Here is a 46,230-nt window from a genome sequence, read left to right on the forward strand (position 1 = left end):
AAAGAAAAGTAGGTGCCGCCCCGCACAGGGGCGACGCCTGAAGCACGCTAACAAAACGCGGATGCCAGCGCAAAACTCAGAACACCGAACGGCGACGACGCGTGAAGCAAGACAACGCATCGCGGATGCGAGCGCAAAGGCGCAAAACACCAAACCGCGACGCGTGAATCACGCTACCCAATCGCAGATGCCAGCAAAAAGCCCAAAACACCAACCTCACCGCGCAATGACCACAAAGAACCCGAGAGACAGTTAGGACGCTGCTGCGCGAAAACTAATCCTACCCTTGCCTCTGCGAAGTATCCGTCGCAAACCGGCACCCCAACCTATACCTCGATCCCGGATGCACGAACCGCGCGAACGTCACCGCGACACCGCTCGTCCACGTGCGACGCATCAACGTGAGGCAGGGCTCTTCAGGCGCGATCTGCAGCAACTCAGCTTCAGCGCGGCTCGGCAGCCCCGCATCCACCACATGCTCGACATCATGCGCGGGCACGACGCTGAACAGATATTCAGACGGACGCACCACCGCAAAATCCTGCTCGATGAAATCCGGCGCGATGGCGGGATTCACGTAACGGTCCTCGAGCTGCACCGGCAAGCCATTCTCGCGATGCACGCAGATCACATGAAACACCGACGCACCCAACGGCAACCCCAGCGCGTTCGACACATTGACAGGCGCCACCTCGCGCCGCATGAGCACGGTCTGATAGCTATATTCATGGCCCCGCGAGCGAATCTCATCGCCGATATGCGCGATCATCAGCAACGTCGACTGCGGCTTGGATTCGGCAACGAAAGTGCCCACACCCGAGACCCGCGTCAGCAAGCCTTCATTCGTGAGCTCGCGCAACGCGCGGTTGACCGTCATCCGCGACACGCCGAGCGATTCGACGAGATCCAGTTCCGATGGAATGCGATCGCCCGCGCGCCGCTCGCCGGACTCGATCGTGTTGCGGATGTATTGCTTCACCTGCTCGTAGCGCGCAGCAGGGGCGCCGTTCGGTGCATCGGGCGTCATCGCGTGAGCATTCGGCCCGCGAGCCTTGCGTGCTTTCACAAGGGCTCGCGTGCGCAGCTTGTCGCGGATGGCGGGCATCGGCTTTATCGGCTGAGCCGCGCGCTCATACCGGGGCCGCGCTGTCCGCGCCGCGCGACCAGAATGCGTTCCGGTCGAAGTAGTTTTGCAGGAACTGGCGCAGGCGCGGCTGGTTCGCGTCGTGAAAGACATCGTGCGGCTTGCCTTGCACGGCGATGCGCCCCTGGTCGATGAACACGACCTTGTCGGCAACCTGCGCGGCGAAGCCCATTTCATGCGTGACGACAGCCATCGTCATGCCGTCGCGCGCAAGCTGCTTCATCACCTGCAGCACTTCGCCGACCAGTTCCGGGTCGAGCGCGGAAGTCGGCTCGTCGAACAGCATGATGTGCGGCTCCATCGCGAGCGCGCGCGCAATCGCGACGCGCTGCTGCTGACCGCCCGACAGCTTCGCCGGATACGCGTCGCCCTTGTGCGCGAGGCCCACCGTTTCGAGCATCGCATTGGCGCGCTTTTTCGCATCGTCGCGCGACAGGTTGCGCACGCGCAATAGCGCCTCCATCACGTTGCCGAGCGCCGTCATGTGCGGCCACAAGTTGAACTGCTGGAACACCATGCCGACGTTGCGGCGCACGCGGTTGATCTCGCCCTGCGACGCGCGCACGCGCTTGCCGTTGCGTTCCGTATAGCCGAGCAGTTCGCCTTCGATACGCACGTCGCCGTGATCATAAGTCTCCAGCGCGGCGAGGCAGCGCAGCAGCGTGCTCTTGCCCGAGCCCGACGGCCCGATGATGCACACCACTTCCGAGCGCTTGATGTCGAGATCGACGCCGCGCAGCACTTCGACGTCACCGAAGCGCTTGCGCAGATCGCGCACTTCGATCAGCGGCGCCGGGCTGGATTGCGTCATATCGAGCGTAGAAGAAGCGGGCATGTCGACGAGTGCATTCATGATGAACCTTGATTATCGATTACGCCATGAAGCGGGCAACGCGCGCTTCCGCCCACATGCCGGCGCGCGACGTGAGTTCGACGAGCGCGAGATAGCACACGCACAGCACGAGCAAGGTTTCGACGAACGCGAACGTCGCGGAGCCGATGCCCGTCAGCACGAACGTCAGTTCGGGCACGGTGACGATCGACAGCACGGCCGTTTCCTTGCTGAGCACGATGGTCAGGTTGGTCAGCGCGGGCACGATCAGCACCAGCATTTGCGGCACCTGGATGCGCAGCACCGCTTGCCAGCGCGTGAGGCCGAGACATGACGCGGCTTCGAGATGCCCACGCGGTATCGATTGGAAGCCGGAACGGAACGCTTCCGCGAAATACGCGCTGCCGTACAGGCCGAGACCGAGCACGCCCGCCGTCAGCGGTTCGAGCGTCAAGCCGAACGACGGGCCGCCGTAGTAGAGCAAAAAGAGTTGCACGAGAAACGGCGTGCCGCGAAACAGCTCGATATACGCGCGCAGCACGCCGCGCACCCAGCGCCCGCAAAACAGTTGCAGCACGGCGATCAGGAAGCCGATCAGGAGCCCGAGCACAACGCCGACGATCCATGTGCCGAGCGTCGTCGCGAGGCCGGCGGCGATGGGTTGCAGATTGTGCGTGATGACGGTGGGATCGAATTGCTGCATCGTCCGGTCCTCAGGTGTGTTGCAGCCGATGCTCGGCGGCGTGTGCGACGAGAGCAAGCGCACCGCAGATCACGAAGTAGATCAGTCCCGCCGCGACATAGGCTTCGAGCGGCCGATATGTGCTCGCCGCGATGTTCTGCGCGGTGCGCGTGATTTCGGCCACGCCCACCACGGAGATCAGCGACGACGCCTTGATCAGCAGCACCATTTCATTGACGAGCGAAGGCAGCGTCATGCGAAAGGCTTGCGGCACCTGTATGCGCCGCAGCATATCGATAGGGGAAAGGCCGAGCATGCGCGCCGCCTCGATCTGGCCAGGCGGAATGTTCAGAAAGCCGCCGCGCAGTATCTCCGCGATATACGACGCCGAGCACAGCGACACCGCGCTGATCGCGGCGACGATGGGCGACACGTTGATGCCGACGAAGGGCAGCAGGTAATAGACGAGCAGCAGTTGCACCAGCATCGGCACGCCGCGAAAGAAGAACACATAGGCGCCGCCGAAGCGTTGCGCAATGGCATTCGACGACAGCCGCGCCGAGCATACGCCGATGCCGACGAAGAAGCCGATCACGAGTCCCGTCAGCGAAATGCCGATGGTTGCGAGCGCGGCTTGCAGAAGCAGCGGAAAACCTTGAGCGAAAACGTGGGCGCTGAACATGGCCTGTTGCCTGCAAGAAAGGACATGTGAGCGGCGCGCCCGAAAGCGGGTGCGCCGCGCGATTCAGGGCATCAGTAGTTGGGCGTGGGCATCGTGGTCGGTGCGTCCATTGCCACGCCGAACCATTTCTTCTGCAACGATGCGAGACGGCCGTCGTTGTGCATCTTGACCAGCGCGGCGTTGAACGCGTCGGCGAGCGGCTTGCTGTCGGCATCCTTGCGCAGGCAGTAGGCGAAGTACACTTTCGCGCCGAACGGCGGCGTCACGACGGCGAACGCTTCGGGACGCTGTTTCGCGACGTAGGCGATGTTCGTCATCGAGTTCGCGACGGCAGCGATGCGGCCCGCTGCGAGATCCGCATACGCCTGATTGTTGTCGACGTATTCGCGCACTTCGGGTTGCTTCGGCAGTGTCGCGATGTAAGCCTTCAGCTGATCGAGCTGCGCGGAGCCCTTGCCCGCGCCCACCGTCTTGCCGACGATGTCCGACGACTGCTTGATGGAGGTGTCGTTGGCGCGCTTGAGAAGCGCGTCGGTCGCGTCGGCGACGGGCAGTGTGTACGTGTAGCGCTCCATGCGCGCTTTCGTCACCGTGAGCGGGCCGCCCACCATATCGAACTTGCCCGCTTCGAGACCGGGCAGCACGCTCGGCCAGGGCAGATCGATGAAGCGCACCTTCACGCCGAGTTCCTTGCCGACTTCGGCGAACAGGTCCTTGTTGAAGCCTGCCTGCTGGCCGTTCTCGAGAAAGTCGAACGGCGCGAACTGCATCTCCGTGCCGACCACGAGTTCGCCCGCCTTCTTGACCTTCGCGAGTTGGTCTTCCGCCTGCGCGCCGGCGCTGGCTACGGACGCAGCGGCGCAGAACGCCACCATCGCCAGACGACACTTCCAGCCTGCAAAGATACCCATTGATATTCTCCCGTTGGCAATGTGTGTCGCGCTCGACGTGGCAGGGCGCGAATCATGCGAGGCAGTATATACCGCTGGTTTTGCGCGAAAAAAATAATCGCATGCTGTCAAACCCTAATGCCGCTGGCGTATCTTCTGCAGATCGATGCAGCCAGGTGCAACGCAACTTGCGATTGCGCTTTTGGCGGTATATACAACGTGAAACCCTCGCCCATCCGCACGCGGTGCGCGCAGCGACGCATGGAATCATCAGTTCAATCTTCGTGATGAAGGAGTTCCGCAATGCAGCCAGCCACTCGCATTCCGATCGTCGATCTGGCCGGCGTGCGCGCCGGCAACCGCGACGCGCTCGCGCGCGCGGGCCGCGAGATACGCGATGCCTGCACGACGATCGGCTTCTTCTACATCGTCAATCACGGCGTGCCGCAAGCGGTGATCGATCGTGCGGAACAGGCGGCGCGCGAGTTCTTTGCGTTTCCCGTCGAAACGAAACGGCGCGCGGCCGTGAATCATCGGCATCGCGGCTTCAATGCGCTGGGCGACGCGACGATGTATCAGGCAAAGCGCCCCGATTACAAGGAGTTCTATAGCATCGGTCTGGAGTTGCCCGAGAGCGACCCCGACGTGCTGGCGGGCCAGGCGCTGCGCGGGCCGAACAACTGGCCGGACTTCATGCCGGCGTTGCAGCCCGCGTTGTACGGCTATTACGAGGAGGTCGGCGCGTGCGGCGCGGACTTGCTGCGCGCCGTGGCGACGGGCCTGGGCGTTCCCGAAGATTTCTTTGCGCCGCGCTACACGAAGCGGATGCAGCGCACGCAGATGGTCTACTATCCGCCGCAGCCGCCGCAATCCGGTGACGAGCAGTTCGGCGTCGCGCCGCATACCGATTACGGTTGCATCACGCTGTTGTGGCAGGATCGCGTCGGCGGGCTGCAGGTGCGTGAGATTGCTAACGAAACATGGATCGAGGCGCCGCCCATCGAAGGCAGTTTCGTCGTGAACGTCGGCGACCTGCTGGCACGCTGGACGAATGACCGCTTCCGCTCGACGCTGCATCGTGTCATCAACGCATCGGGCCGCGAGCGCTATTCGATCGCGACGTTCTATGATCCGACCTACACGTCGAACGTCGACCCGCGCGATCTCGGCACGCCCGACACCGACAGCAAATATGAACCCGTCGCTGCGGGCGACTATATTCTGGGCCGCATCAACAGTTCGATGGGGTATCGGAAGAAGCTCGCCGCAGAGCAAGGAACGACATAAGGAACCGCATGACAGTGAACGAACGGGCCGCGCTCCCATCGACTTTGGCCGCGTTGCGCGAGGCGTTGGGCGACGACGCGGTACGCGTGGGCGATGAAATCGGCGAGCGCTCGATGACCGACTGGACGCGTCACGAGCCCACGCGTCCCGCGGCCTTGCTGTTGCCGCGCACGACGGACCAGGTCGCACGCGCGCTGATGATCTGCAATGACGCACGCCAGAGCATCGTGCCGCAAGGCGGCATGACGGGCCTTGCGGGCGGCTCGATTCCGCGTGCGACAGATATTGCGTTGTCGCTGGACCGCCTTGCCGGCGTCGAGGAAATCGACAGCGCGGCGGCGACCCTCACGGTGCGCGCCGGCACGACCTTGCAGGCCGCACAGGAAGCGGCGGCGCAAGCGGGCTTCGAACTCGCGCTCGATCTCGGCGCGCGCGGCTCGTGTCAGATCGGCGGCAACCTCGCCACGAACGCGGGCGGCAATCGCGTGATTCAATCGGGGACTGCGCGCGATCAGGTGCTGGGTCTCGAAGTCGTGCTGGCGAACGGCGCGGTGCTGAGTTCGCTGAACAAGATGGTGAAGAACAACACCGGCTATGACCTGAAGCACTGGTTCATCGGCTCGGAAGGAACGCTTGGCGTGATCACGCGCGCGGTGCTGAAGCTGCAGCCGCAGCGCGCGTCGCGGCATACGGCGCTGGTTGCGCTGAGCGACTATGAGCAGGCCGTCAGTCTGCTGCGCCGGCTGTCGATGCGCTTTGGCAACGACATCGGCGCATTCGAGATCATGTGGCCGGACTTCTTCGACTTCGGCGTGAAGCTGACGGGCGCGCGCTCGCCATTTTCTGAGGCACATCCGTTATACGCACTGATCGAACATGCGAGCTTCGACGCGCATGACGACGGTTCGCGTTTTTCCGCCGTGCTGATGGAAGCGCTCGACGAAGCCGCGATCCGCGATGCCGTGATCGCGCAGTCGGTTGCCGATACTCGCGCGTTGTGGGCGATCCGCGAATGCACGGCGGAATTTCCCGTCAAGCTCGATCCGATCAACTTCGACGTGAGTTTGCCGATTGGTGAGATTGGCGCATTCGTCGATCGTTGCCGCGCGGCGATCGACCACGCCTGGCCGGGCAACGCGTCGTATTTCTTCGGCCATATCGGCGATTCGAATCTGCATGTGACCGTCGACGGGCATTCCGTGCCGGGCGTCGATCATCACGACGTGTATGCGCTCGTTTATGACATGCTTGCGCCGCTGCGCGGCTCGGTGTCGGCGGAGCACGGCATTGGCTCGCTCAAGCGTGAGTTCCTGCCCGTGTCGCGTTCGGACGAAGAGCTCGCCGTGATGAAAGCGATCAAGCATGCGCTCGATCCAAACGGGATCTTGAATCCGGGCAAGCTGTTCTAGCGTTGTTACGCGCGACGGTTCGTCCTGAATGCCACAGCATCCATGACGAACCGTCATCTGCGCTCAATGCGCGTCCAGATACCTGACGATAGTCGGGAAAACATCGAGCGCCGCGCGCTTGCCGAACACGCAATCGATGTGTCCATATCCGTCGATCACATGTCGTTCGTAGTTCTCGGGCCCGAACCGTTCCACCAGAAGATCGTAGGTCGTCTCCGTGCTGGTGGGGAGATAGCAGAGATTCTTTGCGCCATGAATGAAAGCGATGGGAAGTTTCATGCCTTCGATGTTCGGCATATACACATCGTCCCCATTCGCATCGACCACGTGTCCGGCGCGCACCATCGCCGCGAGCTGATTGAATAGCTCGACATCGTGAATGCCGAATAGCTCCTGCAGGTTCGCGTGCAGTTGCTCGTCGAGTTGCTCGTGCTCGTAGAGCAGACCATACAGGAATGTCGCGCGATGGCACACGGCACTGTTGCACGTTTCGTCGTGCTCGACGGGGAAGAACTTCAGCGCATCGTCGAGCAGGTTGTGCGGCCATTTCTCGTGCCGGGTATACGCGGTCATATCCTTGATGCCCAGATGCTGAAGAATCTGCGGCGTGTGCAGTCCCGCCTTGACCCGCTGCAACAGTCCCGGCACGGGATGCGCCGACACCTGCGACATCACCGCGGAGCGCACGCCTTTCAGCCCCGACATCAGCGACATGCTCAGGGCCAGCCCGCCCAGGCAATGCCCGATGACCTGAATCCCAGCGGCGCCCGTCAGTTCGCGCACCTTCGCGACAGCGGCGGGGATGTCGAAGCGAGCGATTTCATCGGCGGTGGTGCGTTCGGTCGCGCTCGGCAGTTCGATGCTCACGCGCAGGTCGACGAGCCAGACGTCGTAATGCGCGGCGCACAGGAACTCGACGAGGTTCGTGCCGATCAGGTCCGTCGAGAAGATGCGGCTGGATACGCCGGAGCCATGAATCAGTAGCAGCGGGCCCTTGTCGCCGCCGTGATAACGGGCAAGCCGCAATGTCTTGCCGTCATCGGTCTTGAAGTAGGTAATCTGCGGCGCGGGCGCGCGCAACGCACGGCGCACGCGCGGCGGCGCGTCGGGATCGAAATACTGCAAGGGCGCCGCGACGCCGCCGTATTCCGTGTACAGCACGCCCGCGAAAAAGCGGCCGAATTTCAGCGTATACGCAAGGCGCGTTTCGAGGTCGGGCGTATTCGTCACTTCGATCGTGCGCTGTTGCTTGAGGAAGTTCTCCGGCGTGATGATGAGCGTCGCGTGACCGATGACGGGCGCGTCGTCGGCATCGGACTCACGGATCGTCGCATAGAGCGTGTTCGTCTGCGTCCACAGTTCCGTCAGCGACGTATGCGTGATGATCTTCTGACCGGTCAGATAAAAATGCTTGCCCTCGACGGTGTCGAGCGTCATCCGGTAGTTCATGTTGCGCCGCTCGACGTTGGTTTCGTCGACGACGAACAGGTTGAAGATGCCGTCGTTGACGGTCATCGGTTGCGGCGACAGGGCGGTGCAGGTTAGCGTGCCGATCATGTGCGCCTGGTGCTTCGGGTTCGCGAGCATGTCGTCGAGATCGTCGGAGACGACGGTCACGGTGAAGCTGATGGGCGTGCCTTCCGCCGGATCGTCCCGTTGGCCGGCCGGCTTCGCGTCGCCAACAAAGTATGTGCCGATCATCGTCTCCGTGAAGCGCAGGCCGATTTTCAGCGCGGGCGGCGGGGCGGTGTGGCCCGCCACGTCATAGTCGATCTTCCAGCCGCGCGACTGCGCAAGCTGCGCGCAATTGCGCTCGGCCAGCGCCGAGATCGTCAGCAACGGGTTCACGCCGAGCGACAGCGGCATCACCGCGCCGTCCATCACGTAGAGCCCTTCGTGCACCGCGTTGCCGTCCGTGCCGGAAAACACGCGGCCCGCCTGATCGACGACGCCGTGCGCGGCATCTTCCGCCATCCCGCAGCCACCCAATGGATGCACGGTGACGGTGCGGTTCTGGAACAGATCGGCGGATATCGGGTTGCGCACATACGAGCCGCCCAGCGCGCCCGTTGCTTCGATCAGCGTCTTTTCGACGGTTTCGTAGATCGGCTGCTTGCCCGCGTTCGGCCAGCTCACGCGCGGGCGGCCGCTTTCGACCGTGATCTGGCCGCTTTCGTCGTCGTGCGCCATCACGAGGAATGTCTGCGTGTTACGCATCGCGCCGTGATACGGGCCGCGCAAGATGCTTTCGGCGATGCGCGCTTCGTCCGCGAACGGCGCATCGCCTGCCGGGTCCGGCATGTCGACGCCTTCGGCAGGCGCCGCGAGGCCGAGCACGCCCATCAGGCCGAGGCCGATCGGTGCGGCAACCGATCCTTCCTCGATCACGAAGCCGTCCTTCACATCGGGCGTGTTGCGATGGTCGATGATGCCCGTGATGCACGGGCCGACAGGCGGAATGTCGCCCGCCGGATGCGTGCCCCAGCCGACGCCGTTGATCACCTTGTCGGTGTTGAACGCGAACGCGAGTACGTCGCCGTTGCCCGTGAAGTGCTTGCCGAGTTGTTTCGACACGGGCAAGCCCGCTTCCTGCGAGCGCAGCAGGATCGCCGTCGAGCCGAGCGTGCCCGCTGACAGGATCACGATGTCGGCCGTGACGAACAGTTCGGGCGCGTCATACAGCTCGCGCTTCAGATCGGCGGGCTGATAGCGCACGCACCATACGCCGCGCGCTTCGTCGCGCACCACCGAATGCACGGCCGCGCCCGTGAAAATCTGCGCGCCATGCGCGGCGGCGTCGGGCAGATAGTTCATGTGCGTCGAGTTCTTCGCGCCGTGATTGCAGCCCGAATTGCAGTCGCCGCAGCCGACACAGCGGTTCTGGTCGACGCCCGCCGCGTTCTTGCCGTCCTTGAACGTCACCGTGATGGGCGGACGGTAGAAGCGGTCGCTCATGCCGAGCCGTTTCGCCGACAGTTCAAGCGCATCGAGTTTGGGCAGATTGGGGTAGTCGTCGGGGACGGGCGTCGCGCCGAGCATCGTTCTGGCGCGCTCGTAGCAAACGTCGAGATTCGCCTGGTCCGCGCGCAAGGCGGCGGGCCAGCGCGGATCGTCCCACAGGCGCGCGTCGGGCTTGAGCGCGACGTTCGCGTTGATCAGCGACGTGCCGCCGAGTCCGCAGCCGACCACCACGTTCACATCGGGATTCACGTGCACTTCGAGCAGTGCGAGCGGCGAGCCGATCTGCGCGAGGCCCGTGTTGTACTGCATTTGCGCGACACCTTCGAGCGGTGTGGCGGGAAAGTCGCCCGCCATGAACTCGCGGCCGCGTTCGAGCAGGCACACGCTGCGTTTCGCGCGGGCCATGCGGCTCGCGGCGATCGCGCCGCCATAGCCGGAACCCACTACCACGACCTCGTAATGGTCCTTCATCGCCGAAAGGGCGCTGGACAAGCGGTTCATTCGACCACCTCTTTATATTGGATGTGCGCCGGGGTGGGGGGAACCCGGCGATATGGACGGCTGGCTGGCGCTCGCAGCCCCTTAATCCTGGACGTCGCGCGGCGAAATGCAAAGGGAAAACGCGCGTTTAGCCGCGTGATTCAAAAAATGCTGTGATTGCAGGCGTGGAGTGCTTTCGTGCGGACGGGTGCCATCAGGCAGCGGTCGCGCGAACTGCACGCAAGATGAAACGTAGAGCCGGGCTCGTGCCGATTTACGACGCGTATTGAGCGAGCCGGATTGTCAAAAGCGAATCGATGGCGGCGATTGTTAAATGTTAAGTGCGTGAAGTGCGTCGGGTTTGAACCAGCATGCCGGGGCCGCTCACGCCGCCGCTTCGATCAACTCGTCGTCGGGTGCGGTGGCGGCTTGCGTCGCTTCGGCTGCGAGCAGGTTGAACACGACGAGGATCGCTTCGCGGTTTTCAGCGTGAATTTCAATGCCGAGCTCGTCGCGCAGCCACTGACCGATCTTCGTGTTGGAAAACTGCGCGGCGTCGTCCGTCTTCTTCATCGTGACGCCGAGCTTGACGGCACGATAGTGATAGGAGGGCACCCGATGCTGCGCGGCCACCGCCGACAGACCGCCTTTCGCTTCCGAGCACCAGCCGAGGCTGCCTGCCAGCACGATGCGCTCGGGCGAATCGAGCGATGCAATGAACTCGCGCGCGGCCTGGCGCACGCCGCGTTCGCTCAGGCCGTATTGCAGCAGCACGCTTTCGACGGGATCTTCGAGCGCCTGCGCGCGCAGATCGATCTCCTGCATCATGCCTTCGTGTTCCATCGAGACATTGCGCTGATGGCTCGCGCTCCTCAGGCAGTCGATCAGATAGCGGCGGAAGTAAGCGCAGATCGCGTAGCTGTTGGACGGCGCGCTTTCCGGCGTCGCCTTCGATTCGACATGGCCGGGCGCAAGACGCAGCACCTTCGTATAGATGAACTGATGCACGAGCTCTTCCTTGTCTTCGCCGAGCGCGTGCAATTCGAGCGGGTGGTAGGTGCGCAACGCGCGCTTCACGAGGTCGTACATCGACATCATTTCGTCGTCCGTGAGCTGCGTGCGGCGGCGCCACAGGTCGGGAAGAACGGCTTCGTCGAGAGTGCGTGCGAAAACCTGGCTCGGAACTGCGCCCATGAAGGCCTCCATCGGTAAGGGGCAAGGAGCGCGGTGGCGGCGGGGGATGCCGCCAGTAGAGCCTCGACAAACAGGCATGAAACAGGTCGTGGAGCTGAACCTTCAGAGGCTGTTGGCCGCGCTTGAATGTTGAATCGTTGAAACCAGTATGCTTTTTGCACGCGGCGCCGCCTATATGGATTAAGTGATAGCTGAAGGGTAAACCGCCGGTAAGACGGGTAAACTATCTTTAGACTGTACCGGGTGCTCTTTATAGGACGCGTGACGCCCGCGTTTTATTCCCAATCTGGCGCAGTCGGCGGCGGTTTGACAGAAAACGAAACGACCAGCAAATCTCGACCGAACGGGAGCGATCGCCACAAGCACGCGTTCCCGCCGACCGCACAATCAATTGCATGGACAAGAGCGACGCGCCCAGGCGCCAGCTCCTGCCGACAAGGAGACCGCACGATGCGGGCCGATCCCATCCAGCGCGCGATCGACGAAGACCTCGTGCGCGTGCTGTACGCGCAGGACCCGATTGCTTTCTTCACGCACTGGTTCTCGATTGCGGTGCTGGTGGCGATCTACTGGAATAACATCCCGCATCCGCATCTTTTCGCGGCCTGCTTCATCTTCTATGGCTTCGCCAATTGCGCGAGCCTCGCGCTGTGGATGTGCAACCGGCGCTGGCCGGAGTCGGTGACGCCGCGCACGTGGATCAACCTGCACGCGGCGCGCGGCGCGCTGCTCTACAGCGCGCCTGGGCTCGCAATCTGGTTCGCGTTCCAGAGCCCGCACACGGATCTCCCCATTCTGCACACCGTGATGCTGGTGACGCTCGCGGCGGGCGTGTTCATGTCGAACGGTTTCGACGTCGCCAACTTCGCGACGGCGATCCCGTTCCTGCTGCTGCCCGCGATCGTGCTGCACTTCGGCACCCATACGTTCGACCGCACGATCCTCGCGATCGTCCTCGCGTTCTTCTTCTGCGCGATCAACGTCTACGCGCTCAGCTATCGCAAGCTGTTCCAGCGCGTCGTGCAGGCGCGCGTCGATCAGCAGGCGCTCGCCGAATCGCTCGCCGCGCAAAAACTCGTCGCCGAGGAAGCGAGCCTTGCGAAGACGCGCTTCTTCGCCGCCGCGAGTCACGATCTGCGCCAGCCGCTGCATGCGATCGGGCTGCTCGCGGCGTCGCTGAACGACACGTCGGCGACGCCCGTGCAGCACGCGAAGACGGCCAATAACATCGCCAACAATGTCGAGGCGCTGAACCAGCTGTTCAACCAGGTGCTCGATTTGGCGCGGCTCGAAAGCGGCGTCACGCAGGTGATCAGGCTGCATTTCCGGCTGTCCGAACTGTTCGATCGCGTGGGCAGCCAGTATTGGCCGCAGGCGGCCGCAAAAGGGCTCGCGCTGCGCATCGCGCCGACGGACGCCGTGATCCACGACGACCCCGTGCTGCTGGAGCGGATCTTGAGCAACCTGCTGTCGAACGCGGTGCGCTATACGGAAAGCGGCGCGATCTGGATGGGCTTCAGACGCGCGGGGCGCAACGAGGGCGGCTATATCGAGGTGCGCGACTCGGGCATCGGTATTCCGCCAGCCGAGCAAGAGCGCATCTTCGAAGAGTTCTATCAGGTCGCCAATCCGCAGCGCGACGCACGGCAAGGGCATGGACTCGGGCTGCCGACCGTCAAGCGGCTCGTCGAAATGCTCGGCGGGCAACTGCAATTGCGCTCGGCGCCGGGGCGCGGCTCGGTGTTCCGGTTCCCGGTGCAGCCGGGCGATCCGGCGCGGATCGTCGCCGGGTTGAACGATTCCGTCGCGAGCGGCGCGGCGGCGCTCGGGCGGCACGTGCTGTGCATCGACGACGAGCCGGCCATCCTCGAAGGCATACAGAGTCTGCTCGGCCGCTGGGGCTGCGTCGTGCGCGGCGTGCCTGACGAGCGCCACGCGCTGCTGGCCATCGACGAAGGCTTCATGCCCGATGCCGTGCTTTGCGACTATCAGCTGGCGAACCATCGCACGGGCGCGCAGGCGCTCGGCGCCGTGCGCGACGCGCTCCGCAGGCGCGGCCGGGAGCGCGTGGTGACGCTGCTGATCACGGGCGATATGGCGTCGGTGGAACTGGAGGCGCTGGCGTTGCAGGGCATCCCCGTGTTGCACAAGCCCGTCACGCCCGCGCGGCTGCGCCGTACGCTGGAAATGCTGTGGCAGCAGCCGGGCGCGGTAGCGGACAGGCCGGCTGATCGCGCGGAATCTGTCGCTTCCGAACAGCCGTTGACGACCCGCGGCTGACTCTCGCCGGCGGCGACACGCCGGGTTTTTCCGTCCGGCTTCCCATTGACGTCGAAGGCTCGCGCCATGACGCGGGCCTCTGACGTCGACCATCGACCATCCCTTCATGCTGCCAACGTCGCAATGTCGCGCCGTTGCGCCTCCGTTTTGCCGTCGGCGCTCGATCGCGTCTTCCCGCTCATAAGCTTTTTTGAGAAGTATCTGATCGACCGGAGGTATGCCTGGCTGCTGAAATAGGCCGTTTCGCGATAACAGCGGCTCATTGCTCGTTGGCCGCCGCGAACGTTTCCGGCAACCTTCGCGTCCGGCCCATCGGCCAGGCGCGGCTTTCGAATCAATGAGGTGTAGAAGTGAACGGACATCCATCCGACAAGCTCGTCGCAGGCGTGCTGGTAGGCGCGCTGCTGACGACCGTTTTCGTGGTCGGCATGTTGTATTTCGGCATTCCCGCCGAGCACCACGCGAACATGGCCATGCGCCTGGGCGCGCCCGTCGCGCTGTCGTGCGCGTTGCTGTTTCCCATGCCGCTTCTGTATCGCACGGTGTTGCGCGAGCGCCGCAGCGAGTTCCTGCTCGACGAGGACCTCAACGCGATGCTGTTGGGTCGCGCGATCGGCGTGATCGGCGGCGTGGCGCTGGGCGTCACGCTGGCGACGGAAATGCTCTGACGGGCATGTATCGGACGCGGCGGCAAAGGCCGCTGCAAATGCAGTTTCCTGCCGAAGGCGACATTCTGTCGCCTTCTTTTCTATTCGCGATCAGAGCGTCTTTCCGGCTTCGAGCCAGCCGTTGATCACGGCAATGGCGGTTGCGCGGTTGTGCACGCCGAGTGCGCGGAAGATTACCGAAAGATGGACCTTGATCGTGCCTTCGGCAACGCCGAGATCGCGCGCGATCATCTTGTTGGTCCAGCCGCGATGCACGAGCCGCATGATTTCCTGCTGACGCGGCGACAGGTTCTCCAGCAGATGTTGCTGATGCGGCTGCAGCGCCTCAATGCGAACGGGCGCCGCTTCGGGCGGCGCGGCCGTCGTCTGTCCGGCGACGGCTGTCGCGTTCGCCGACGTCGCGGCTTCCGCCGTGGCAGTCGCGGCCGCCGTCTCGGCGCTGCGTGAGCCGAGCAGGCTCAGCGCTTCCATCGGCACATAGGCACCGCCCGACAGCACCAGCTCGATTGCCTTGAGCATCACGCTGGCGGGCTGGCGCTTCGGCACGAAACCGAGCGCGCCCGCTGCGAGCACGGCGCGCATTTCGTCCGGCGACTCTTCCGCCGACAGCACGACCACGGGCAGTGCCGGATTGGCTTTCAGCAGGGCATGCAACGAAGAGGCGCCCGTCATGCCGGGCATGTGAAGGTCGACGATGGCGAGGTCGTGGTTGGCGTCGGGCCTTGCGGCGGCGGCCAGCGTCTCCCAGGTATCGGCTTCGTCGAATACGGCGTCGGGATCGAGTCCGCGTAGCAGACCTTTGACGCCCTGGCGGATCAGTTCATGATCGTCGGCTACAAGAAACTTCATGATGTCTCCGCTATGGATCGGAGTTGGCAATTCAGCGCCTGACTCCGACCCCTTGCAGGCGCTCGGCCCTGCCGGTGTTGTGCCCAGTTGTCGGTCGGGACGAGGGCGGAGCGCACGCTCCCCGTGGCGCGTGCTCCGTCCATAAGGCCGCGCCGCACCCGGACGTGACCGCCCGCTGCGCCTCGCAACCCGCTGCACTCCCTGCGGCCCGACCAGCGGTGGGCCGTCCATGCAGCAACAGCTTGTTTTGCTTCCCAAGCCGCGATCATATGCCGGATCGCCGGATGGGTCATGCTTGTCGCCCGGCTGCGCCTGCCTTGCGGCCAGCGCCTGCCGCGCTCCATTGTTTGCGCCGGCCGTCTGGAATGCAACGGCGTCGGCGCGGTTCGATCAGTTGCTTTGGTCTCGCTCGCGCAGCCGCTGCGGCCTCGCCGGAAAGTCCGGCGCACTCGTCGCGGTTGGGGCGCGTGTGGTTTTCCCTGGTTTGTACGGCACTGCATCGGAGGCCAGGAGGATGGTGCTCTCGCGGCCTGCTACGTAGACGAGCTTCGCGGAAGGATTTTGAAGGCAAGCGGGCAGCCTCGACGGGCCGCCGGGCAGGTTATGCGCGGCGGATGCGCAGCAAGGTATGTGGCCCGTTGTCAGCCGTTCAGGCAATGGCGAACAGCGTCGCGTTCATCAGCGCCTTGAACGCATAGCCGACGATCATCGCGCCGGCCACACCGCCGCACCACAGCGCGACGAACCACAGCCAGCCTGGCAGCCGCACCTGGCGCGAGCGGGAGGGGGCGGGCTTAGTGGTAATGGGCGTCGCCATGGCGCACCTTGCCGCGGAAAACCCAGTAGCCCATCGTCGTATAGCCGATGATGATGGGGATGATGATGGCCGCGCCGACCAGCGTGAACATCTGGCTCGAACGCGGAGCGGCCGCTTCCCAGAGCGTGAGGCTCGACGGAATCGCGTACGGCCACAGGCTCACGAGCAATCCGACATAGCCGAGCAGCACCAGGCCGAGCGCCATCATGAACGGCGTGTTGTGATGCCGGTCGCGCACTGCGCGGCGCATGAAGAACGCGCAGATGGCGACGAGGAACGGCACGGGCAGCAGGCGCCAGAAGATGCCGGCGTCGAACCAGCGCTGTGCGATCTCGGGTTCCTGCAGCGGCGTCCACAGGCTGACGACGACGATGAAGCCGAGCAGCACGATCGTCAGCGGCCACACGACGCGATGCAGCCGCCGTTGCAGATCGCCTTCCGTTTTCGCGACGAGCCAGCAGCAGCCGAGCAGCGCATACGTGACGACGAGGCCGAGACCCGTGAGCAGCGAGAACGGCGTGAGCCAGCCGAAGGCATCGCCCGCGAAGCTGCCGTCGACAACCGGGATGCCCTGCAGGAACGCGCCGAGCGCAATGCCCTGAAAGAACGCCGCGCCCGTCGAGCCGCCGATGAACGCCAGATCCCAAAGATGCTTCGTGCGATTCGCCTTGGCGCGGATTTCGAACGACACGCCGCGGAAGATCAGGCACACGAGCATGAAGACGAGGGGCAGATAGAGCGCGGACAGCACCGTCGAATAGACGATGGGGAACGCCGCGAACAGGCCTGCGCCGCCGAGCACGAGCCATGTCTCGTTGCCGTCCCAGACGGGCGCGACGGTGTTCATCATCAGGTCGCGTTCTTTTTCGTCGGGGAAGAACGGAAACACTATGCCGATGCCCAGATCGAAACCGTCCAGCACGACGTAGATGAATAGGCCCAGTGCGATGATCGCGGCCCAGACTATGGTCACATCCATTTTTCTCTCGCGGTTTTTCGAATGAAGGATCAGGCGTCGATCATCTGGTCGACGGCGGACAGCGGGCGGCGCGCAGTGCGACCGGGCGCATCGGGGATGCCGTCCGGTGTGTGGCCGGGCAACGCGGGGCCGGAGCGCATCAGCTTGAACATGTAGTAGATGCCCGTGCCGAACACGAGGAAGTAGATGACGACGAACGCCATCAACGAAATGCCGACCTGTTGCGCGGAAAGCGGCGACACGGCTTCGACGGTGCGCTTGACGCCATACACGACCCAAGGCTGGCGGCCGACTTCCGTCGTCACCCAGCCGGCGAGCAGCGACACAAAGCCCGTCGGTCCCATCGCGATCGCGATGCGATGGAACCACTTCGCGTCGTACAGCTTGCCGCGGCGGCGCAGCGCCCAGGCGGCGAGTGCGAAGGCGATCATCGCGACGCCGAGGCCCGCCATCACGCGGAAGCTCCAGAACACGACGGTCGAATTCGGGCGGTCTTCTTTCGGGAAGCTCTTCAGCCCGCGGATTTCGCCGTCCCAGCTATGCGTGAGGATCAGGCTGCCGAGATGCGGAATCGACACGGCGTACTTCGTGGTTTCCGCCTGCATGTCGGGGATGCCGAACAGGTTCAGCGCGGTGCCGCCTTTCTCGGTGTCCCACAGGCCTTCGATCGCCGCGATCTTCGCGGGCTGGTGTTCGCGCGTGTTGAGTCCGTGCGCGTCGCCGACGATGGCCTGGACGGGCGCGAGGACGAGCAGCATCCACAGCGCCATCGAGAACATCTTCTTCACGGCGTTGTCACGCCGTCCTTTGAGCAGATGCCATGCGCCCACTGCCGCGACGACGAGCGCCGTGACGATGAACGCGGCGATCGCCATGTGCGCGAGGCGGTAGGGGAAAGAGGGGTTGAAGATGATCTTGAACCAGTCGACGGGGACGACATGGTTATCGACGATATCGAAGCCTTGCGGCGTCTGCATCCAGCTGTTGGAGGCGAGAATCCAGAACGTCGAGATCAGCGTGCCGATGGCGACCATCAGCGTTGCGCCGAAGTGGGCACGCGGGCTGACGCGTTGCCAGCCGAACAGCATGATGCCGAGAAAGCCTGCTTCGAGGAAGAACGCGGTCATCACCTCGTACATCAGCAGCGGGCCAGTGACGGGGCCGGCGAATGACGAGAAGCCCGACCAGTTCGTGCCGAACTCGTAGCTCATGACGACGCCGGAGACGACGCCCATGCCGAAGGCCACGGCGAAGATCTTCGACCAGAACAGACAAAGATCTTTGTAGTAGGCCTTACCGGTTTTGAGCCAACGCCATTCGAGGACGGCGATGAAGCTGGCGAGCCCGATGCTGAGTGCAGGAAAGATGATGTGAAACGAGACCGTGAACGCGAACTGCATGCGTGCGAGGTCGAAGGCGGAGATTGCGGTGGTCATGTGTCCGAATCCGGGTTCGTGCAGATGACCGCAAGCGTAGGGGAATGTTTGTTGTTTTGCTGCGGCGCTTTGTGTGGCGATTTGGCGCAGATTGGCGCTTCTGCGGGCGCGCTTTTTTTCTGTAAGCAGTTGATCTGCATCAGGATTTGGTTTTGCTGGTCTGCGCGGCGGTCGCGTGCGTTTGCGGGGGAAGTGCGGCAATCGACCGCGTCGCAGCACGCTGTTTGTCGATGTCGCGCGACGCGGGCGTGTGGTGGGATGTCGCAGGGGCTTTGTTTTTTTGTCTGCGACGCGTTAAGGGTGGTTTGCTTGTGTTTGTGCTGGCATCCGCGTTACGCAACGCGGATGCCGGCGCAAACACAAGCAAACCACCCTTAACGCGTCGCAGACAACGAAAAAACCCTTACCCAACATCAGACCAGAGCTTCCCGCCCGTAGCCCAATTCTCCCGCTTGACATCAATAAGCACAATATCAACAGAGCCCGGCTCGACATTCAGCGACTCGCACGTCGCCTTCGTGATGGCCTCCACGAACTGACGCTTCTGCTCAACAGTACGACCTTCAAAAAGCTCGATATGAAAAGTAGGCATGTCCAGTATTCCTTATAAAAAAATCTCAACCCTTATAAGAAGCATCGATGCGATCAAGCTTCCGCAACAACGCGGGCCATTCAATGGCACCTTCAACCGCGCCTCCATCGTAAAGCTGCTCAGCCGTGCGCTCAGCCACGGCCTCCGACGGCAACACCAACGCGCCGCCGCCCGCCTGCGCCTGCAATTGAATCTCGCAAGCCTTGATGAGCGTCGCCATCAGCACATACGCTTCCGCAACCGTGCGGCCCGTCGTCAGCGTACCGTGATTACGCAATAGCATCGCTGGCTTGTCGGCGAGGTCGACGACGAGGCGCTCGCCTTCCGCCGGCGTGAACGCAAGGCCCTCGTAATCGTGATACGCAAGATACCCATGAAAGCGCAGCGCATGCTGCGAGCCCGGCAAGAGCCCATCCTTTTGCAGCGACACGGCAATACCCGCCGTATTGTGCAGATGCATCACGCAAAACGCGTCGGCGCGCGCCGCATGAACCGCCGCGTGCAACGCGAAGCCGGGCGCGTTCACCGGATGCTCGCTCGCCCCGACGATGTTGCCCGCGATATCGGTCTTCACCAGATTCGACGCGCACACTTCATCGAACGAGAGGCCGAACGGATTGATCAGAAAATGACCGGGCTCGTCGGGCACGCTCGCCGAAATATGCGTGTAGACGAGATCGTCCCAGCCGTTGAGCGCCGCAAGCCGGTACGCAGCGGCGAGATCGACCCGCGTGCGCTGCTCCGCTTCCGACATCGGCTTAGACTGCGCGATGCGGCCCGCAGGCGTATGAGCAAACGACGACATGACTTCTCCTGTTGCTGGCCGCTTCAGCCCCCAGGCGAAACGGCACGGGTTGCTTTCCGTCGACGCCCTGCGCCCGCAGATCTGTCGATCGCGGAATCAGGCACGCGGCTCAGGTTGCTGGTGTTCGAGCGGCGAGTATCGCGCATCAGCAAGCGAATCGTCCACGTCGCGACGACGAACGGCGCAGTCATCGCCGGCAGGTCCCACGCAATGGCGGCGTGCTGCATCGCGACGGATACACCCACGCCAGCGAGCGCCGCCAGCACGCCGCAATCGGCTAGAGCGAGCGCCGCGAGCGCGCCATTGAATCCTAACAGGCCCGCCGCGAGCGATGCGCTATCCGCGCCGATCAGCCAATGCGCCAAGGTCGCGAGCGCCGCACCCGCGAGCGCAAATAGCGCGGAGCGCACCGACGACAGTGCAATGCCGCCAAGTATCAACACGCCCGCAAGCGCGCTGCACGCAAACGATGTCTGCGCCACACCCGTCAGCAAGCCGCGCATTGAATCGAACCCTGAAATCGCATCGCTCGCTGCTACGTGCGCCGTCGGCAAATAGACAAGCGGCAGCCACGCCCACGTCACAAGCAGGCAAGGGCTCGAATAGAAGCCAAGACCGCGCGAGCGCAATAGCCGCTCCCACGGGCCGAGCAGCCATGCAGCCGCCGTCGCCGCGAGTATCGCAACGGCCATCGCGGTGGCGTCGTCGGCGATAAAGGTGGCTGCGGCAAGTCCCGCGAGCGCGCCGTTGAAGCCGTGCAGTCCGTCGTGTGTATCGGCGGGATCGTAGCCGCGCAATACGGCGCCCACGTTCGCCGCGATCGCGCCCGTCAGCGCGGCGCATGCGAGGCGCACATCGCTGACTAGCCACCCCGCCAGCACGCACGCGCCCGTCGCTGCGTTCCGTTGCAGGACGATCTGCCCGAAGTTGCGCAGCAACGTGCGCAATGGATCGAAGGGTGCTTCATGGTGCGCGGCGGACATGGGTAATACCGTTTCAACTGACGTGACGAAGACATGACGACGCCGCGCGAGGCGGAACTCACGCGGCGCTTTCGATTCGAAGCAGACGAACCGCGAGCATAGGGCAGGCGAGACGCGAACGGCATGCGCGCGCGTTGATAGCGGCTATTTGAGCGAGGCGGTCGCGCGACTCATCGGTCCGCGTGGCGCGTTACGATCACATCCATGGTCGCATCATTCCCGGCGATCCCACAGGAGACATATTCATGCGTGAAGTGCGATGGACCCCGGAAGAGGGCGAAGGCGTCGAGCATCTCGCGTTCGACGCGCGCGCCGACGGCTTTTACGCCGAAAGCGTGCTGGTCGGCGAGCGCGATGGTCGCGCATACGGCATGACGTATCGCGTGAAATGCGATCCGCAATGGCGCACGCTGCATGCGTGGCTGAAGGTGACGGGCGGCCCCGAACTCGAATTGCACGGCGACGGCGAAGGCAACTGGCGCGATGGGCATGGGCTCGTATTGCCGTCGCTGGCGGGCTGCATCGATATCGACATCGCCGCCACGCCGTTCACGAACACGCTGCCGATCCGCCGCTTGAAACTGGCCAAGGGCGCGCGCGAGCCGATTGGCGTCGTGTTCATTTCGACGCCCGATTTACAGGTCTCGCGCGTCGAGCAGGCCTACACCTGCATCGAGCCGGACAGCGAGTATCGCTACGAAGGCATCGACACCGGCTTCGCGGCGGAGCTGAAAGTGGACGGGGACGGACTGGTCATCGACTATCCGACGATGTTCACGCGCACCTTGCCGCCAGTCTGACGCGGCGCTTCACGCCCGCCGTCGAACGCGTCGATGCATTCCGGCCTGGTGCGCGCTTTAGTCGCTGGCCGCTTCTGCGTCGGCGGGCAGTGCGTCGCTGCCCTGTCCGAGCGCGCGCTGCATCACCGTCGAGTCGAGCCAGCGGCCATGCTTGAAGCCGACGGCCTTCAACGTGCCGACCAGTTCGAATCCTGCATTACGGTGCAGCGACATCGAGCCGCCGCGTCCGCCGTCGGCGATGACGGCGATCATCTGGCGCCACGGGCCCTGCTCACATCGATCGATGAGTTCCGCGAGCAGCGCGCGTCCGACGCCGCGGCCACGGCACGCATCGTCGATATAGATCGAGTCTTCGATCGTAAAGCGATACGCGATTCGCGGACGATAGAGCGTTGCATACGCGTAGCCCGCGATCTTGCCGTCGACGATCGCCACGATATACGGCAAGCCATGCGAAAGCACGGCGGCGCGGCGCTGCCGCAAATCGTCGACGGACGGCGGCGTCTCTTCGAACGAAGCGACGCCTGTCAGCACGTGGTGCGCGTAGATGGCCTGGATGGCGTGGAAGTCGGCGTCGGTGGCGTCGCGGATGACGGGCGCGGCGGCCGGAGAGGTCTCGCTCATTGTGTCGGGTTGCGGTGTCGAGGCTGGAAACGCTCACTATGCCTGCGGCGCGCAAGGAAATGAAGCGGGTCAAAAATGGCGGCGGCCTGTGCGACGGGCGCCGATGAGGGTGAGCCAATCCAGGAGGGTGAGCCAGTCAAGGATGGTGAGCCAATCCAGGATGGTGAGCCAATCCAGGAGCCATGGCTGCCGCTCGTCTGCGCCGATCGAGGCGCCGGTACAATTCGAACCAGCCACGCCGATGCCAGTCATAGAGTGCCTTCCCGCCTGCAGGAGCAGCCATGTCGACCGCTTCGTACGCCCACAAGCCGCTGACGCCGTTTCGCCGCGCGCTCGCGCGCTTCTCGCTTTCGGAAAACGCCAAGTACGTCAAGCTCGCGCTCGGGCTATGGATCGGCTTCTGGGTTCCGTATAGCCTCGGTTATCCCGAGGCGGCCGTCGCGCTCGCCAGTTCGACGATGCTCACGCTCGCGCTCGGCAGTTCGATCTCCGCCGCACGCGGCTACTTCTATCGACGCGTGATGTCGAACGTCGTCGCGATGCCGATCGCCACGCTCGTGATCTGGCTCACGGCGCCGCATCTGTTGCTTGGCACGCTGCTGTTGCCGCTTGTGATCTTCGCGATCGTGCGCCTGAGGCCGTCGCTGTTCCAGATGACGAGCATCACGATTCCGATGACGCTCGTGCTCTACACAGGCGAACATATTCCGCTGCTCGAACAGCGCCTGATCGGCGTCGTGCTGGGCATGCTGCTCGGCTTCATCATCCAGCAGGTAGCCTTTCCGCCCGATCACGGCTTCTGGGCGAACCGCCTCGTCAACGACGGCAACGAACAGGCGTTGCAAGCGCTCGGTCAGATCGCGTCGGGCCGGCACGATCCGGCGCAACTGAAAACGCTCATCGGCCAGTTGCGCAAGACGAGCACCGACCTGAAGGAATCGCACGATCTGCTCAAGCTCGATCTGCAGCAGGCGTGGATGTCGCCGCATCTGCAGCGCAATCGCGACCGGCTGCCGCTGTTCTGGTGTTACCACGAACTGTTCGACTCGCTCGTCAACTTCCTGGAGACGGTCGATACGTTTCACGAGCAGTTCGCCGCGCTCGATCCCCGCTGGCGCGAAGCGTTCCTCGCCGGTCTCGCCAGGCTGCTCGAAGCGCACGGGAAGCTCGCGCTGGTGGCGGATCTGCGAGTCGAGCGCGCGGCGCTCGAAAAGAAGCCCTTGCAGATGGACGCATTGCGCGACATCGTCGATACCTTGCCCGCGCCCGGCGTGTTCACGAGCGTCTATCTGGGCCATCTGGCGGGTTACGGGATTCTGCTGTGCCGGCTGAGCGACATGCATACGCAGCATCTGGCGGCCGCGCAGCCGTCAAAGGCGATGTGAGGCATGCCGCAAAAAGGCGGCGCGGCCAGCGGCATGTGAAGAAGCCCTCTATACCACGGGCCGCCCGCCTGCCGGACTGTCGATTAACATGCGTGCTCTTGCAACGTTCGCCTCGCCGATGCGAGCTTTCTCATGAACCTGCTGTTACGCCTGTTCCTCACTTTCCTGTTGAGTCCGCGCCGCGGGCATCTGCATGTGCTCGATACCTGCGTCACGCCGTTTCGCGTGTGGCCGAACGATCTCGACGTGCTGCGCCATATGACGAACGGCCGCTACTTCACGATCCTCGATCTGGCGCGCGTCGACCTGATGATCCGCTCGCGCGTCTGGCCGCAGATCAAACGGCAGGGCTGGTATCCCGTCGTCACGCTGGAGACGATGCGCTTTCATCGCTCACTGGAGTTGTGGGACCGCTATGACGTCGCGACGCGTGTGATCGGCTGGGACGAACGGCACGTGTTTCTCGAGCAGGCGTTCATCCGCGATGGCGTGCAGGTTGCGCTGGGCGTCGTGCGCACGCGCTTTCTGAAGCGCAGCGGCGGCACCGTGCCGACGGGCGAACTGCTCGGGCTGGCGGGTGTCACCCAGACGTCGCCCGCGTTGCCCGAGTGGGTCGTGCAGTGGAGCGCGGCGGAAGGCGGGATGACGCCGCCCGCCGCACCGCGCGAGATGTCCGCACGCAGTTGAACGGCACGCGACGCGCTTGCCAGGTGCGCGCCGCGCGGCGCCGGGCCAGGGTCAGGCGCGCGCCGTTGCATGCGGCACGACGGCCGCGCCGTGCGGTCCATCGCCTCCCGGTCCTCCGCCAGGACCGCCGCCGCCGGGCCCACCGCCGTGGCCCGGTCCGCCGCCGTCCCAGCCAGGCCCCGGTCCCCACCAGCATCCGGACAACGTGGCGGTCAATGCGGCCATGACGGCCAGAATCGCGAGCTTGCGCATCGATTGCTCCTTCAATGAGTTGTGCATGTCGCCGCGCCGCTGCGAACATGTGCGGCGCAGTGCGAAGCCGCACCTTACCCATCCTGGGACAATCGCGTTTAACAGCCTCGTTACAGAATCAACAGAAGTTTGCGAGCCGCGGCGTGCCCAACGTGCCGTGGAAGGGCGCCCGAAGGCCCGCCGCGCATGGCGTTGCGCGTCTGCGCTACGCGGCGGCGTCCGTCACGCTCTGTCTGACTTTGTAAGGGACGTTAAGGCATTCGCAGGCGGACTGCGTCGCCTTACTTCTTCTTGCGGCGCTTGCTGTTCGCGTCGCGCCATTCGATCATCGCGCGCAGCAGCACGACGCTCTGTTCGTCGATGATCGCGCAGAGCTGCTTGAGCCGCGCACCGTCGATCGACTTCCACTGCAACGCCGCCAGTGCCGTGCAGCGCGTGAGATGAAAGGACACGAGCTGTCCGTTGATCGCCAGCAGGCGGATCACCGTTTCGGGATCATCAGCCGGCTTTCCCAGCAGGCGCCCGATGATTTCCGAGCTCACGCTCAAAAGCGGCTTGCGCATGCGCTCGTTCAGGCGTTCGGCGGCGAACGCCGGGCCGAGTCCCGCCTGCTCGCGCGCCATGAATAACCGCCAGGTGGCAGGCGTCTCCGTCGTGAACAGATAACTGGCGACGCGCGCCTGAATCGCGCGAAACGCGTCGATCAGCTCGTCGTCGGAAGGGTTGGCGTCGAGCACGGTTTGCGCGGCCGCGACGGCATCCGCGAAGTAGTCCGCCACGTTCGCCATGATGTATTCGACGCAGGCCTGATAGACGCCTTCCTTGTTGTCGAAGTAATACACGAGCGCGGGCGCGTTGACGCCCGCATGCTCGGCGATGTCGCGCGTGGATGCACCTTCGAAGCCGCGTTCGCCGAACAGGCTCAGCGCCGCCTCGATGATCTTCGCGCGGGTCTCTTCGCCGCGCTGGTAGCCGCCTTCCGCTGCGGGGCGGTGTCTCGGTGTGCGTGTCGTCACTTCGTCTGAGGGTGGATAGGAGACAAGCGGAAAGGTAAATGGTAAGGATCGTAAAAACAATATTGTTGACTAAATTGTACCAACTGGAATAATTATAACGAACGGTATAAATTTATCTGGGGTCAACATGTCAGCCACTTTGCCCGTCGAAGACTCCGAGCGCGCCGCGAGCGCGCAACGGTCCAGAAAGAAGGGCGTATTTCTCATCATCGGCGGCGTCGCCGTGCTTGGCGCGATTGCGTGGGGCGCGCACTGGTGGACGGTGGGGCGCTACATCGAAAGCACTGACGACGCTTATCTTCAGGCCGACGGCATGACCGTTGCGCCGAAGGTGTCGGGCTACGTGGCCGACGTGCTGGTCGGCGACAACCAGTCCGTCAAACGCGGCGAGCCGCTTGTGCGGCTCGACAGCCGCCAGTACGACGCGGTGCTCGAACAGGCGAACGCGACCATTGCCGCGCGCCGCGCCGACATCCTGCGGGGTGAAGCGGAACTCGCGCAGCAGCAGGCGGCCATCGCGCAAGCCCGCGCGCAACTCGACGGCGCGAGCGCGAACGAGGCCCACGCGGCCGATCAGGTCAGGCGCTACGAGCCGCTCGCCGCGACGGGCGCCGAGACGGGCGAGCGCGTCGCCGAGCTGCGCAACTCGCAGCGTCAGGCGAGCGCCACGCGCGCCGCCGATGCCGCCGCGCTGCAAAGCGCCGAACGCCAGATCGCGACCACCCACGCCGCGATCGAACAGGCGCGCGCGCAGCTGGCCGCCGCCGAAGCAAGTGCGCGTCAGGCGCAACTCGATACGCAGGACACGGTGCTCAAGAGTCCCATCGACGGACGGGTCGGCGACCGCAGCGTGCGCGTCGGTCAATACGCGCAGCCGGGCTCGCGCTTCATGACGATCGTGCCCGTGCAGGACGTGTATCTCGTCGCCAACTTCAAGGAAACGCAGATCGGCATGATGCGCGTCGGGCAGCCTGTGACGCTGCGTGTCGACGCGTTGCCGGGCGCGAAGCTGCACGGCAGGATCGACAGTTTCTCGCCGGGCACGGGCTCGCAGTTTGCGTTGCTGCCCGCGCAGAACGCGACGGGCAACTTCACGAAGATCGTGCAGCGCGTGCCTGTGCGCATCCGGCTCGACGTCGGGCAGGAAACCCGCAAGGTGCTGCTGCCGGGGCTGTCGGTGAATGTCGACGTGGACACGCGCGGCGCGCGCGACAACGAAGCGCGTATCGAACGCGAGAACGGCCGTGGCTGAGCACGCTGCCGCGAAACCCGCCAACGCCACTGCCGCCGACTGGACGGCCGTGGCCGCGGGCGCGCTCGGCGCGCTGATGGCGACGCTCGATATCTCGATCACGAACTCCGCCTTGCCGCAGATTCAAGGGCAGATCGGCGCGACGGGCACGGAAGGCACATGGATATCGACGGGCTATCTGATGTCCGAGATCGTGATGATTCCGCTCGCCGCATGGCTGACGCGCGTATTCGGGCTGCGCAATTTCCTGCTCGGCAACGCGACGCTCTTCACGCTGTTTTCGATTCTCTGCGGGATGTCGCACAGCCTGCCGCAGATGATCGTCGGGCGGATCGGCCAGGGCTTCGCGGGCGGCGCGATGATTCCGACTGCGCAGACCATCGTTGCGACGCGGCTGCCGCGTCATCAGATGCCGATCGGCATGACGATGTTCGGTCTGATCGTGCTGCTCGGGCCGTTGCTTGGGCCGGTGGTCGGCGGGTGGCTCGCGGAGAACATCGACTGGAGCTGGTGTTTCTTTCTCAATCTGCCCGTGGGCGTGGCGCTCGTCGTGCTGCTCGTTGCAGGACTGGACAACGCGCGCACCAACTGGCAGCAATTCGTGCGCGCGGACTGGCTCGGTATCGTCGGGATGGCGGCGGGTCTGAGTTCGCTGACGGTGGTGCTCGAAGAAGGACAGCGCGAGCGCTGGTTCGAATCGCCGATGATCGTGTGGCTGAGCGTGGTCGCCGCCGTCGGCATTGTGCTGCTGCTTGCCGCGCAGTTCGTGTCGAAGCAGCCAATCGTGCGTCTGAAGCTGCTCACCAACGCGCGCTATGCGAGCGTGATCTTCATCGTCTTCACGGTCGGCGCCGGGCTGTACTGCGTGTCGTATCTCTTGCCGCAGTTTCTCTCCGGCGTGGCGGGCTACAACGCCCAGCAGTCGGGCGCGGTGATGCTGATGTCGGGTCTGCCCGCGTTTCTGATGATGCCCGTGCTGCCGCGTCTGATGGGGCGCGTCGATACGCGGCTGCTCGTGATGGCGGGCCTGGCGTGTTTCGCGGGCAGTTGCATGCTCGATATTTCGCTGACTGCGCAAAGCGCGGGCGACGACTTCACGTGGTCGCAACTGCTGCGCGGCGTCGGCCAGGTGCTCGCAATGATGCCGCTCAACCAGGCATCGATGGCGGCCGTGCCGCGCGAGCAGGCGGGCGACGCAGCAGGTCTCTACAACATGGCGCGCAATCTGGGCGGCTCGGTGGGGCTCGCGCTGCTCGGCACGTTCATCGACCGGCGCAATACGTTTCATGACGACATGATCCGCGAGTCGGTGACGGCGAACTCGCTGATCGGTCAGGAGCACGTCGCGCAGAGCGCAGCGGGATTCTTCGCGGAGCATGGCGACATGGCCTACGCGAAGATGCAGGCGCTCGGCCAGCTCGCGGCCCAAATGCAGTTGCAGGCGAGCGTGATCACGTTTTCGGAAACCTTCTACGTGCTCGCCGTCGCGCTGCTGCTGTGCATTCCTCTCGCTTTACTTCTCAAGAAGCCGGCACCCGGCACGCCGTCGGCCGGACATTGACACCTGTGATGAAGCCAATTGATTTTGCCGCTCAGCGCGGCGCTGCTGCCGCGCGGTCCGATTCCCGTTTCGTGTCGCGTCGCGTCGTGCGTCGCGTTCCACATCTCGCGTCGATGCTTTCGCCTGTCGCGGCTGCGCTGACGCTGCTGATCGCGGGCTGCACGGTCGGCCCCGACTACAAGGGCGCGCCCACCACGGCCAGCGCCAGCAGCTTCAAACGTGCGCCCGCAGGCGTCCTGGCGACTGCGCCGGGTGTCGCCGCGTGGTGGGTCGCGCTCAACGATCCGCAATTGACCGCGCTGATCGAAGCGGGGATCGACAACAGCCCGGACCTTCGCGCGGCACAGGCGCGCGTGCGCGAGGCGCGCGCCGGGCTGACGCAGCAGCAACGCAACGCCTTGCCGAAAGTCGGCGCGAGCGCAGCGTATCTGCGCATGCGCGAGCCCGATCTGTCGTCGCTGGGCAGCGACGGTTCCGGCTCGTCGGGCGGGCGCGGTCCTGTCGCGCTGTATCTGGCGGGCTTCGATGCGAGCTGGGAACTCGATCTGTTCGGCGGCACGCGTCGTGCCGTCGAAGCGGCGTCGGCGGAAGCGGACGCGTCCGAAGCCGATCTCGCCGATACGCACGTGCAGCTCGCCGCGGAAATCGGCAGTACGTATGTCGGCTTGCGCGATCAGCAGCAGCGCATCGCGATCGTGCGCAAATCGGCGGAACTCGAAGAGCGTGTGCTGTCGCTGACCGAGCAGCGGCGCGAGCGCGGCGTGTCATCGCAAGTCGACGTCGAACGCGTGCGCACGCAGGTCGAGAACACACGCAACGCGCTCATTCCCCTCGATGCGCAAATCGCCGAATCGCTCGATCAGCTCGCCTTGCTGACGGGCCGCGAGCCGGGCGCGCTCGACGACATGCTCAAGCAGCCCGCGCCGCTGCCCGCGTTACCGCAGACGGTTGCCGTCGGCGATCCGGCGCAATTGCTTCGGCGGCGTCCCGATGTGCGCGCGGCCGAGCGGCGGCTCGCGTCGCAGAGTGCGCAGATCGGCGAGCGCGAAGCGGACTGGTTTCCGAAAGTCACGCTGTTCGGCAGCCTGAGCTTCAGCGCCGCGGACCCCGGCCATCTGGTGCGCAAGGACAACCTCACGTGGCTCGGCGTGCCGTATCTGCAATGGAACGCCTTCGACTTTGGCCGCACGAAAGCGAAAGTGGATCAGGCGCGCGCGTCGTTCGACGAAGCGCAGGCGAAGTACGAGAGCACGGTGCTCGGCGCACTGCGCGATGCCGATGTCGCGCTGTCGCGTTACGGGCACGAGCGCGAGAACGTGGTCAGCCTGCGCACGGTCGAAGGATCCGCGACACGCGCAGCGACCTTGACCGAGCAGCGCTATCGCGCGGGCACGGCGACGGCGCTCGACTGGATCGACGCGGAACGCACGCGCTATACGGCCGAGCAGAATCGCGTGCAGAGCGACGCGCAGCTGATCAAGGACTACGTCGCGTTGCAAAAGAGCCTGGGGCTTGGCTGGGAAGGCAACGCGTCTGCGCAGTAGTCACGGAACAGCTCGAAAAAAAACGCCACGGCGCGAAGTGTGCCGTGGCGATTTTTCTGATGGTCGCGTCAATGCGATTTCACTTGCCGCACAACAGCAGCAGACGCTCCTGATCGGAGCACGGACGTTTGTTCACTTTTGGCGCAGCGGGTTGCTGCTGCGCCGCCGTCGCACCGCCCGCCGGCATCGACGCCCGGCGCGCGATGCACGAGCGCAAGTGCCGCTCGATAGGCGGATAGTATTGCCAGCCCTTCGTCAGCGGCGGCAGTTCGAGCTTCACCTGTTTCCACTTCGGATGGCCTTTTTCCTGCAACACGTCGAAGTTCTCGCACAGTGAATCGGCGAAGCGGTTCAGGTTGCTCACCGTGTCGCGCAGGCCGTAGTCATAGGTGACGAGAAACGCTTTGACAGTCAGCGTTGGCACGTCTTCCTTCAGCCAGTTCGGATAGCTGCTCTGGCGGATCGTCGCTGGAAAATACGTTTCTTTTGCGCGCGTGGTTTCGGCCGCGTTGGGGTCGGCGCGCAAGATGCGGATCTGCGAGAGCAGATCGGGGTTCATGTCGGTGAAGAGCTTGGCCGGCTGTCCCGCGACGATCACGGCCACGTCGATCTTCTTCACGACGAGCGCGGCAATCGCGTCTTCGTTGGAAAGACTCTGGACGTTCTGCTCGGGAATCGGCTGATTGAACATCAAATGGTAGAGCGTGGTCGCCGATTGCGCCGTGCCGCTGCCGATCGGCCCGATGCTGATGACCTTGTCCTTGATCTCGTTGATCGTCTTCATCGACGAGTCGTCGCGCACGACGAAATAGATCTCCTCGTTGTAGAGCGGCATGATGAGCCGCAGCGGGCGGATCGTCGTGCCCGCGTCGGCATTGCCGGAATTGGCCATGTCGATATACGCCTGATACACATCCGATTGCACGAGCGCGAGCTTCACGCCCGGCTCGAAACGCATGCGCTGCACGTTCTCCGCGGAGCCTTTCGACGGCATCACTTCGAGGTCGATGCCCGCAGGCTGCGCGACATACTTCGAGAGATCGGCGCCGATCTGGATGTACGTGCCGCGCTCCTGGCCCGTCACGATCTTGTAGTGCGCGCTGACCCCGGCCGCGACGGCCAGCGACGCGATCATCAAGCACAACAGTCCCGTCAATCCCGTCAGCATTTTTTTGAGCATGGTCTACCTACCTCATGGTGTGTTGAACAGCATGCGCCAACGGCTGACGCGCATGTTCCGTTACATCAGGCATTGCAATGCGTTGAGTAGCTTCGTTTTCTCGATTGCGTGACGTGCTCTACTGTTTGTTCGCTGACGGCGCCTTCTTCCAGCCCGATTCACGGATCGCGCGCATTTGCGCTTCGACGCCGCTGGCGGCCGTGTTCGTTGCAGCAGGCGCTGCCGTGTTGTGGGTGGGCAGCGTGGGCGGCGGTGCCGCGCTGGTCGTGGCTTGCGGCGTCCCGGCGCGCGGCGCGGACGCGGCTGCGCCCGCCAGCGGTTTCCAGCCCGTGGTCAGAATCACGCGTTCGAGCAGCGCCTGAGCGTCGGCGCTGCTGACGTCGATGGCAAGCGCTTGCGCTGCGCGCTCGCGCACGCAGCCCCACAACTTGTCTTTCGCACAGGTAGTCGCAGCGCCGAGCGCAATGTCACGCTTGTTCTCGCGATCCTTCAGGTCGCTTTGCATCTGCATCGCATCCGCATTGCTCGCGTCGACGGACAGTGCGTCCGCTAGCGCGGACTGCGCTTCGGCAAGGTTGTTGTGCGCGAGCGCGGCGCGTGCCGCGCGCAATGCATCGGGCACGTCCCTGTAGTGCTGCGTCACGCGCGGGCGCGGCGGCGCGATGGGCGCGGGCGGCGTCTTCACAGCGGGTACGTTGGTCACGTTGGCGGTCGGTGTGTTGCGCGCGTTTTGCGGCGCCGTGTACGGCGAAATCGATCCGCCCGAGGTGCTTGCGCTGTTCGTCGCTTCGTCCGTGGGCGCGTCTTGCCTGTGGTTGTCGCCGAGCAGCAGATAGCCCGCGTAGCCGAGCGCGACGATGAACAGCAGCAGCACCACGCCCTTCGTGGCGATCCAGCGGCCGGCAGATTGCCGTAGCGGCTGCGGCCCTTCGGGCGGCGGAACGGGAAGGTCGGGCGATGCGAGCGACGGGAGGCCGGCTGCTTCAGCGGGATGGGCTTCGGCAGGCGCGGGCGGCGGGGTCTCGACGGCTCTCAGTTGCGTACCGGCGCGCTTGCGCTGGGGTCGTTCGAGAGGATGATCGGCGCCGCAGTAGGGGCAGAATTCGACATGCTGGTACAGCACGCCCCCGCACCGCGTGCACGGCGTGGGGAAACCCTGGGCAGGTGACGTTTCAGCAGACATGCTTAACCCCAACCAGTTGTAGGCGATGCCATTTCGGCATGCTCAGGATCGAAGTTGAAGCAAACTCGCAGTTGGCGGAACTCGCGATCCACATGCGCTGGGTAGCGGCCGGCCCAGTCCTTTCGTTACGGGGCCGCTGTGTGCCAATATGGTTTCTTTCGCTCGTCGCGTCAATCGACGTTGTTACCTACCGAACACAGATGTGTCGTGATTTCAGGGGGGAAACGATCGTGCATCAGGGTTTTTGCATAGACGCGAATACAACGCGCCGCGTCACGGATTAATCATAGGAAACACATCGTTCATATAAAAGGCCGGCGTGCAAGGCAGCCGGCCTTTGTATGTAAAAACCGCAGAGCACGTCGGATGAATGCCGCACGTATTCCATGCGTGACGCCGTGCGTGACACCGGGCGCGCGTGGGCTTTTGTTTGCTAGCGTTTGTCCGTTTTTACCGGGCTCTACTGCTTGCGCAGCGGATGATCTCTCAACAGCCAGGCAAGCGCGAACGCCAGCACCACCACGCATGCCGCGACGATATACACCGTGTGCAAGGCGCTCGCGAACGCTTGCAGATAATCGTCGCGCAACGCGGCAGGCAGGTGATGGATCGCAGCGGGGCCGAGCGCGTGCGGCAGTTCGGTGTCGGGGGGAATCAGCGCTTGCAGGCGCGAAGCGAGTCCGTTTGAAAAGATCGCGCCGAACGCGGCGACGCCGACCGAGCCGCCAATCGAACGGAACAGCGTCGCGCCAGAAGTCGCCGTGCCCAGATGCTTGAACGGCACGGCGTTCTGCACGGCGAGAATCAGCACTTGCATCACCATGCCGAGACCGCAGCCGAGCACGGCCATGTACGCATACATCACATGAACAGGTGTCGAGAGCTTGAGCGTGGTCAGCAGAACCATCGCGACGCCGACGAGAAACGTGCCCATGATCGGGAACATCCGGTACTTGCCGATCCGGCTGATGATGCGGCCCGTGATGATCGACATCAGCAGCACGCCGCCCATCATCGGCAGCATCTGCATGCCCGCTTCCGACGGCGTCGAATTCTTCACCACCTGCAGATACATCGGCAAAAACGTCACCGAGCCGAACAGCGACACGCCGACGATGAACCCGATCGCGCTCGACAGCAGGAACGTGCGATCGCGAAACAGTTCGAGCGGCATGATCGGCTCGACGGCGTGCCGCTCTTCATAGATGAACCCGCCGATGCAGATGAACGCGAGCAGCAGCGTGCCCCACAGTTGCGGGGACGTCCATGGCAGCACCGTGCCGCCCTGGCTCGTGAACAGGATCAGACAGGTGAGCGCGCCCGCGAGAAAGGCCGCGCCCATGTAGTCGATGGTGTGCTTCACGTGCGCGACGCGCGGCTTGAACACCGCGCCGATCACCAGCAGCGCGACGATGCCGAGCGGCACATTGATATAGAAAATCCAGCGCCACGACAGATGGTCGACGAGAAAGCCGCCCATCATCGGGCCGATCACGGTTGCAAGCCCGAACACGCCGCCAAACACGCCCTGATAGCGGCCGCGCTCGGCAGGCGGAATCACGTCGCCGATCGCCGCCATCGTGATCACCAGCAGTCCGCCGCCGCCCAGCCCTTGCAAGGCGCGCAGCAGGATCAGCTGCGTCATGTTCTGCGCGACGCCGCATAGCGCCGAGCCGATCAGAAACAGCACGATCGCTGTCTGTAACACGACCTTGCGGCCGAACAGGTCGCCGAACTTGCCGTACAGCGGCACGACGATGGTCGACGTCAGCAGGTACGCGGTGACGACCCACGACAGGCTGTCCAGTCCGCCAAGCTCGCCGACGATAGTAGGCAGCGCCGTCGACACGATGGTCTGGTCGAGCGCGGCGAGCAGCATCACCAGCAGCAGCGCCGGAAACAGCACGCGCAGCGACGGGCGCTCGATGGCTGCGGGCGCGGCTTCGGCAGGAAGAGTGGGCTGTCCATCTGGGCTTCCATGGCGTTCACGATGCCTTGAAATTAATTAACATGCAGATTAATATATGACATATTCCAGCGTTCGTCAAATTCATGGTCATGGCAACAAAATCGGCAGCGGTAGCGGGTTCGGATCAGCCTGAGCAGGCGTCCCGGATACAGGACGGCGACAACGCAGGCGCACTGGGCACAGCGGGCGCACCTGCTGCGCGCCGGCCCGGCCGTCCTTCCGGCAGCGGGCGCGGGCCGGAGCAGCGCGCCCGTCTGCTGGACGCGGCGCTTGCGTTGTTCGCGCGGCAGGGCATCGTCGATACGACGCTCGGCCAGGTCGCGCGCGAGGCAGGGTTCACGCCCGCGATGATGCATTACTACTTCAAGACCCGCGATCAGCTGCTCGACGTGTTGATCGACGAGCGCTTCCTGCCGTTGCGCGCGAAGCTCAGCGGCTCTTTTCAGGCGAATCCCGACGACCCGATTGCCGGCATCACGCTGCTCGCGCAGCGGCTCGTCGAAGTGGCGGGCGATTACCCGTGGTTTCCGTCGCTGTGGATCCGCGAAGTCATCAGTGAAGGCGGCCTGCTCAAGCAACGCATGCACGAGCGCTTCGGAAACGCGAACCAGAAGAGCGGCATCGAGTTCATCGAGAAATGGCAGAAGGAAGGCAAGCTCAATCGGGAGCTGGAGCCGTCGCTGGTTTTTCTGTCGGTGATCGGGCTCACGATTCTGCCGCTCGCGACCTCGTCGATGTGGCGCAACGACCCGGCGCGCCGCAAGCTGACAGCCGACGATATCGCGCGTCATGCCGTCGCGCTGCTCACTCACGGCGCCACCCCGCCCGCTGCAACCTGAGCCGCGGTGGATCAAAATAGCAGCCGTCGCGCGCAGGGTCCGGCGCGGCACGCAACGTGCTTCATGCTATCCGTTTCGCATGTCGGCTTGCGGGCGGTCAAGAGAAGCGCCTTGCTCAATCGTCACCATGGCGCGGCGTGTCTTGCCGTCAAGCTATATGCCGAAGTGGACAAGCGCACAGTCGCGTGCAACTCGTTCCGTACAATTGAGTCCGAATGAACGATATAGGCGCCGCGCCACGGCGCGCGCGGGCACGAATTTGCGAAACAGGGGAGTTTGTCGGACGAACAGCGCGTCCGTCACTCGTTGGTAAGAACGTGCATACGAGAGTAGAAACGTTGAACCGTTTTCCGCTGCCGGCGCTGGCGCGGTACACATTGCGTTAGATACATCATGGCCACGTCAGAGTGCATAACCAGCTTTTCAAGCCATAACATCAAGATGAACGGAGTATTGAGGCTCGATCAGGCCACGATCGTGCTCGTTGAAGACGATCCGCAGAACAGGGAATCGTTGAAGATTTTGCTCGAATCGGAAGGCGCCCACGTCATTGCCGTGGCGGATGCGGAAGAGGGTGTCGAGGCAGCCGTGCGGGCGCTGCCCGATGCCGTCGTCTGCGATCTCGATCTGCCCGCCATGGATGGCTTCTATCTGATTCAGCGCCTACGGGATCACGAGATTCGCGGCGATCATTCACCTTCGGTCGCAGTGGCCCTGACGGGCCATACCGATGAAGCCTACCGGCTGCGCAGCATCGGCGAAGGATTCCAGCATTTCATGACGAAGCCGGCGCCGCCCGAGGCGCTGGTGACGCTGTTGCATGACGCGATAGGCGCGCGCGCCGCCGGTTTGACCTGACGCTCAAACCGCGGTGTCTTGATGGGTGATCAGTTGCCGGCGGCTTGCGCCGCCTGGCACGCTGAGCACAGCCCTTTCAGCTCGATTCCGTCACCGGCGAGCCGGTATCCTGCGTTTTCGATTTGCGCGACCAGGGCTTCGCGCAGCGCCGGCTGATGCAGCTCCGTAACGTTGCCGCATTGCTGGCACACCACCAGAATGCCGTGCTGGCATTGTGTGAGATCGTGGCAGACGGCGAATGCGTTGATCGACTCGATCTTGTGCACGAGGCCGGCTGACAACAGAAAATCCAGCGCGCGATACACAGTGGGCGGCGCCGAGCCAGGGTGAATCTGACGCATGTCGTCGAGCAGCGAATACGCCTTGGTGGCGCGGCCCGACGTCAGCAGCAACTCCAGCACCTTGCGGCGGATCGGCGTGAGCTTTTCGCCGCGCTCGCGACAGTATTCTTCGGCTAGCGCGAGCGCCGCCTCGGCCGAGGCGGGCGTGCCGTGCGCGTGATCGTGATGCGAGTTGTCCGCGTGCGCATGCGCGTGTTCTGCCGCATGCGCGTGATGAGGAAGACCCGCCGGAACACCCGGCGAATGCCCCGGTGTGGATGCAGCGTCGGCAGCGGTTGGCTTGGCGTTTTTCATCCGCTGATTATACGGTGCGTCAATCGAGCTTCACGTCGAATCCGCGCTGCACGCCCGGACGTGCGAACAGCGTGTCGTACCAGCGCTTCACGTTCGGATACTCGGCGAGATCGACCTTGTGGCGCTCGTGCCGCCACGCCCAGCCGAGAATCGCGAAGTCGGCGACCGACAGGTCGCCCGCCACGTATTCGCTTTTGGCGAGCCGCGCGTCGAGCACCTTGTAGAGCCGCCGCGTTTCGGTGGAAAAGCGCTTGAGGCCGTAGCGTTTGTCGTCTTCCGAAGCGAGCGCCGCGAAGTGATGCACCTGGCCCGGCATCGGGCCGAAGCCGCCCATTTGCCACATCAGCCATTCGAGCACGGGCACCCGGTCGCGCAGGCTCTGCGGCAGGAACTTGCCCGTCTTTTCGCCGAGATACAGCAGGATCGCGCCCGATTCGAACACGCTGATCGGCTTGCCGTCCGGTCCGTCGGGGTCGACGATCGCGGGAATCTTGTTGTTCGGGCTGATCGCGAGAAAGTCCGGGTCGAACTGCTCGTCTTTCGTGATGTTGATCGGCCTGACGGTGTACGGCAGGGCCATTTCTTCGAGCGCGACGCTGATCTTGCGGCCGTTCGGCGTGCCCCACGCGTAAAGCGAGATAGTCATGTTCAGGTCAGATCGAAGTCGACGTATTGTTTGAAGCCGGAGCGGGTGGACAGCCGCTGATACCAGCGTTCGAGATTCGGCAGCGACGGACGTTCGACGCCCGGCAGCCCGAACCAGCGCTTTGCATACGCACCCAGAACGATGTCCGCGAGCGTGAACTTCTCGCCTTCGATGAAGAAGCGCCCTTGCAGTTGCGCGTCGAGCATCTTCCACAGTTTGCCGACGTTGTCGATGTCCGCGGCGAGCTTCGCGTTGTCGCGCCCGGCCTCGGGCGTGCGCACGATGGTCCAGAACACGGGGCGCTCGGCGGGCTGTAGCGTGGACAGCGACCAGTCGAGCCAGCGGTCGATGCTGGCGCGCGCCTTGGGCTCGTCGGGGTAGAGCACGCTGGATTCGCCGTACTGCATGACCAGATAGCGCAGGATCGAGTTCGACTCCCACAGCACGTAGTCGCCGTCGACGAGCGTCGGCACCTTGCCCGTCGGGTTCATCGCGAGGTATTCGGGTTCGTCGTTGCGGCCGAACTGCAGACCGGCGTCGATGCGGTTGTAGGGCAAGACCAGCTCGTCGCACACCCACAGGATCTTCTGCACATTGACCGAGTTGGCACGGCCCCAAACTGTAATCATCCGGTAATCCTCTTTCGTCTTCTCGATTGGCAAGCCGCGCTGCGCGCGGCGTTCAACCAGTAACGATACACGAAGCGGCTTTTTTCTTCCGGCAGTGCCCAATGCCCCTACACGCGTTGCGTACAATGGGCCCACTCCATTTTTGACGAGGCGCGCATGGCCCGCATTGTCCCCGACGACTGGAAGAGTCTTGCCGCCACGGGCGCGGCCGCGCGCGAGCGTGAAACGCTGGCGCTGCTCGAAGAAGCGCTGCCGCGCGAGTACACGGTCTATCACGGCGTGCACTGGACGCGCTTGCACGAAGGCTTTTCGGTGTTCGGCGAGGCGGACTTCGTGATCGTCAGTCCGGCGGGGCGGGTGATGATCGTCGAGCAGAAAACGGGCTTCCTGCGCGAGACGCCGAAAGGGCTGGTCAAGGTCTACATGCAGACCGAGCGCAACGTGGCGATTGCGCTCGCGCGCACCATCGAAGGGCTGCACCGGCGCTTCACGGCGGCGTTCGGCGCAGGCACGTATTTCATCGAAGAACTGCTGTACTGCCCGGATCACATCGTCAGGGACGCGGCAATTTCAGGCGTGAACCCTGCGCGCATCGTCGATGCGACGCGCAAGGACAAGCTCGTCAGCATCATCCGCGACGCGCTGCCGGAGGACGAGGCGCGTCTGCCGTGCGCGTCGAAGATTCACCATTTCCTCGCCGACGAACTGGCGCTGGCGCCCGATGCGAGCGCGCTGGTGGGTCAGGCGGGCACGCTCGTTACGCGGCTCGCGGGCGGCCTCGCCACCTGGGCGAGGCGGCTCGAATTCGCGCCGTTCCGGCTGCGCGTGATCGGCACGGCGGGTTCGGGCAAGACGCAACTCGCGGTGCAGGTGATGAAAGACGCCGTCGCGCGCGGTGCGCGTCCGTTGTATGTGTGCTTCAACCGGCCGCTTGCGGATCACATTGCGCGCGTCGCGCCGCCCGAGGCGAAGGTCGCGAACTATCACCAGCTGTGCGACTGGATCGTGCGGGATAGCGGCCACGCGCCGGACTTTCAGAGCAGCGACGTGTTCGAGCAACTCGAAAGCGCCTTCGCCGGCACGCCGATCGACGCGCGCTTCCAGTACGACGTGCTGATCGTCGACGAAGGCCAGGACTTCCAGCAGCCATGGGTGCCCGCGCTCGAACGGCTCCTGAAGCCGGGCGGCGCATGGTGGTGGCTCGAAGACCCGCTGCAGAACCTGTATATGCGCGAGAGCGTCGCGCTGCCCGTCTGGACGGTGCTGCGCGAATCGACCAACTATCGCAGCCCGCGCGACATCCTCGACTATCTGCGCGGCGTGGTCGGCGCGACCGTGCCGCTGGCGGCGGGCCTCGCGGCGGGCAGTCCGTTCGACGGCTCCGATATCTCGCTGTCCACCTACGACGAAACCCAGCTGCCCGAAAGCTGCATCGACGCGACCAAGCGCGCGATCACCCAGGCGCTGGCGCTCGGCTTTCGCAAGCAGGACATCGCGGTGCTGTCGTTTCGCGGACGCGAAGGCTCGGTGCTGTGGCCGCTCGATCATCTCGGCCCGCACCGGCTGCGCAGCTTCACGGGCAAATACGATCTGTTCGGCAATCCCGCGTATCGGGAAGGCGACGTGCTGCTCGACTCGATCTACCGCTTCAAGGGGCAGTCGGCGCCGTGCGTGATCCTGAGCGAGGTGGATTTCGACGCGTTCGACGAGCGCAATGCGCGCAAGCTCTTCGTCGGCGCGACCCGCGCGACCATGAAGCTGATCGTCGTCGCGTCGCAGCGTGCGGCGCGGCATCTGCAACTCGGGGACACGACGGAGCCGGCGGGCTGACGAAGCACGAGCGCGGCGCGCGTCGGCAAGCTCAGCGCCAGGCCGAGGCGCTGATCAGCGTGCCCGTGTGCTTGAGCGCGTCCCACCAGATCACGCGCAACAGCGGCGCGAGCTTCGCGATGAGGAGCGCCTGCACAGGGTCGCTTTCGATGAAATGCGTGACGCCGCAGCTCAACGCCGCGGCGGCCTTGTGCGCGGCGGCGCCTTCGGACGTTTCGTCATGCGCGTCGGGCGTGCGCATCACCAGTTCGAGATGACCGAAACCGTGCCGCTCGAGCCACGCGCGCGTGCGCGCCAGGTCGGCGTACGGCCGGCCCGTGATCACCGCGCGCACGTTCTGCAGATCGACATCGGGCAAGACCTCATAAGGCAACAGCGCGTCGCGCTCGTTCAAAGCGGCGGCGAGATCTTCGTCATATCGTGACAGCGGCACGTCGGGCAGCAGGATGCCGTCCAGATCGATTGCGTAGGTTGCGTATTCGTGGTCATCCGCCATTTTCCCCGCCGAACCGGACTCGACTTTCAGCCAGTCGTCGCGATAGTCGTCCGTATAGGCCTGGCGCTCCCACGGGAACAGCGCGAAGAAGCCTGTCGCGTCGTTTGCGAAGTCCGGGCGGATGCGGCTGATTTCGTCGAAGGCGGCCGTCAGCGTCTTCACGATCAGGCCGTGCTGCTCGAGAAAGGCGATGCAGTCGACCAGCGTGAAACCACGGCCCGCGATGTCCTCGCACAGCAGCACCTTCGAGCCGGGCGGCGGCAGCGGCTGGGCCGAGTCCCACGTGACGTGGCGCGCCCTGCGGTCATAGCTGAGAAACGCGACAGGCACGCCGATCGCATGCGAAGCCATCAACGCGAGCGGTGCGCCGCCCCGTAGAATGCCGACAGCGGCGGCGAAGCGCTCTTCGAGCAGTGCGGGCTGCAACGATTCGATCCAGTGGTCGAGCTGTTCGTAGGTCAACGGTAGAACCGGCTTTTTCATGACGGATGTTGCGCTTGTGGTGGGCCGGAAGAACGTGCGTCGGCGAAGCGGCTTTTTTGAGATGGAGCCGATATTATGCACGCCATGTAAAGATTCTGTGTCGGGGCAGGTCCTGCCGCGTTGTAGTTATCGTCCGATGACGTTGTCAGGCACAATGCGGTCACGGCTAACAACAAGACCACACTAGAGGGACCTGAAAGTGCACTACAAGACATGCGGAGGGCGGCGTGCGTTCGCGCTGATGTCCGCGCTGGTCACTGTCCTGGCGCTGGCGTTCGCTTCGTACGGAGCATCGGCCGCGCCGCTGACGACCACGCTGGCGCTCGACGTCAAAGGCAAGATTGCGAAGACCAACGACGACGATCACAGCGTTTTCCACTTTTCCGAAGCGCAGTTGCTCGCGCTGCCCGTGCATACCATTTCGACGTCGACGACATGGACGGCAAAATCCACCTTCACGGGACCGCTGCTCGCGGATATCCTGAAGACCGTGGGCGCATACGGCGATCAGATCGAAATCCATACACTGGATGACTACACGTACACTGTCCCCGTGTCGGACACGAACCGCTACGGCGTGATCGTCGCGTACAGCATGAACGGCAAGCGCCTGCAGGTCAGCGACTTCGGGCCGCTGTTTCTCATCTATCCGCGCGACCAGTTTCCCGGCGAGCTGGCGGGGGCGTCGGCGGACGCGAAATTCGTATGGCAGATCAAGGCACTCATCGTCAAATAGGACGGCGCCCGCTGCGCCGTGTGGTGCTCGTCGTCATCTGGATCGCCGCGCTCGCGGCGCCGACTGCGGCGATCAGCTATCTGCTGTACTCGGCCCTTCTCAATCCGCGCGCAACCCAGCAGCTGACAGGCACTTACGACGGCTTCTATTGGGACGCGGCGCAACTCCAGATTGCCTACGCGCGGCTCGAAAGCCAGCTGCTGCAGTACCAGACGGGCGCCGATAGCGACTATCAGCGGCTCATGCTGCACTTCCAGGTGCTGCAATCGAAGCTGCGCGTGATGGCGGGCTCGACGCAGCGCCTCGCCGCGCAGACGGAAGCCGTGCAGCGCCAGCAGGAAGAGATCGCGGGACTCTCGGAGATGCTGGTCGCGATGCAGCCTTCGCTCGACGCGCTGCCCAATTCGCCCGCGCTCGCGTCGCAGATGGTCGAAGAACTGCGCAAGCACTGGAAGGAAGTCAACGATCTCGCGCTGAGCCGCCGCAACGTCGACTTGCAGGACCGCGAGGCGATGAATTCGGATTTCATCGCGAAGCGCCGGATGCTGTTCGCGGGCGGGCTGGTGCTGCTGTTGCTGTCGGCGGCGGCGACTTCGCTGCTGGTGGTGAACGGCCGGCGCCGGACCAAGCTGATCCTCCAGCAGCACGCGGCGCTCGATGCCGAGCATCAGGCCAGCCGCGCCGCGCGCGAGGCGAGCCTCGCCAAGGACGCGTTCCTCGGCATGATCAGTCATGAGTTGCGCACGCCGCTGCATGCGATCGTCTCGTCGATCGAACTGCTCGGCTTCAACTTTCACTCCGACGCAGACCGCAAGGTGATCCAGCGGCTGGAGACGGCTGCGCGCCATCTCGAAGCGCAGATGAGGGATCTGACCGACTATGCGCGCCTGGGCGCCGGCAAGCTGGAATTGCGCAACGAGCATTTCGATCCGCGCGAACTGCTGACCTCGATCGTCGACGAGCACGAGCCGTTCGCGCGGGCCAAGGGTCTCGTGTTCGAAGGCAGCGCGAGCGGCCGGGCGGGACTCGTCGATTCCGATCCGCACCGCATCCGGCAGATCGTCAACAACCTCGTGACCAACGGCATTCGCTATACGGAGCGCGGCACCGTCACGCTGCATTTCGACCAGCGTGACGACGCGCTGGCCATCGTCGTCACCGACACGGGCGCGGGCGTGCCCGACAAGCAGATTCCGCTGATCTTCAAGGAGTTCACGCAACTCGACGCATCGCGCACGCGCCGCTTCGAAGGCGCGGGGATGGGGCTCGCAATCGTACAGGGTCTGGTCGATCTGTTCGGCGGGACCATCGGTGTCGAAAGCGAAGTGGGCAAGGGCACACGCTTCACGGTGACGATCCCCGTGAAGCCGGTCGCCGCGCCCGCCGGTGCGTCCGTCGCGGCGCATCCGGCGCACGGCGAAGGGCGTCCGCGGGTGCTGATCGTCGACGACAACCAGCTGATTCGCGAGTCGCTGTGCGAAATGCTCGAACACATGGGATGCGATGCGGCCGCCGTCGCCAATGCCGACGACGCGCATGCATGGCTCGCCGCGCGGCAATGCGATCTGGTGTTGCTCGATCTGCACATGCCCGACAAGGACGGCTACGCGTTCATGACCGAATATGCGCAGAAGGCGCAAAGGCCGGGCGGGGCGGCGCGCACGCCCGTGATCGCCGTGAGTGCGTACGCGCCCGAGAGCGGCGCGCGCACGGAGGGAGATGAGTTTTTCGACAGCCTGACCAAGCCCGTCCACTACGAGGTGCTGCGCGACGCCGTGCAGCGGGCGCTGGCGGCGCGGCACCGCGCGTCCGTCGCGGGCTGACTGGCGAGCCCGCGCGTGCGTGAGGCGGCGACTTAAGCGCGGCTCAGACGCTTGGACAGATCGGCGACGAGAATCGCCATGCGTGCGGGCTTCTCGTAACAGGCCACGTCGTAGTTGCGCACGATATCGCTGATTTCCGACTCGCTCGCCTTGCCCGTCAGCAGTTCGCCCGTCAGCACGAAGATGGGTGCATCTGGATTCTCCGACGCGCGCACGGCGCGGATCGCTTCCGCCGACGTCTGCGGGCCGAACAGCCAGTCGATCACCACGCCGTCGAACACCTGCGTCTGCAGCGTTTCGGCGAATGCCGCGAGCCCGTAGATCGCGATAGCCGCGAAGCCGCTGCGTTCGAGATAGTCGCGCAGATTGTCGGCGGACGCCTGATCATCGTCGACGACGGCGATCAGCGGCTTGTCGGTTTCAGCGCGGCGCGGATAGATCTCGATCTTGTGGACTTCATAGGCGTTCTGATAGAGCGCGCCGTCGTGCCGCACGACACGCCACTGGTCGAGCTTCGACCAGGCGATGAATTCCGGCCGGCTGCCTGCTTCGATCGGCGCGCCGATCCACGCGGTGCACGCCAGCTCAATTCCGCCGATCGCGAACACCGCCTCCTGCGCGGTGGCGCCGACCATGCCGGGATCGAGCGATTGCGCGCCGAACAGCTGCGCCGCCGGCTCGCCAAATACCTCGGCGACCTTCTTGATCTGCGAGAGCGTCCACGGGCTGTTGCCGCGCAGCTTGCGGTGGCCCTGCGAGAAACTCAAATCGAGGATCCGGCAAAGCTCGCTGGTTTGCTGACGCTTGCCGATGCCGTGACGGCTCATCAACTCGCGCACGCGTTCGGCGACGGCGAGCGAGTCGGTTGAGGTGGCTTCGTTGGACATGCGCGGAGTGTGTGTCGGTATAAATAGTTGTATATGACGCGGTGTCGTGACGGCGGCGCGGTGCCGCGCGACACGCCGGCTGAGCGTGCTGCCCTCGCAGGACCGCAACTGTACCGCAAGACTTCGGGCGCGCCTGGTGTCGCGCCTTATCCGCATTGCTCGAGCTTTTTTCGATGAACCTGCCGATTCTAATGAGTTCGACCGCCTCACGCGAATGAGGCGGTGTTCGCGCTATGCGAAGACTGTCTATTTTAGCGGTGAAGTATATGCAGATCGCATGAAATTAATCGGTAAGACTTTGGATTTTGCCTGGTTTTTGCGTCGAGTCATCAACCGTGTGGGGATTGACGCGGGCGCGGCGCTTCGCGCGACGGCGGCTTTTCTGGCTGGGATTGCGGCGCGCGGGCGGGCCTGAGAAGATGCTGTCCCTCGACACGGCCTCGGCGCCCTATCTTTCTCGCATTCCCGATGACGACCACCTATCCGCTGCACGCCAATCTGAGCCCGGCTGACACGCCGTTTCCCGATCAAGCCGACGTCGTGATTGCGGGCGCGGGCATCATGGGGTGCGCGGCGGCGTACTACCTGGCGCGTCGCGGCGTGAAGGCGGTGGTGCTGGACAAGTCGCGCATCGCGGGGCAGCAATCGACGCGCGCGTGGGGTTTCGTGCGCCAGCAGGGCCGCGAGGCCGCCGAAGTGCCGTTGATGATGGCGGGCATGCGGATCTGGGAGCGGCTCGAACGGGAGCTGGATTTCGATCTCGAATGGCGGCAGGGCGGATGTCTGTACGTGGCGGACAAGGAGGAAGACTGGACTTCGTTCCAGCAGTGGATGGATGTCGCGAAGCAGTACGGACTGGATACGCGGGTGCTCGACCGCGCGCAGATCGACCAGCAGGTGCGGGGCATGCAGGGCAAGGTGCTGGGCGGGCTGTATACGCCGAGCGACGGCCAGGCCGAGCCGCGCCGCGCGGCGGCGGCTTTCGCGGCACGGGCGATCGAAGCGGGTGCGCGGTTTTTCGAGGGTTGTGGCGTGATCGGGATAGAACGGGGCGCGGGCGCCGTGACGGGGGTCATTACCGAGCGCGGCACGATCCGCACGCGGCAGGTGATTTGCGCTGCGGGCGCGAGTAGCTGGCGGTTGCTCGATACGCTGGGTATTGTTTTGCCGCAGCAAGCCGTGCGTGGGACGTGCATGCGGACGAATCCGTTGCCGGCGATTACTGCTTCCACATTCTGGGGGCATGGGCTTGGGATTCGGCAGCGTGCGAATGGCGCGATCAATCTCGCTGACGACATGCAGGTCGATGTCGATATGACGTTTGGGCATTTTCGGGCGCTCAAGTGGTTCTTGCCCGAGCTTTGGGCGCAGCGCGAGAAGTTCAGCTTTCATTTGAATGGCGCGTTCGTGCGTGATTTGCGCGAGCGTGTGCCGGGGTTTTTGTCTGCTGACGAGCGGGTGTTGCATCCGCGCGATCCGAATCCGCAGCCGAATCGTGCGCATGCGCCGCGGGCTTTGCGGAAGCTGCGTGAGTTGTTTCCGGCTTTGAAGGATGCGCAGGTGGTTGAGTCGTGGGCTGGGTTGATCGATGTGTTGCCGGATGGGATTCCGGTGCTCGATGCTGCTTCTCAGGCGCAGGGCCTGTTGGTCGCTACCGGGTTTTGTGGGCATGGCTTCGCCATGGGGCCCATTGTTGGGCGGCTTATGGCTGAGTGGATCGTTGATGGGCAGCCTTCTATTGATCTTTCTGCGTTTCGGTTGCAGAGGTTTTTTGATGGGACGATGCAGAGGCCTCGGAGTATGTTGTGATTTTTTGTTGTTGTCTGCCGATGGTTGGAGGGGGTTTTTCGCTGGCGTCCGCGATTTGACTCTGCGCTGGCATCCGCGTTACGTTATCTAGCTTCACGCGTCGCCCCTGTGCGGGGCGGCACCTACTTTTCTTTGC

General features: G+C 64.1%; 43 protein-coding genes. 17 read left to right on the forward strand and 26 right to left on the reverse strand.

What is annotated here, in order from left to right:
- Window positions 1-280: 280 nt before the first annotated feature.
- From hutC to KFO72_RS26945, 5 genes are all read right to left on the reverse strand, one after another.
- The gene (gene hutC, locus KFO72_RS26925; protein WP_054935152.1) at window positions 281-1,027 is read right to left on the reverse strand and encodes a histidine utilization repressor; all 747 of its coding nucleotides are present in this window, start codon (window positions 1,025-1,027) and stop codon (window positions 281-283) included.
- A 103-nt stretch (window positions 1,028-1,130) separates the two neighbouring features.
- Complete coding sequence (locus KFO72_RS26930; RefSeq protein ID WP_054935153.1) at window positions 1,131-1,997, reverse strand: amino acid ABC transporter ATP-binding protein; 867 nt, start codon at window positions 1,995-1,997, stop codon at window positions 1,131-1,133.
- A gap of 19 nt (window positions 1,998-2,016) precedes the next feature.
- Window positions 2,017-2,679, reverse strand: a complete 663-nt coding sequence (locus KFO72_RS26935; RefSeq protein ID WP_225033420.1) for an amino acid ABC transporter permease — start codon at window positions 2,677-2,679, stop codon at window positions 2,017-2,019.
- Window positions 2,680-2,689: 10 nt separating this feature from the next.
- Window positions 2,690-3,340, reverse strand: coding sequence for an amino acid ABC transporter permease (locus tag KFO72_RS26940; protein WP_054935155.1), 651 nt, complete (start codon window positions 3,338-3,340; stop codon window positions 2,690-2,692).
- A 71-nt stretch (window positions 3,341-3,411) separates the two neighbouring features.
- The gene (locus tag KFO72_RS26945; protein ID WP_054935156.1) at window positions 3,412-4,251 is read right to left on the reverse strand and encodes a transporter substrate-binding domain-containing protein; all 840 of its coding nucleotides are present in this window, start codon (window positions 4,249-4,251) and stop codon (window positions 3,412-3,414) included.
- 282 nt (window positions 4,252-4,533) lie between these two features.
- Here KFO72_RS26945 and KFO72_RS26950 point away from each other — a divergent pair, with 282 nt between their 5' ends.
- Both KFO72_RS26950 and KFO72_RS26955 read left to right on the forward strand, forming a co-directional pair.
- A complete protein-coding gene (locus KFO72_RS26950; protein ID WP_225033421.1) occupies window positions 4,534-5,517 on the forward strand; it encodes an isopenicillin N synthase family dioxygenase in 984 nt (327 codons plus the stop codon).
- Between the two features lie 8 nt (window positions 5,518-5,525).
- Window positions 5,526-6,926 (forward strand): FAD-binding oxidoreductase, encoded by a 1,401-nt coding sequence (locus KFO72_RS26955; RefSeq protein ID WP_062916325.1) that lies wholly within the window; start codon window positions 5,526-5,528, stop codon window positions 6,924-6,926.
- 63 nt (window positions 6,927-6,989) lie between these two features.
- Here KFO72_RS26955 and KFO72_RS26960 read toward each other — a convergent pair whose 3' ends face one another.
- Together KFO72_RS26960 and KFO72_RS26965 are read right to left on the reverse strand one after the other, a co-directional pair.
- On the reverse strand, window positions 6,990-10,388 hold the full coding sequence (locus KFO72_RS26960) for an alpha/beta fold hydrolase (protein WP_225033422.1): 3,399 nt from the start codon (window positions 10,386-10,388) through the stop codon (window positions 6,990-6,992).
- A gap of 363 nt (window positions 10,389-10,751) precedes the next feature.
- Window positions 10,752-11,561 carry a hypothetical protein gene (locus KFO72_RS26965; RefSeq protein ID WP_054935164.1) on the reverse strand — a complete coding sequence of 270 codons (810 nt, stop codon included), beginning with the start codon at window positions 11,559-11,561 and terminating at the stop codon, window positions 10,752-10,754.
- Between the two features lie 450 nt (window positions 11,562-12,011).
- Here KFO72_RS26965 and KFO72_RS26970 point away from each other — a divergent pair, with 450 nt between their 5' ends.
- The gene (locus KFO72_RS26970; protein WP_054935160.1) at window positions 12,012-13,841 is read left to right on the forward strand and encodes a hybrid sensor histidine kinase/response regulator; all 1,830 of its coding nucleotides are present in this window, start codon (window positions 12,012-12,014) and stop codon (window positions 13,839-13,841) included.
- Window positions 13,842-14,191: 350 nt separating this feature from the next.
- A complete protein-coding gene (locus KFO72_RS26975) occupies window positions 14,192-14,509 on the forward strand; it encodes a hypothetical protein (RefSeq protein ID WP_054935161.1) in 318 nt (105 codons plus the stop codon).
- Between the two features lie 90 nt (window positions 14,510-14,599).
- Here the strand turns inward: KFO72_RS26975 and KFO72_RS26980 are convergent, their stop codons facing one another.
- The 7 genes from KFO72_RS26980 to KFO72_RS27010 all read right to left on the reverse strand — a co-directional run bounded on the left by KFO72_RS26980 (window position 14,600) and on the right by KFO72_RS27010 (window position 20,970).
- Window positions 14,600-15,358 carry a response regulator transcription factor gene (locus KFO72_RS26980; RefSeq protein ID WP_060603332.1) on the reverse strand — a complete coding sequence of 253 codons (759 nt, stop codon included), beginning with the start codon at window positions 15,356-15,358 and terminating at the stop codon, window positions 14,600-14,602.
- A 649-nt stretch (window positions 15,359-16,007) separates the two neighbouring features.
- Entirely contained in the window at window positions 16,008-16,175 is a 168-nt protein-coding gene (locus tag KFO72_RS26985; RefSeq protein ID WP_225033423.1) for a hypothetical protein, read from the reverse strand.
- Complete coding sequence (gene cydB / locus KFO72_RS26990) at window positions 16,153-17,154, reverse strand: cytochrome d ubiquinol oxidase subunit II (protein WP_054935165.1); 1,002 nt, start codon at window positions 17,152-17,154, stop codon at window positions 16,153-16,155. Before cydB ends, KFO72_RS26985 begins: the two co-directional genes overlap by 23 nt.
- A 29-nt stretch (window positions 17,155-17,183) precedes the next feature.
- A complete protein-coding gene (locus KFO72_RS26995) occupies window positions 17,184-18,590 on the reverse strand; it encodes a cytochrome ubiquinol oxidase subunit I (RefSeq protein ID WP_054935166.1) in 1,407 nt (468 codons plus the stop codon).
- Window positions 18,591-18,993: 403 nt separating this feature from the next.
- A complete protein-coding gene (locus KFO72_RS27000; RefSeq protein ID WP_036001376.1) occupies window positions 18,994-19,182 on the reverse strand; it encodes a 4-oxalocrotonate tautomerase in 189 nt (62 codons plus the stop codon).
- 25 nt (window positions 19,183-19,207) lie between these two features.
- Window positions 19,208-19,987: a class II aldolase/adducin family protein gene (locus KFO72_RS27005; protein ID WP_225033424.1), complete on the reverse strand. Its 780-nt coding sequence runs from the start codon at window positions 19,985-19,987 to the stop codon at window positions 19,208-19,210.
- A 23-nt stretch (window positions 19,988-20,010) separates the two neighbouring features.
- Entirely contained in the window at window positions 20,011-20,970 is a 960-nt protein-coding gene (locus KFO72_RS27010) for an urea transporter (RefSeq protein WP_225033425.1), read from the reverse strand.
- Between the two features lie 245 nt (window positions 20,971-21,215).
- Here KFO72_RS27010 and KFO72_RS27015 point away from each other — a divergent pair, with 245 nt between their 5' ends.
- Window positions 21,216-21,770: a putative glycolipid-binding domain-containing protein gene (locus tag KFO72_RS27015; RefSeq protein WP_224099984.1), complete on the forward strand. Its 555-nt coding sequence runs from the start codon at window positions 21,216-21,218 to the stop codon at window positions 21,768-21,770.
- 57 nt (window positions 21,771-21,827) lie between these two features.
- Here the strand turns inward: KFO72_RS27015 and KFO72_RS27020 are convergent, their stop codons facing one another.
- Both KFO72_RS27020 and KFO72_RS27025 read right to left on the reverse strand, forming a co-directional pair.
- A complete protein-coding gene (locus KFO72_RS27020; RefSeq protein WP_060603320.1) occupies window positions 21,828-22,394 on the reverse strand; it encodes a GNAT family N-acetyltransferase in 567 nt (188 codons plus the stop codon).
- 69 nt (window positions 22,395-22,463) lie between these two features.
- The gene (locus KFO72_RS27025; protein WP_225033426.1) at window positions 22,464-22,646 is read right to left on the reverse strand and encodes a hypothetical protein; all 183 of its coding nucleotides are present in this window, start codon (window positions 22,644-22,646) and stop codon (window positions 22,464-22,466) included.
- Window positions 22,647-22,675: 29 nt separating this feature from the next.
- On the opposite strand from KFO72_RS27025, the gene KFO72_RS27030 reads away from it, so the two are divergent.
- Together KFO72_RS27030 and KFO72_RS27035 are read left to right on the forward strand one after the other, a co-directional pair.
- Window positions 22,676-23,779 carry an aromatic acid exporter family protein gene (locus KFO72_RS27030; protein ID WP_225033427.1) on the forward strand — a complete coding sequence of 368 codons (1,104 nt, stop codon included), beginning with the start codon at window positions 22,676-22,678 and terminating at the stop codon, window positions 23,777-23,779.
- 132 nt (window positions 23,780-23,911) lie between these two features.
- Window positions 23,912-24,466 (forward strand): thioesterase family protein, encoded by a 555-nt coding sequence (locus KFO72_RS27035; protein ID WP_224099985.1) that lies wholly within the window; start codon window positions 23,912-23,914, stop codon window positions 24,464-24,466.
- A gap of 51 nt (window positions 24,467-24,517) precedes the next feature.
- On the opposite strand, the gene KFO72_RS27040 is transcribed toward KFO72_RS27035, so the two are convergent.
- Window positions 24,518-24,718: a hypothetical protein gene (locus KFO72_RS27040; RefSeq protein WP_107203124.1), complete on the reverse strand. Its 201-nt coding sequence runs from the start codon at window positions 24,716-24,718 to the stop codon at window positions 24,518-24,520.
- A 281-nt stretch (window positions 24,719-24,999) separates the two neighbouring features.
- Window positions 25,000-25,734, reverse strand: coding sequence for a CerR family C-terminal domain-containing protein (locus tag KFO72_RS27045; RefSeq protein WP_224099987.1), 735 nt, complete (start codon window positions 25,732-25,734; stop codon window positions 25,000-25,002).
- 127 nt (window positions 25,735-25,861) lie between these two features.
- Here KFO72_RS27045 and KFO72_RS27050 point away from each other — a divergent pair, with 127 nt between their 5' ends.
- From KFO72_RS27050 to KFO72_RS27060, 3 genes are all read left to right on the forward strand, one after another.
- Window positions 25,862-26,986: an HlyD family secretion protein gene (locus tag KFO72_RS27050; RefSeq protein ID WP_224099988.1), complete on the forward strand. Its 1,125-nt coding sequence runs from the start codon at window positions 25,862-25,864 to the stop codon at window positions 26,984-26,986.
- Window positions 26,979-28,547 (forward strand): MDR family MFS transporter, encoded by a 1,569-nt coding sequence (locus KFO72_RS27055; protein ID WP_054935177.1) that lies wholly within the window; start codon window positions 26,979-26,981, stop codon window positions 28,545-28,547. The genes KFO72_RS27050 and KFO72_RS27055 overlap by 8 nt, the downstream gene beginning before the upstream one ends.
- A 113-nt stretch (window positions 28,548-28,660) precedes the next feature.
- On the forward strand, window positions 28,661-30,091 hold the full coding sequence (locus KFO72_RS27060) for an efflux transporter outer membrane subunit (protein WP_060606828.1): 1,431 nt from the start codon (window positions 28,661-28,663) through the stop codon (window positions 30,089-30,091).
- Window positions 30,092-30,170: 79 nt separating this feature from the next.
- Here KFO72_RS27060 and KFO72_RS27065 read toward each other — a convergent pair whose 3' ends face one another.
- The 3 genes from KFO72_RS27065 to KFO72_RS27075 form a co-directional block, all read right to left on the reverse strand.
- The gene (locus tag KFO72_RS27065) at window positions 30,171-31,271 is read right to left on the reverse strand and encodes a TAXI family TRAP transporter solute-binding subunit (protein WP_054935178.1); all 1,101 of its coding nucleotides are present in this window, start codon (window positions 31,269-31,271) and stop codon (window positions 30,171-30,173) included.
- Between the two features lie 118 nt (window positions 31,272-31,389).
- The gene (locus KFO72_RS27070) at window positions 31,390-32,454 is read right to left on the reverse strand and encodes a zinc ribbon domain-containing protein (RefSeq protein WP_225033428.1); all 1,065 of its coding nucleotides are present in this window, start codon (window positions 32,452-32,454) and stop codon (window positions 31,390-31,392) included.
- Between the two features lie 460 nt (window positions 32,455-32,914).
- On the reverse strand, window positions 32,915-34,381 hold the full coding sequence (locus KFO72_RS27075; RefSeq protein ID WP_225033434.1) for an MDR family MFS transporter: 1,467 nt from the start codon (window positions 34,379-34,381) through the stop codon (window positions 32,915-32,917).
- A gap of 125 nt (window positions 34,382-34,506) precedes the next feature.
- Here KFO72_RS27075 and KFO72_RS27080 point away from each other — a divergent pair, with 125 nt between their 5' ends.
- Both KFO72_RS27080 and KFO72_RS27085 read left to right on the forward strand, forming a co-directional pair.
- On the forward strand, window positions 34,507-35,262 hold the full coding sequence (locus KFO72_RS27080) for a TetR/AcrR family transcriptional regulator (RefSeq protein ID WP_225033429.1): 756 nt from the start codon (window positions 34,507-34,509) through the stop codon (window positions 35,260-35,262).
- Window positions 35,263-35,655: 393 nt separating this feature from the next.
- Entirely contained in the window at window positions 35,656-36,120 is a 465-nt protein-coding gene (locus tag KFO72_RS27085) for a response regulator (protein ID WP_054935182.1), read from the forward strand.
- A gap of 29 nt (window positions 36,121-36,149) precedes the next feature.
- On the opposite strand, the gene KFO72_RS27090 is transcribed toward KFO72_RS27085, so the two are convergent.
- Genes KFO72_RS27090 through KFO72_RS27100 form a run of 3 tightly spaced genes read right to left on the reverse strand, consistent with a single transcriptional unit; the run spans window position 36,150 to window position 38,030 of the window.
- Window positions 36,150-36,755 (reverse strand): Fur family transcriptional regulator, encoded by a 606-nt coding sequence (locus KFO72_RS27090; protein ID WP_225033430.1) that lies wholly within the window; start codon window positions 36,753-36,755, stop codon window positions 36,150-36,152.
- Between the two features lie 19 nt (window positions 36,756-36,774).
- Entirely contained in the window at window positions 36,775-37,401 is a 627-nt protein-coding gene (locus KFO72_RS27095) for a glutathione binding-like protein (protein WP_060603299.1), read from the reverse strand.
- Window positions 37,402-37,403: 2 nt separating this feature from the next.
- Window positions 37,404-38,030: a glutathione S-transferase family protein gene (locus tag KFO72_RS27100; protein ID WP_225033431.1), complete on the reverse strand. Its 627-nt coding sequence runs from the start codon at window positions 38,028-38,030 to the stop codon at window positions 37,404-37,406.
- Between the two features lie 156 nt (window positions 38,031-38,186).
- Between KFO72_RS27100 and KFO72_RS27105 the strand changes: the two genes are divergently transcribed.
- Window positions 38,187-39,860, forward strand: coding sequence for an ATP-binding domain-containing protein (locus tag KFO72_RS27105; protein WP_225033432.1), 1,674 nt, complete (start codon window positions 38,187-38,189; stop codon window positions 39,858-39,860).
- Window positions 39,861-39,891: 31 nt separating this feature from the next.
- On the opposite strand, the gene KFO72_RS27110 is transcribed toward KFO72_RS27105, so the two are convergent.
- Window positions 39,892-40,839 (reverse strand): phosphoribosyltransferase, encoded by a 948-nt coding sequence (locus tag KFO72_RS27110; protein WP_225033433.1) that lies wholly within the window; start codon window positions 40,837-40,839, stop codon window positions 39,892-39,894.
- Window positions 40,840-41,038: 199 nt separating this feature from the next.
- Here KFO72_RS27110 and KFO72_RS27115 point away from each other — a divergent pair, with 199 nt between their 5' ends.
- Both KFO72_RS27115 and KFO72_RS27120 read left to right on the forward strand, forming a co-directional pair.
- Window positions 41,039-41,575: a molybdopterin-dependent oxidoreductase gene (locus tag KFO72_RS27115; RefSeq protein WP_054935188.1), complete on the forward strand. Its 537-nt coding sequence runs from the start codon at window positions 41,039-41,041 to the stop codon at window positions 41,573-41,575.
- Window positions 41,545-43,398: a hybrid sensor histidine kinase/response regulator gene (locus KFO72_RS27120; RefSeq protein WP_176054436.1), complete on the forward strand. Its 1,854-nt coding sequence runs from the start codon at window positions 41,545-41,547 to the stop codon at window positions 43,396-43,398. Before KFO72_RS27115 ends, KFO72_RS27120 begins: the two co-directional genes overlap by 31 nt.
- A gap of 32 nt (window positions 43,399-43,430) precedes the next feature.
- On the opposite strand, the gene KFO72_RS27125 is transcribed toward KFO72_RS27120, so the two are convergent.
- Complete coding sequence (locus KFO72_RS27125) at window positions 43,431-44,285, reverse strand: helix-turn-helix domain-containing protein (RefSeq protein WP_007588675.1); 855 nt, start codon at window positions 44,283-44,285, stop codon at window positions 43,431-43,433.
- 277 nt (window positions 44,286-44,562) lie between these two features.
- Here KFO72_RS27125 and KFO72_RS27130 point away from each other — a divergent pair, with 277 nt between their 5' ends.
- Both KFO72_RS27130 and KFO72_RS27135 read left to right on the forward strand, forming a co-directional pair.
- Window positions 44,563-44,700, forward strand: coding sequence for a hypothetical protein (locus tag KFO72_RS27130; RefSeq protein ID WP_224099994.1), 138 nt, complete (start codon window positions 44,563-44,565; stop codon window positions 44,698-44,700).
- 53 nt (window positions 44,701-44,753) lie between these two features.
- Window positions 44,754-46,094, forward strand: coding sequence for an NAD(P)/FAD-dependent oxidoreductase (locus tag KFO72_RS27135; protein ID WP_107203121.1), 1,341 nt, complete (start codon window positions 44,754-44,756; stop codon window positions 46,092-46,094).
- Window positions 46,095-46,230: the final 136 nt, after the last annotated feature.

It is taken from the genome of Paraburkholderia sp. XV (assembly GCF_020177535.1).
GTDB classification, from domain to species: Bacteria; Pseudomonadota; Gammaproteobacteria; order Burkholderiales; family Burkholderiaceae; genus Paraburkholderia; species Paraburkholderia caribensis.

What these genes read in the sequence shown, in the direction of transcription:
- hutC (WP_054935152.1), bottom strand. Translation starts at nt 1,027, where the DNA reads ATGACGCCCGATGCACCGAACGGCGCCCCTGCTGCGCGCTACGAGCAG.
- KFO72_RS26930 (WP_054935153.1), bottom strand. Translation starts at nt 1,997, where the DNA reads ATGAATGCACTCGTCGACATGCCCGCTTCTTCTACGCTCGATATGACG.
- KFO72_RS26935 (WP_225033420.1), bottom strand. Translation starts at nt 2,679, where the DNA reads ATGCAGCAATTCGATCCCACCGTCATCACGCACAATCTGCAACCCATC.
- KFO72_RS26940 (WP_054935155.1), bottom strand. Translation starts at nt 3,340, where the DNA reads ATGTTCAGCGCCCACGTTTTCGCTCAAGGTTTTCCGCTGCTTCTGCAA.
- KFO72_RS26945 (WP_054935156.1), bottom strand. Translation starts at nt 4,251, where the DNA reads ATGGGTATCTTTGCAGGCTGGAAGTGTCGTCTGGCGATGGTGGCGTTC.
- KFO72_RS26950 (WP_225033421.1), top strand. Translation starts at nt 4,534, where the DNA reads ATGCAGCCAGCCACTCGCATTCCGATCGTCGATCTGGCCGGCGTGCGC.
- KFO72_RS26955 (WP_062916325.1), top strand. Translation starts at nt 5,526, where the DNA reads ATGACAGTGAACGAACGGGCCGCGCTCCCATCGACTTTGGCCGCGTTG.
- KFO72_RS26960 (WP_225033422.1), bottom strand. Translation starts at nt 10,388, where the DNA reads ATGAACCGCTTGTCCAGCGCCCTTTCGGCGATGAAGGACCATTACGAG.
- KFO72_RS26965 (WP_054935164.1), bottom strand. Translation starts at nt 11,561, where the DNA reads ATGGGCGCAGTTCCGAGCCAGGTTTTCGCACGCACTCTCGACGAAGCC.
- KFO72_RS26970 (WP_054935160.1), top strand. Translation starts at nt 12,012, where the DNA reads ATGCGGGCCGATCCCATCCAGCGCGCGATCGACGAAGACCTCGTGCGC.
- KFO72_RS26980 (WP_060603332.1), bottom strand. Translation starts at nt 15,358, where the DNA reads ATGAAGTTTCTTGTAGCCGACGATCATGAACTGATCCGCCAGGGCGTC.
- KFO72_RS26985 (WP_225033423.1), bottom strand. Translation starts at nt 16,175, where the DNA reads ATGGCGACGCCCATTACCACTAAGCCCGCCCCCTCCCGCTCGCGCCAG.
- cydB (WP_054935165.1), bottom strand. Translation starts at nt 17,154, where the DNA reads ATGGATGTGACCATAGTCTGGGCCGCGATCATCGCACTGGGCCTATTC.
- KFO72_RS26995 (WP_054935166.1), bottom strand. Translation starts at nt 18,590, where the DNA reads ATGACCACCGCAATCTCCGCCTTCGACCTCGCACGCATGCAGTTCGCG.
- KFO72_RS27000 (WP_036001376.1), bottom strand. Translation starts at nt 19,182, where the DNA reads ATGCCTACTTTTCATATCGAGCTTTTTGAAGGTCGTACTGTTGAGCAG.
- KFO72_RS27005 (WP_225033424.1), bottom strand. Translation starts at nt 19,987, where the DNA reads ATGTCGTCGTTTGCTCATACGCCTGCGGGCCGCATCGCGCAGTCTAAG.
- KFO72_RS27010 (WP_225033425.1), bottom strand. Translation starts at nt 20,970, where the DNA reads ATGTCCGCCGCGCACCATGAAGCACCCTTCGATCCATTGCGCACGTTG.
- KFO72_RS27015 (WP_224099984.1), top strand. Translation starts at nt 21,216, where the DNA reads ATGCGTGAAGTGCGATGGACCCCGGAAGAGGGCGAAGGCGTCGAGCAT.
- KFO72_RS27020 (WP_060603320.1), bottom strand. Translation starts at nt 22,394, where the DNA reads ATGAGCGAGACCTCTCCGGCCGCCGCGCCCGTCATCCGCGACGCCACC.
- KFO72_RS27025 (WP_225033426.1), bottom strand. Translation starts at nt 22,646, where the DNA reads ATGACTGGCATCGGCGTGGCTGGTTCGAATTGTACCGGCGCCTCGATC.
- KFO72_RS27030 (WP_225033427.1), top strand. Translation starts at nt 22,676, where the DNA reads ATGTCGACCGCTTCGTACGCCCACAAGCCGCTGACGCCGTTTCGCCGC.
- KFO72_RS27035 (WP_224099985.1), top strand. Translation starts at nt 23,912, where the DNA reads ATGAACCTGCTGTTACGCCTGTTCCTCACTTTCCTGTTGAGTCCGCGC.
- KFO72_RS27040 (WP_107203124.1), bottom strand. Translation starts at nt 24,718, where the DNA reads ATGCGCAAGCTCGCGATTCTGGCCGTCATGGCCGCATTGACCGCCACG.
- KFO72_RS27050 (WP_224099988.1), top strand. Translation starts at nt 25,862, where the DNA reads ATGTCAGCCACTTTGCCCGTCGAAGACTCCGAGCGCGCCGCGAGCGCG.
- KFO72_RS27060 (WP_060606828.1), top strand. Translation starts at nt 28,661, where the DNA reads ATGCTTTCGCCTGTCGCGGCTGCGCTGACGCTGCTGATCGCGGGCTGC.
- KFO72_RS27065 (WP_054935178.1), bottom strand. Translation starts at nt 31,271, where the DNA reads ATGCTCAAAAAAATGCTGACGGGATTGACGGGACTGTTGTGCTTGATG.
- KFO72_RS27070 (WP_225033428.1), bottom strand. Translation starts at nt 32,454, where the DNA reads ATGTCTGCTGAAACGTCACCTGCCCAGGGTTTCCCCACGCCGTGCACG.
- KFO72_RS27080 (WP_225033429.1), top strand. Translation starts at nt 34,507, where the DNA reads ATGGTCATGGCAACAAAATCGGCAGCGGTAGCGGGTTCGGATCAGCCT.
- KFO72_RS27085 (WP_054935182.1), top strand. Translation starts at nt 35,656, where the DNA reads ATGGCCACGTCAGAGTGCATAACCAGCTTTTCAAGCCATAACATCAAG.
- KFO72_RS27090 (WP_225033430.1), bottom strand. Translation starts at nt 36,755, where the DNA reads ATGAAAAACGCCAAGCCAACCGCTGCCGACGCTGCATCCACACCGGGG.
- KFO72_RS27095 (WP_060603299.1), bottom strand. Translation starts at nt 37,401, where the DNA reads ATGACTATCTCGCTTTACGCGTGGGGCACGCCGAACGGCCGCAAGATC.
- KFO72_RS27100 (WP_225033431.1), bottom strand. Translation starts at nt 38,030, where the DNA reads ATGATTACAGTTTGGGGCCGTGCCAACTCGGTCAATGTGCAGAAGATC.
- KFO72_RS27105 (WP_225033432.1), top strand. Translation starts at nt 38,187, where the DNA reads ATGGCCCGCATTGTCCCCGACGACTGGAAGAGTCTTGCCGCCACGGGC.
- KFO72_RS27110 (WP_225033433.1), bottom strand. Translation starts at nt 40,839, where the DNA reads ATGAAAAAGCCGGTTCTACCGTTGACCTACGAACAGCTCGACCACTGG.
- KFO72_RS27120 (WP_176054436.1), top strand. Translation starts at nt 41,545, where the DNA reads ATGGCAGATCAAGGCACTCATCGTCAAATAGGACGGCGCCCGCTGCGC.
- KFO72_RS27125 (WP_007588675.1), bottom strand. Translation starts at nt 44,285, where the DNA reads ATGTCCAACGAAGCCACCTCAACCGACTCGCTCGCCGTCGCCGAACGC.
- KFO72_RS27130 (WP_224099994.1), top strand. Translation starts at nt 44,563, where the DNA reads ATGAAATTAATCGGTAAGACTTTGGATTTTGCCTGGTTTTTGCGTCGA.
- KFO72_RS27135 (WP_107203121.1), top strand. Translation starts at nt 44,754, where the DNA reads ATGACGACCACCTATCCGCTGCACGCCAATCTGAGCCCGGCTGACACG.